Below are 57671 nucleotides of genomic sequence, written 5' to 3' on the forward strand. Positions count from 1 at the left end.
CTTAACCAGTCTACAACAGCGTTTTAAAAGAATGCAAACTGAAAATGAATGAACCGCACCACATCAAACTGACCGTAATAGCCAATAAAAAGGAGGCATCTCGCGCCCGAGATGCCTCCTTCGTGTACCCACAAATTTTGGACTACTGAAAGCAGGTACACCTCTCAGAACCGAGAGGTCTCTCGCCCTACATAATTCAGTAGTAAACCATGCAGGTGAAAACTATGAGGTTGTATCAGTCTCTAGAGAAGCGGCAATAGACTGGGCTGTTTGCAGCTCCTCCTCGCTCGGATCTTCGTACCGCACAAAGCCCCGCTCGTCCTCGTCAGAGATTCCATCTTCCCGAGAAAAGTGGGTCTTGGAAATCAGCAGGCCGTGCGCACCCAAGATGCGCGCTACCCGGTCGATTTCCTGAGGCTGCGGTACATCGTCAACCACTTTGCGAATGTACTCGTTGATTCGCTGGTCGCTCACGTATTCTTCACCGCGGGCGGCACGGGAAGCCATGAGTCGACGAATCACCTCTTCAAGCTGTTCATCGGTCAGGCGGCGGCGCAGAATTGCCATTACCGCGGAACGGTCCTGCACCGGAATATCCTCTGGATATCCCGCACCCAACCAGTCGATTACTCGAGAAACTATATTTTTGTTAGGCATTAGACCTCCTTTGTGACCTAATGCCCATTTTAGCCGCCTTCAACGGAGAAGCGCCTCCCCCCGCCGTCATAGATGACTTACTCGCCCGCCAAACCGAAGAGGTTGAAGCCGGTGGAGTGATAGATGAAGTCCTTGGCAATCCACAGGATGCCGAAGATAATCATCAGCACAATAAAGGCGAAGATTACGTAGGCGACCGCCCTAGCGGCCCCGTGCGCGGGAGAAACCTCAATCAAGCGCCCGTCGGCGGTGTACTCGGTCTCCCCGGAGAGCAGGCGCATACCCAGGGCGTAGAGGGCGGGCAGGCCCGCGCCGAACACCAGCCCGGCCATGAGAACCGGAATAATCTTGTCAAAAATATCTGCGAAGCTCACCGCTTACACCTTGGCTTTCTGCGAGGCTACTGAGTTTGAGGACGACGCCGCTGCGGTTTGCGCGGAGCCCTGCGCGGGCTCGCCGTGCCAGTCGTCGTTCACATTGGAGGGGTCGATAGGTTCCTTGCGGGAGTGCAGGAACATCCAGGTGCAGAAGCTAATCAGAATGAGGAAGACGATCAGCTCGCCCAGCCATTCGCTGCCGGTGACCTGGTTGATGTAATGGCCAATAAACCAGGTAACAGCACCTACAGCACCCGATGCTGGCAGGGTAATCAGCCAGGCGATAACCATACGGCCCATCACACCCCAGCGCACTTCTGCACCCTTGCGACCGATGCCCGATCCGAGAATAGAGCCGGTTGCGGTGTGGGTGGTGGAGAGTGCCATACCGAAGTGGGAGGAGGTCAGAATAATCGCTGCCGAGGAGCCCTCAGCCGCCATACCCTGGGGAGAGTCAATCTCAACCAGGCCCTTACCCAGGGTGCGAATAATGCGCCAGCCACCCAGGTAGGTACCGAGAGCGATGGCCAGAGCACAGGTTAGGCGTACCCAGAAGGGAATGTCTGCGGCCGGATCAATCTCGTTAGCAGCCACCAGGGCGAGAAAAACAACGCCCATGGTCTTCTGCGCATCGTTGGTGCCGTGCGCCAGGGAAACCAGCGAAGCGGTTGCCACCTGACCGTAGCGGAAGCCGCTGGTCTTCTTCGAGTCAGAAACGGGCTGGGAAATGCGGTAGACCAGCCAGGTACCCACGGTTGCCACGATACCGGCGATAATGGGCGCAAACAGTGCCGGCACCACAACCTTGGAGAGAACGCCAGACCACAGCACGCCTGAGGTACCCAGCGATGCCATGGTTGCACCAATCAGGCCGCCAAAGAGCGCGTGGGAGGAGCTGGAGGGCAGGCCCAGAAGCCAGGTCAGCACGTTCCACAGAATCGCGCCAACCAAGCCCGTAAAGACGATGAGCATCAGACCCGAGCTACCGTCAGCGGCGTCCAGATTTACAATGCCTGTACCAACGGTTTTAGCCACCTCTACAGAGAGGAAAGCACCAACCAGGTTCAGAACTGCGGAGAGCGCTACCGCGGTTCTGGGTTTCAAAGCTTTAGTGGCAATGGAGGTAGCCATTGCGTTCGCGGTGTCGTGAAAGCCATTCGTAAAGTCGAATGCCAGGGCTGTCAGCACCACGATAATCAGAATGATGAGTTCAGTAGTCACGTGTATTGATTATCCGCTTACCACGGGCAGATGAAAACTACTCAAGGTTTGAGCAAACTTTGTGTGTCTAGTATGTAAACCCACAGCAAAACCCACATGTGGTTTTCTTTTTAAGGACGGCGCTGGAGCGAATGATTCGCGTTTCTTCGGCTTTTTCTCCGGAATTTAGGTTGCAGGTAAAAATTTTGCCAACCATGTGGCTTAGTGTGGGTTTTTACTCCTCCTAAGGCAAAACCAACATTGTCTACCGGGGGTTACAAAGCCGTTAACCTTAAGTTCATTTTAATGGGGATAAGAGGCTTATCACAGGGACAAACCCACATGGCTAAAAGGCCAAAAGTACACCTGTACTCCCTGGGTACACAACTAGACATGTACCCAGGGAACACAGGTGTACCTACGCCAGCCAGACAAGAAGAAACTTGTACTTTACCTACCGAGCTTCCTCGAAAGGCCACTTTTATACCGAAAATCGGAGAAAAACGGTCATAAATTGGCCTTTCGACGATCCTGGCAGCCTATACGACCGCCCTGTCTCATTGAATCGCCGCTTCAACGACACATCGCCGGTAACGAAGCGGCAACTCGGCGCACTAGCCAATTCTTGAAAGCCGCCCAGCATGCTAGGGGCCACTCTTTTCTACAGAGTGGCCCCATAACCCAAAAGTTGCAGTTTTGGTTCTTATTCAGAGGTTTTAAGAACCAAAACTGCAACTTTGTTGTTAGCAGATTCCCACTGAAGTGCCAAAGGTATAAGCGAAGCCCGGGGCGGGACACACTCTTCTGCCTATAACCCGAGAAACCTGTACAAAAAGTGACTCGACAAAAAAGAGACCCGCCTCTTCCGAAACGGGTCTCTCACTCAAAAATAGCTCGGCGACAACCTACTCTCCCACACCGTCCCCAGTGCAGTACCATCGGCTCGAAGAGGCTTAGCTTCCGGGTTCGGGATGGAGCCGGGCGTTTCCCTCTTGATATAATCACCGAAACGTGGAGGTGAGGGGACTCGAACCCCTAACCCTCTGCTTGCAAAGCAGATGCGCTACCAATTGCGCCACACCCCCGCGGTGTTGAACTCTATTGAGTTATGCGATTGAATCAGTTGATTCATTCCAAGAAGTTTTATTTTCTTGGCTTTCCTTAACCTGCCGAGCCGCAATGAAGCTTGCGATACCTGCGAGCAGGAATACTGCAACTTTCTTCATTTCAACTCCTGAAGTAAGGAAGTGGGCGTACCAGGAATTGAACCTGGGACCTCTACATTATCAGTGTAGCGCTCTAACCGTCTGAGCTATACGCCCTTACCTGCCCTCTCGAGCACGAAATAAAACTTTACACGAGGTGCCGAAAGTTTCCAAATCGAAACTCGGTGTTCCCAGTCACATTTTATTTCGGCTTGTCAGGGCAGGATTTTTACTGCCGCCGACCTAGTCGTCGGTCAGAGTCAGGCTAATGCCACCCACCAGCTTGGCAGCTACGTTATAGAGCATGGCGGCCAACGCACCCAGCAGGGTGAAGAGAACCACGTTAATAACGGCAAGAATGGTGGTATAGAGAGCAATCTGACCCAGCGACAGGAACTCTGAAACGTCAATCTGGTTGCCGGTAGTACCGAGCATGGTCAGCATGTCGTTGATGCCCTGGAAAGCGCCGGTTGCCTGCATGGCAAGCCAGAGCACCACTGAGGTCACCACAAACACGATGCCCACCGCCACGGAAAGCAAGAAAACCAGCTTCGCAACGGAAAAGGTATCTACCTTGGCAACAACCAGGCGAGCGCGGCGTACCTTAGAACGGGGCGCGGGGCGCACCAGGGGCTTATTGCCGCGGCCGGTAGTGGAACGCTGAGCCGAACCGCGAGGTTTGGCCGCGCGGGTCTTGGGGCGTGCGCCTGACTTAGACGCATTAGCGGGTGTACTCACTAGTTACCTCCGTGTGCAGTGTGACCAGTGGAATCCGCCGGCGTGGTTTCCTGGTTTTGCTGGCCACTGTCTAACGGTACTTCATTTTCTACCGCTGTGCTGGTTTCACCGGCATTTTCCTGGGTCGCGTTGGTTTCACCGGGAGCTGCTCCGGCGGCGTCGGGCCCCTCTTCGAGGTCCTTTTCCAGCTGCCGATCCTGGTTTCGTGCGACCCCCACAATGTGGTCACCCTTGCCGGGCTTGGCGAAGATAACGCCCATGGTGTCGCGGCCCTTGGCAGGAACCTCGGCAACGGCGGTGCGCACCACCTTGCCGGACTGCATGACCACCAGCACCTCGTCGTCCTCTTCTACAATCAGACCGCCCACGAGATCGCCGCGATCCTCGGCGAGCTTAGCGACCTTGATACCCAGGCCGCCTCGGCCCTGCACGCGGTATTCATCGACCTTGGAGCGCTTGGCGTAGCCGCCCTCGGTCACCACAAAAACGTAGGAATCGTCAGAGACCACGTTCATGGAGAGCAGCTCGTCGTCCTCACGGAACTTCATACCGGTCACACCGGAGGTAGCGCGGCCCATGGGGCGCAGTGCCTCGTCGGTGGCGGTGAAGCGCAGAGACTGGCCCTTGCGGGAAATCAGCATGAGGTCGTCTTCTGCCGAGGCCAGGCGGGCTGAGACCAGCTCGTCGCCCTCGCGCAGGTTAATAGCAATGACGCCGGCGGTGCGGTTGGTGTCGTAGTCGGAGAGCTTGGACTTCTTCACCAGGCCGTTCTTGGTTGCCAGCACCAGGTAGGGAGCGTCTTCGTAAGACTTGAGCTCCATGACCTTGGCGATGGTCTCCTCGGGCTGGAAGGCCAGTAGGTTGGCAACGTGCTGGCCCTTGGCATCACGGCCAGCTTCCATGAGCTCGTAGGCCTTGGTGCGGTAGACACGACCCAGGTTAGTGAAGAAGAGAATCCAGTTGTGGGTAGTGGTGACGAAGAACTGCTCCACCACGTCGTCCCCGCGCAGCGAGGCACCCTTAATGCCCTTGCCGCCGCGGTGCTGGGAGCGGTACTGGTCGCTCTTGGTGCGCTTCACATAGCCACCGCGGGTAATGGTGACCACCACTTCTTCTTCAGGAATGAGGTCTTCCATCGACATATCGCCGTCGAAGCCCATGAGAATCTTGGTGCGACGCTCATCACCGAAGCGACCAACGATTTCGCCCAGTTCCTCGGAGATGATCTCACGCTGACGATCCTCAGAGGCAATAATCTCGTTGTACTCGGCGATCAGGCGCATGAGCTCGTCATGGCGGTCCTGAATCTTCTGGCGCTCCAGCGCTGCCAGGCGGCGCAGCTGCATATTCAGAATTGCCTGAGCCTGCTCTTCGTCAATATCGAGCAGCTCCATCAGGCCGGTACGGGCCTCATCCACAGTGGGGGAGCGGCGGATCAGTGCAATAACCTCGTCTAGAGCATCCAGTGCCTTGAGCAGGCCGCGCAGAATGTGAGCCTCAGCCTCCGCCTGGCGCAGGCGGTACTTGGTTCGGCGCACAATGACTTCCATCTGGTGGTTGACCCAGTGGCGAATGAAGGCGTCCAGCGAGAGGGTGCGGGGCACGCCGTCCACAATCGCCAGCATATTGGCGGAGAAGTTCTCCTGCAGCTGGGTGTGCTTGTAGAGGTTGTTGAGCACAACCTTGGGCACGGCATCGCGTTTAAGCACAATCACCAGGCGCTGGCCGGTACGACCGGAGGTTTCATCGCGCAAATCGGCAATGCCGGTCATCTTGCCTTCCTTGACCAGGTCAGCAATCTTGATCGCCAGGTTATCGGGGTTGACCTGGTAGGGGAGTTCGGTCACCACCAGGCAGGTGCGACCCTGGATTTCTTCCACCTCGACGACTGCACGCATGGTGATGGAGCCGCGGCCGGTGCGGTAGGCATCCTCGATACCCTTATGCCCCAGAATAGTGGCGCCGGTGGGGAAGTCGGGGCCCTTAATGCGGGTCATCAGAGCTTCCAGCAGCTCTTCGTTGCTAGCCTCGGGATTCTTAAGGAACCACTCCACGCCCTCGGCAACCTCGGTCAGGTTATGCGGGGGAATGTTGGTTGCCATACCGACGGCGATACCCGCCGAACCGTTGAGCAGCAGGTTGGGCACGCGGGAGGGCAGAACCGTGGGCTCCTGGTTCTTACCGTCGTAGTTGTCCTGGAAATCCACGGTGTCTTCGTGAATGTCCCGCACCATCTCCATGGCCAGCGGAGCCATCTTGGTCTCGGTGTAACGGGAGGCCGCAGCGCCGTCATTACCGGGGGAGCCAAAGTTACCCTGACCCAGCGCCAGCGGGTAGCGCATCACCCAGCTCTGAATCAGACGCACCAGGGTATCGTAGATGGCCGAATCGCCATGGGGGTGGTACTGGCCCATCACCTCGCCCACCACGCGAGCGCACTTGTTGAAGGAGCGCTCGGGGCGGTAGCCGCCGTCATACATCGCGTAGATAACGCGGCGGTGCACAGGCTTGAGACCGTCGCGCACGTCGGGGAGGGCACGACCGATAATCACGGCCATGGCGTAGTCCAGGTAGGAGCGCTCCATCTCGGCGCGCAAATCTACCTTGGCAATGCGGCCGTGGGGGCCTACCGCACCTTCGAGGGCGCTGCCTAGAACCTCGCCCTCAACCGGTTCGTTTTGGTTTTCATCGCTCATTATGAATTCTCTTCCTCTTCCTTGATTTATATTCCTTGAGCGCCATATAACGCTTGAGTGATTAGGGTTTTAGCCCTAGATATCAAGGAATCGAATATCCTTAGCGTTCTGCTGAATAAACTCGCGGCGGGATTCAACATCTTCACCCATCAGAACCGTAAACACCTGGTCAGCCGCCGCAGCGTCGTCCATGGTCACCTGAAGCAGGGTGCGCTTCTCGGGATCCATAGTGGTATCCCACAGCTCCGAGTAGTCCATCTCGCCCAGACCCTTGTAGCGCTGAATACCGTTGTCCTTGGGAATGCGCTGGCCGTTAGCCAGACCGCGCGCCAGCACCTCGTCACGCTCGGCGTCGGTGTAGACGTAATCGTGGGGAGCATTAGACCACTTGAGGCGATAGAGCGGGGGCTGCGCCAGGTAAACGTAGCCGGCCTCAATCAGCGGGCGCATAAAGCGGAAGAGCAGGGTGAGCAGCAGGGTGGTGATGTGCTGACCATCGACGTCCGCATCCGCCATCAGCACCACCTTGTGGTAACGAGCCTTCTCGATATCAAAGTCATCGCCAATGCCGGCACCGAAGGCGGTAATCAGAGACTGAATCTCAGCGTTGGAGAGCGCCCGATCCAGACGGGCACGCTCAACGTTCAGCACCTTACCGCGCAGGGGAAGAATTGCCTGGGTCTTGGGGTCACGACCCTGCACCGCAGAGCCACCCGCCGAGTCACCCTCCACCAGGTAAATCTCTGAGATCGAGGGATCCTTGGAGGAGCAGTCCTTGAGCTTACCGGGCATGGAACCGGTTTCCAGCAGACCCTTACGACGGGTGGTCTCTCGGGCCTTACGAGCCGCCACACGCGCCTGGGCTGCGGTTATCGCCCGGCGGATAATTTCCTTAGCCAGCTGGGGGTTCCGCTCAAACCAGTCACCCAGGTGGTCGCTCATCTCGCGCTGCACAAAGGCCTTGGCTTCGGAGTTGCCCAGCTTGGTCTTGGTCTGCCCCTCAAACTGGGGCTCAGAAATCTTCACCGAAATGACGGCGGTGAGGCCCTCGCGTACGTCCTCACCGGTGAGGTTGTCGTCCTTATCGCGCAGAATCTTATTCTCGCGAGCATAGCGGTTAATCAGGGAGGTCAGCGCACTGCGGAAGCCCTCTTCATGGGTACCACCCTCGTGGGTGTTGATGGTGTTGGCATAGGTGTGCACCGACTCCTTGTAAGCAGAAGTCCACTGCATCGCCACTTCAAGACTCATTACCCGCTCGGTGTCTTCAGCCTCAAAAGCAATGATGTCTTCGTTCACCACATCCAGTTTCTTAGAGGTGTTGAGGAAGTTCACGTAGTCCAGCAGGCCGTTTTCGTACATGTAGGTCACGGTCTTAAAGCCGGCCTCGGTAGCGCCAATCTGGTTGAGCTTAGGGCGCTTGTACTCTTCTTCAGCTCCCGCAACCTCATCGCCCTCGTGCTGCTCACGCTCATCGGTGAGAGAGATGGTTAGCCCCTTGTTGAGGAAGGCCATCTGCTGAAAGCGAGCGCGCAGAGTCTCAAAGTCGAACTCCACGGTCTCAAAGATGCTGGGATCAGGCCAGAAGGTCTGGGTGGTACCGGTTGCCTCGGTCTCAGCGCCGCGGGTGAGCTCCTGCTGGGTCACACCACCGTTAGCGAAGGAAATGTTCCACTCGTAGCCCTGGCGCCGCACCTGGGTCTCCACTCGGGTAGAGAGCGCGTTCACCACGGAGATACCCACACCGTGCAGACCGCCGGAGACAGCGTAGCCACCGCCACCAAACTTACCTCCGGCGTGCAGAATGGTCATGACTACCTCAACGGTGGGCTTACCCTCGGTGGGGTGCTCGTCAACGGGAATACCTCGACCGTTATCGCTGACCCGCACCGCGCCGTCGGCAAGAATAGTCACTTCAATATGATCGGCGTAGCCCGCCAGGGCTTCATCTACCGAGTTATCGACGACCTCGTAGACCAGGTGGTGCAGGCCGCGCTCGTTGGTAGAACCGATGTACATACCGGGGCGCTTACGAACAGCTTCCAGCCCCTCAAGGACTGTAATGTCAGATGCACCGTATTCGTGAGGTTTTTCTTCAGTTGCCAAAGGTCTTAGGCTCCTCATATAAGTTTTAGTGCGCTCGCCGAGCGCACGACGCATTTACCCTAATTCTACCGGAATAGGGCTTGTAAATTGAGGTTTTTTGGTCTTCTGAGAGAGGAATAAAGCGAGCTATCTAGTCTTATACAGCCACTGACCGGGGTTTTACCGGCTTGAGGGTGCTTCTTAGGGGGTTCCCCCATCTCTAGTGCCACGTGTTTTTAGAGAAGATTTTTACCCGTAGGTATCTCGGGGGCCCCGCCCACCCGGTGCCACAAACCTTCCGCGCTTCCAGCTGGGGGCGTGGGGACCTCGGATTACCAACTTGGTCACGACGCCCTGCCCCAGCTCCCGCTCAAACATGGCAAGAATCTCTCCGCGCATCAGCTTGACCTGGGTGGCCCAAGCGGTACTGTCGCAGCGGATAGTTACCGTGGAGTCCTGATACCCCTCGGGGTGGGCGTGCTGGGCAAGGTTCGACCCCATGAGCTGATCCCAGCGCGCCAGCACCGAGGAAACCGCCACAGGCTCTTTCCAGCCTCGACTGGCGATCATCGAATTCAGTAGCTCTCCCAGCGGCTTGGGGTCGCGCGTCGACCTACCGGCGCTACTGTATCCACCCAGGACGCGCGGGTCGTAGGCTTCATCACGGAAACGGCGGGTCTTCTTCGCTCCGGGTTCGGCGGTCATCACCGAGCCGAAATCTCTAAGAATCTTTTGAGCAGCGCGCCCGGTGAGGCGTCCCTCGCCGCGCTGCGCAGCGGCGACCCGCAGCCGATTGAGCAGGGAGGCGGGGGCATCCACTACATCTTCGTACTTATAGGGGTCATCGTATTCATTCATGAGAATATTCCCTCAGAATTATATACGGCCTGGCCTGGTGAAACGTTGATGAGAGAGTAGTCTCCCAGCTCCTCGGGAATATCAGTTGCGACCGCGCAGGTCACCAGAACCTGTTCAGCACCCGCCACAATAGCCCCGAGCTTATGCCGCCGCGCGGAGTCCAGCTCGGCAAAAACGTCGTCCAGAATCAAAATGGGTGAAGCACCGGGGGAGTCGTCGTCTTCCCGGTGCACGTACCAGGAGCCCAGCCGCAGAGCCAGGGCCAGAGACCAGGTCTCCCCGTGGGAGGCAAAGCCCCGGGCGGGAATACCGCCTAATTCCAGCACCAGCTCATCGCGATGGGGGCCCACCAGGGTTAGTCCGCGGTCAATCTCTTCAGACCGTTTTTCGTCGAAGCCCCGTAGAAGGGCGGCCCTAAAATCCTCCACCGACATCAGCGCAGCCTTGGGGAGCACCGCTGAGGAAATATCGGGGAAAATCGCCGATTCATAGGTGAGCGTCACGGCCTTAGAACCGTCGGTGAGTTCCGTATAGGCCCGCTGGATCTGGGGCAGAGCAAGAGCCAGAACCCGCAGTCGGGCCTGCAAAAGGTGGGCACCGGCCGTTGCCAGCTGTTCATTCCAGACAGAGAGGGTGGTGCGTTCGTCTTCCCCCCAGCACCCCGAGCGCATAGATTTCAGCAGGGAGTTCCGCTGGCGCAAAATCCTCTCATAGTCCGCCCGGTAGGCGGCAACAGCAGGTCTGAGCGCCACCGCCAAATCGTCAATAAATCGCCTGCGGTAGGCGGGCTCGCCCTTGACCAGTTGCAAATCCTCAGGGGAAAACAGCACGGTCGAAACAATACCCAGCGCCTCGCGAGCACGCACCGGGGCCGCCCGGTTAATCCGAACCCGGTTGCTTTTTCCCGGTGCCAGCTCAAACTCACACACGGTCTGCTGTTCGTTGCGCACCACCCGGGTGCGAATAAAAGCGCGCGCGGCCCCCACCCGCACTAGCGGAGTATCGTTGCTCACCCGGTGGGACCCAAGGTTAGCGGTGTAGTCGATGGCTTCAACAATGTTGGTTTTGCCCACCCCGTTGGCGCCCAAGAACACGGTTGCCCCGGGTTTGAGCGGAAGATTCAGCAGCGGGTAAGTGCGAAAATCCATCAACGAAACGTGATCGATATACACGCGGGCCTCTCGGGATTCCCTTACTGGTTAGGCAGGCGTACCGGCATGAGTAGGTAGCGGTACTCCTGCGAGTCCTCGCCCAGGGGTTCAGCCTGGCCCGAAAGCACAGCAGGCTTGGGCGGAGTGGTGAAGGAGAAACGGACGAAATCGGTGCCAAAGGTGTTGAGGCCCTCGGAGAGGTAGACGGGGTTGAAGGCAACGGTAATGTCTTCACCCTCCAGGTGGGCCTGCAGGGTTTCTGATGCCTGCGCGTCTTCGCCGGTACCGGCGTCTAGGGTTACCTGGCCCTGGCTGAAAGCCAGACGCACCGGAGTATTACGCTCGGCCACCAGGGAGACGCGTCGCACCGCTTCCAGCAGGTCTGCGGTGCGGACTACAGCGTGAATCGGGGTGTTCTCGGGAAAGAGGGCGCGAATCTTTGGGTACTCACCGTCGACCAGCAGGCTGGTGGTGCGGCGCTTACCGGACTCAAAACCAATTAGCTCGTGCGAGTCAGAGAGGGCAATTGATAGCTCACCCGCGTTACCCAGAGTCTTAGCTACCTCGGTCATGGTCTTTGCCTTGACCAGAGCTGCGGTGGAGATGTCAGCAGAGGACGGCGACCACTTGAGTTCGCGCATAGCCAGGCGGTAGCGGTCGGTGGCGAGCAAGGTAATGGTATCTGCCTCGATTTCCATACGTACACCGGTCAGAATGGGCAGGGTGTCGTCCTTAGAAGCTGCCACGGCTACCTGGCTAACAGCGCGGGAGAACTCAGAGCCCTCAACGGTACCGGAGACAGCCGGAAGACCGGGAAGTTCTGGGTAGTCGGCCACCGGCATAGTTGCCAGGTTAAAGTTGGCGCTGCCGCAGGCAAGGTGGAGCTTAGAATCGCTGGTCTCTACCTCTACTTCAGCTACCCGAGGCAGGGAGCGACAAATTTCTGCCAACAGACGGCCTGAAACCAGGGTGGTGCCCTCTTCAGCGATGTCAGCTTCTACCTCAAGTTTGGCTGAGGTCTCGTAGTCAAAGCTGGCAATTGTAACCAAACCGTTTTCTGCGGTGATGAGCAGACCGGAGAGAACCGGTACCGGGGGGCGCGGTGAGAGTGATCGTGCAGTCCAACCAACTGCATCTGTTAGGGCTTCGCGATCAATAGTGAATTTCACCGAGACTCCTCTAGAGAAAACGGGTAGGGATGATTCAGGTTTTTAGTCTACCGGATAAGCGGTGGGCAGAGACTTTTGTAATTACAGAGTCTCAGGCTTCTCAGTCGTAGAAGTGGGCAAAAATTTGTAATTACAGGGATTAGCGACAGAACCGGGCGCACGAGGTTCAGGATTTTTGTTATTTGGTTTCTTTTTCTCTTAAGTGTCGTAGTGTTAATAACACGTGTGGATACTATGGAAAACCGCCTGCATCCCGCTGTTTGCAAGGATTTTGATTGTTGATAGAGTGTGCATAAATAACAAGAATCCTGTGGCCCTTAAGTGGATGAATATTTATGCAAAATCTAAAGTCCACATCAATCGTATAAATATGCACTTAATATCCACATGTTAAGACCGCCCACCGCACAGGTTATCCACAGCCCTTTAAGAGACCTGCGCAACTACTTCTGGTTGCGCTGCTCCTGCTTAATCTTGTTGGTCAGCTCGGTTACCTGCGTATAAATCTGGTGCTTCTCCGCCATCTGATTGCGAATCTTCCGATCTGCGTGCATCACCGTGGTGTGGTCGCGCCCGCCCAGTTCCTGTCCTATCCGGGGCAGAGACATGTTGGTCATCTCCCGCAGCAGATACATGGCAATCTGGCGGGCGGTGGTCAGGGTACGGTTACGGGACTTGGACCGTAGATCCTCAATAGAAACGTCATAGTAAGCAGAGGTTGCCGCCAGAATTTGCGAGGCGGTAATCTCGCTGGCGCCGTCGTCCGTAATCAAATCCTTGAGCACCAGCTCCGCCAGCGCGCGGTCTACCTTCTGCTTATTCAGCGAGGCAAAGGCTGTCACACGAATGAGCGCCCCCTCTAGCTCGCGGATATTGGTGGTGATATTGGAAGCGATGTACTCCATCACGTCATCGGGAACATCGAGAGACTCGTTTTGGGCCTTCTTACGCAGAATCGCGATGCGGGTCTCCAGCTCCGGGGGCTGAATATCGGTCATCAGGCCCATCTCAAAGCGCGAGCGCATACGGTCGGCAAAACCGGTGAGCATCTTGGGCGGCATGTCCGAGGTAATCACGATCTGCTTCTGGTGGTTGTGCAGCGCGTTGAAGGTATGGAAGAACTCCTCCTGGGTGCGCTCCTTCCCCGCCAGGAACTGAATGTCGTCGATGAGCAGCATGTCTACATTGCGGTAGATCTGCTTAAAAGATGAGCCCTCATCGTCGCGGATCGAGTTAATGAAGTCGTTGGTGAACTCTTCAGAGTTCACGTAGCGCACGCGCAACTCGGGGTACATGTGCTTGGCGTAGTGGCCGATGGCGTGCAACAGGTGGGTTTTACCCAGACCCGAACCGCCATATATGAACAGCGGGTTATATGCGCTGGCGGGAGTTTCAGACACCGCGAAGGCGGTAGCGTGGGCAAAACGGTTGGACTGGCCGATCACAAAGGTATCGAAGGTGTACTTGGGGTTCAGGCGCGCTGAAGACTCCCAGAGGGAGGTGGGTTCTGCGATGGAGGACGACGCCGCTTCGGCTGGGGCGTTTGCCTCGGCTGGGATGCTCTCGGTACCGGGAACCTCTTCGGGAGCCAGCTGGGGAGCTGTGGCGAACTCGGGGCTTGACTGGCCCAACTCTGCTTCGAGGTCGTGTACCGAGGGCATGGAATGATCTGAGGCAGTTTCGGCGGGATCGGCGGGGGTAGCAACAGGGGAATCTACCGATTCCGGGGCAGGTGCACTGTTTTTAGGGGTCGCCTCAAGGCTGGTATCAATCACGATTGCCTCAGAAGTACCCTCACCAAAGGCCGCAGCCAGCGCTTCTTTGAGCTCAGCATTAATGGTGGTCTGAAAAACTTCGCGGGTGTACTCATTGGGCACAGCAATCAAAAGCACATTCCCCATGTGGGCCTGGGGCTGCGCAAGAGAGACAAAGCCACCCCAGCGGGTGCTGACCTTATTGCGCAGCAGATGCACCATGTGGTTCCAGCGAACCTGTACTTCTTCGGGTAGAGACGGGCTCATGATGCTCCTCGGGTGGGGTAGGGGTGTGCAGGCTTAAAATTCTAAACCACAAAAAATCTCTTATCACCAATTTATCCACAGGGTTTATCCATAAGGTGGAAAACTTGTGATTTAAAGGTGGGAATCGCGGTGGATTGGTGTGGAGTTTGCTGGGGCAACTCGCTCGGCAATCTTGAATTTCTTGTAATTTCATCTTTTTTCTCACCTGTGGGTGGCGAGGTGAGGTGGAGCTGTGGATAAAGAAGGAGAAAAGTGGAGAAGGAAGCAATTTTCCACACCTGTGGGCAGGCGCCCTGCACAGCCTGTGATTAAAGACCTAGCGCAATCTGGCTTGACCAAACCCCTTTAAACACATAGAGTTTTGAAGTCGTATGTGTGCGCCAAATGTACCCTCTTCGCTACGGAACGCGATGTGGAGAACGCCGTGAGGCGCGCTCAGATTTACAAGATAAAGCGTCAACCTGTTTCTAAACATTGGTGAAGGGTTGCGCCCCATACCAAACGTTTTGGAGTGACTAAATGAGCAAGCGGACTTTCCAGCCGAATAACCGCCGTCGTGCCAAGAAGCACGGCTTCCGTCTTCGTATGCGCACCCGCGCCGGTCGTGCGATTCTCGCCAACCGCCGTTCCAAGGGCCGCGCAAGCCTGTCGGCATAACCTAAGACTCCTTGACTCCTCGGCTGTCTAGCCGATTCGAAAGGAGAACACGTGCTGGCTCAACAGCACCGGATGCGGACTAAAGTCCAATTCTCAGAGACTACACGTTCCGGCGTCCGTTCAGGGCGTCGGAACTTAGTTCTATATGCGGTCAAAAAAGAAAACAGCCCCACCCTGGCAGGCTTTATCGTCTCCAAGGCCGTGGGTAACGCCGTCGTCCGCAATAAAACAAAACGGCGCCTACGCGAACTCGCAGCAGAGACTGTAGTAACCACCCCCAACGGAATCTGGCTGGTGGTGCGCGCCCTACCGGCGTCGTCCAAGGCTACCTGGCGCGAACTCTCAGCCGACTTTCGTGCCGCCCACAGCGCCGCGCTTGCTAAACTAGCTAAGCAACACCAAACCCCGGCAGTAGCAGAAAGCCCCGACGCTGCCCGCAAGACCCCGCGAGAGGAGTCGTAAACCCCATGGGCGCACACTCCGATCACCAGCACACCGCACCCGCCGAAGACGTGCTGGACTCTGCCCCCCACGAGTTCTTGCGCCCCACCAACCTGGGCGAAGCAGTCTGGACTTTACCCCAGAACCTGCTCATTGCCCTCATGAAGGTTTACCGAGCAATTGTTTCCCCGCTCTACGGGAACGTCTGCCGGTATTTTCCCAGCTGTTCAGCCTACGCGCTGGAGGCCTTTACCACCCACGGCGCCGTGCGCGGGCTCTCGCTCACCGTGCGCCGTCTTCTGCGTTGCCACCCCTGGGCAGCCGGCGGTATAGACCAAGTACCGCCCGGCAAACGCACTTTTGCGCCCGGGCAGCAACCCAAAATTATTCTTTTGAATCATCCGCACACTGTTCTCTAACAACTCGACGTGCCGTTGAGTGAACAGCGCGCGAAATCCCACAACGCGCTCGTACTGAGCCAAGGAGACATAGATGTTCGACATCATCCTCTGGCCCTTTAAATGGATCGTTTCGGCGATTCTCTGGGTTTTCCACACTGTTTTCACCGCGCTGGGCATGGACCCGGCCTCGGGTCTGACTTGGATTCTAGCCATTGTTGGTCTGACCCTGGTGATGCGTACGCTCACCATCCCGCTCTTCGTTAAGCAGATTAAGTCCATGCGCGGCATGCAGGAACTGCAGCCGGAGATGGCAAAGCTGCAGAAGAAGTACAAGGGTAAGACCGACCAGCTCTCCCGCCAGGCCATGGCGCAGGAGCAGATGGCGCTCTACAAGAAGACCGGCGCTAACCCGTTGTCTTCCTGCCTGCCCATTCTGGTACAGATGCCCATTTTCTTCGGCCTCTTCCAGGTGCTCAACGGCGTTCCCACTGCCGCAGACCGCGGCGAGGGAATTCTGGTGCTGACCCCCGATTTGATTAGGCAGTTCGACAATGCTTACATCTTCGGTCAGGTACCCCTCTTCTCGTCTATGACCAACCCTGGCGGCGGCAATCACATGCTGACCATCATTGTGGCGGCAATTCTGGTGGTTCTCATGTCTGCCTCCATGTTCTACTCCCAGAAGCAGCTGGGCGCCAAGAACATGTCTGAGGCCGCCAAGCAGTCACCCATGTACCGCCAGCAACAGATGATGATCTACATCTTCCCCATCATCTTCTTGGTCTCCGGCATTAACTTCCCCATCGGTGTGCTGATTTACTGGACCATCTCTAACTTCTGGTCTGTGGGCCAGCAGTACTGGGTTATCAAGAACAACCCCACTCCCGGTTCTCAAGCAGAGCGCGAGCTCAACGAACGTCGTGCCGCCAAGGGCCTGCCTCCCGTGGGCAAGACCAAGGAACAGCACGAGGCTGAACTGGCAGAGGCCCGTGAGCGTGCCGCCCGAGGCCAGCGCCAGCAGCCCGTGAGCAAGAAGCGCCAGCGCAACCAGCAGAAGAAAAAATAGAACCATCAGGAGATCGACTCGTGTCTGAGACAACCGAATTCACTGAGGCAGACAAAGACCTCAGCTACCTGGAGGAAGAAGGCGACATCGCCGCCGACTACCTCGAGGAACTGCTCGATATTGCAGATATTGACGGTGATATCGATATTGAAATTCGCAACGGCCGCACCTACCTTTCGGTGATTACGGACGGCGAAGTGAGCGAAGAGCTCCAGGCCCTGGTGGGGGAGCGGGGCGAGGTTCTCGATGCCCTGCAGGAGCTGGTACGCCTGTCGGTGCTGGCTGCTACCGGCAATCGCTCCCGCCTGATTCTGGACATTGCAGACTACCGGGCAGACCGCATCAAGCGCCTGGCTGCTCTGGCAGAGTCTGCTATTGCCCAGGTAAAGGAAACCGGCGAGGACTATCATATGGAGCCCCTGGGCGCCTACGAGCGCAAGCTGGTGCACGATCTGGTGGCTGAAAACGGCCTCTTTAGTGAATCAGAGGGCGAGGGGGCAACCCGCCACATCGTCATCTCCCTACCCGAGGACTAAACCGTGACTGATACACAGCTGCCCACCCTTGACGGCGCAGAATTTGCCGCCGCAGACCAGGTATTTGGCGAGCGCCTAGAGACCGCCCAGCGCTACGTTGAGCACCTGGCAACCACCGGTATTGAGCGCGGGCTGATTGGCCCGCGCGAGGTACCCCGCCTCTGGACCCGCCACGTGCTCAACTGCGCGGTGGTTGAAGAGTTCATCTCAGAGGGTGCCTCAGTGGTGGATGTAGGCTCTGGAGCGGGTCTTCCGGGCCTCTGCCTGGCTATTGCCCGCCCCGACCTCTCCCTGACTCTGGTAGAGCCCCTAGAGCGCCGCGTTATTTGGCTCAACGAGGTGATTGAAGACCTGGGTCTGGAGAACGTCACCGTGCTGCGCGCTCGCGCTGAGCAGGTGGTCGGTGAAGTAGAGGCTGACTACGTGACTGCCCGCGCGGTCTCTGCCCTGGTGGGTCTGCTGGATATCACCATGCCCATTCTGCGCGGTACCGGCGAGCTTCTGGCTCTGAAGGGTCGCTCTGCTGCCGAGGAAATCACCAAGGCTCGGAAGAAGCTCAACAAATACGGCGCTCGCGAGGTTGATATTCTCACCGCCGGTGCTGACCTTCTAGAGGAGCCCACCACCGTGGTGCAGGTGAAGCTCTAGGACGACGCCGCTGGTTGCGGTCACCTCTTGAGGTAGAACAGGCCCGGGAACTCTCTGAAAGGGTCCCGGGCCTTTCGTGTGGCTCGTTCGGTACACATTGAGCGCGCCAGTACATGTGTAGATGTGTACTGGCGCGCTCAATGTGTACCGAAACCGACCCCGGGCATAAAATCTGCGCTCGCAGCGTTACAATTCCAAAGAGATTACTTGATTTTGAAAGGAATGCGCTATGGGTGCCGAGCAGAAGATACCAAGGCCACCGCAGACCCAGCCGGAGCAATGGATCGCCGAACGGGCAGACCACCTCTTCGACGCCGTCGTCATTGGGGCCGGACAGTCGGGCCTGGCTGCTGCCTACGAGCTGAAGCGGCGCAACCTGGACTTCGTTGTGCTCGACTCCAACCCCATTCCCGGCGGGGCCTGGCAACACCGCTGGGACTCGCTGACCATGAACGACGTGCACGGCGTGGCGGATCTGCCCGGCTCGGTAGCCCCTGAGAGGTCGCAGGAGCGTTCGAACCAGATTATCCCTGCCTACTTTGCCGAGTACGAGCGCGACTATGAGCTACCGGTTATTCGGCCGGTGACGGTAAGGCGGGTGGAGGACGACGCTCCCTACCTGCGCGTGCTCAGCTCGGCTGGAGTTCTGCGCACTCGGCACATCGTCAATGCGACCGGCACTTGGACCCGCCCCTTCGTGCCCCGCTATCCGGGCATGGAGACCTTCCTGGGCGAACAGTTCCACACCTCGGCCTACCCGGGAGCCGAGCACTTCCGCGGCAAGACGGTGCTGGTGGTCGGCGGCGGAGCCTCAGCGGTGCAGTTCCTGGGGGAGCTGGCGCACGTGACTGAGGACTTGCTCTGGGCCACGCGCCGTCCACCGGCATGGAGGGACGGCGATTTAGACGGCCTGGGCGCAGTCACCTGGGTTGAGCAGCGGGCAGTAGCCGGAGAGGCACCCGCCTCGGTTGTCAGCTCCACCGGGTTGTTTTTGCGCCCCCAGGAGCAGTATGCGGCTTCACTGGGAATCTACGAGCGTCGACTGGATATGTTTGAGGCTTTAGAGCCGGACGGCGCTCGCTGGGCCGACGGCCGTTTTGAGCGTTTGGACGCGATTATTTGGGCCACCGGCTTCCGCCCCGCTACGGTTCATCTCTCACCTCTGCACCTGAAGTCCCCTTCGGGCGGAATCGCCCTTGAGCGCGTACCCGGTGACGTGCAGGGTGCCACCACCGCTGTGGCTGACCCCCGAATTCACCTGGTGGGCTACGGCCCCTCAGCCTCGACCGTGGGAGCCCGCCACGCTGCCCGCAGAGCAGCAATAGCGGTAAAGAAAGCGGTGGGTGAGCCTCTGGGTGTATGAGGGGCTGATTCCTAGCTTCTATACAGGCCTTTTCAACCCTCCGTGGAGGTGGCTGCGGTTAACTGTTAAACAGATGGTTCGAGGGAGAGAAAACCCGATCGAAGCAATCTAATGTGTGTGAGAGAAAGATGTGAATCTTGCTCTGAGTTCCATGGGAACCTCGAAAAATGTGTGTGTGATAGGCTGTGGCTCTCGCTTCTTGGCGGGGGCCGCAGCTTTGTTTTTGGGGTGGCGGGACGGCGGTGGGTTGGGTTCGAGGGGGTTTGTACAGGGTTGTTTCCTGTGTACAGAGTTATCTCTGTATGGAGGAGGGAAACCTGTACAAAATTCTGATCCAGTTGCATGGCTTTTAGAGATTACACGACTCTTTCTGCATAATAATCCGTAAAACAATATCTATAGGTTGCTCAGGAAAAATTTTTCACAGCGGAATCGAACACCCGGTAGGCTATATCTGAAGAGCCAATCCACCCTGGGAGATGCTGTGGCAACAAGCGTAAATATTCCCGATTTCGGTATGCCCGAAGATCCCGGCCAGTCCGCCGACATCAAACCGGATCGAGGTCAGACTGTTTCACGTGAAACACGAGAAAAGCTAGAGAAAACCGCACGAGGTCGAAACACCAACAGTGCGCTCGCGAAAGAAGTCATGAGCGAAAAGCAGAAGTTTCAAGAAATAGAACAGATTACCCTGGACCGCCCCGAGCGCACCCGTATCTTTACTATCTCCAACCAGAAGGGCGGAGTAGGTAAGACCTCCACGGCTGTGAACCTGGCGGCAGCTCTGGCAAGTAAGGGCATGAATGTTCTGGTGATTGATAATGATCCCCAGGGTAATGCTTCCACCGCGCTCAATGTAGAGCACGGCACCGATATTCAGAGCACCTACGATGTTCTCATTGACGACCTTCCGCTGGCCGACATTATTAAGCCCTGCCCAGACGTTGAGAACCTGCTGCTTGCCCCGGCGAACATTGACCTTGCCGGTGCTGAAATTGAACTGGTTTCTATGGTGGCGCGTGAAAACCGACTCAAGGGTGCTCTAGCTGACTATGCCGCCTATCGGGAGCGGGAGGGTCTACCCCGGCTGGACTATGTTTTTATTGACTGCCCGCCTTCCCTGGGTCTGCTGACCATCAATGCCTTCTGCGCGGCGCAAGAAGTTCTGATTCCGATTCAGTGTGAGTACTACGCTCTGGAGGGCCTGAGCCAGCTACTGAAGAATATCCAGATGATTCAGAAGCATCTGAACTCCGAGCTGCATATCTCCACTATCATGCTGACCATGTATGACGGTCGAACCAATCTGGCCTCTCAGGTAGCCGACGAGGTGCGTCAGCACTTCCCCAAGGAGGTTCTCAAGACTCTCATTCCTCGCTCGGTTCGTATCTCTGAGGCTCCTTCTTACCAGCAGACCGTGATCTCCTATGACCCCACATCGAGTGGCTCCCTGGCCTATTTCAATGCTGCTATCGAAATTGCCCAGCGGGGATAGATACCTAATAAACAACTCAATAAGGCAGTTTTAAGGCTTATTTCTGGCTAGGATTATCAATTGCGGAGTGGATTTCCGCCTTTTCAATATGCTCATAAGGACGGCGCTCGTGAAGGTTTCGCGGGCGCCGTTTTGTTGATTCGTTGAGCGGTTATCTTGGTGAGGTGACCCTGCCAGTTCTAGCTCCTTGCTTGAAAATGGCGCCCGGGTTTTTCTTGTTTGAAGCTCCCGGAACCTCACTTATGAGACAAATGTTTCACGTGAAACAGTCCCAAAAATTGACCATGCGACACCCCTCCTCACATCTTCTCTTCTACACTTGAAAAGAAAGATTTTTTGCCGGTGACGTATGGAGGATTCAGTGGCTGAGAAGCGTAGGGGATTAGGTAGGGGACTGGGAGCGCTCATTCCCAATGCAGAAATGGGTGAAGAAACTCCGCAGGACGCAAAGAAAACTTCGACTACTAGCGGGCGTTCATCTCAGAGCAAGCAGAAGACTGCTACCGAGAAGCCCTCTGAAGTCGCTAAAAAGTCAGCGCGCACTTCAAAGTCCAGCGTGTCAAAGAAATCCACACAGCAAGCAAATGTTTCACGTGAAACGCTTCCAATTGAGGTTGCCCAGGAAGAGAAGGTCCAGGCTAAAACCACTACGGGTGGCACCAGGAAAAAGCGGGCGGATATGGGAGCAGCCTTACGGAACACCACCGCCGCACGCCGTCCTGCAGATTTCTTCTTCGGGGGAGCTGAAGCCGAGGAAGATAAGCTTCTGCCGGTACCCGGCGCCGAATTTACGGTGCTCAATGTTAAAGATATTCACCCCAACCGTAAGCAGCCGCGCACTGACTTTGACGAGCAGGATATGGAAGAGCTCGTACACTCCATCAAGGAGATTGGTGTTCTACAGCCGATCGTTGTGCGCCCTACCCGTGAGAGCGGCGAGGAAAAATATGAACTGGTGATGGGTGAGCGCCGCTGGCGGGCTACTCAGCGAGCCGGTTTGGATACTATTCCCGCTATTGTGCGCGAAACTCAAGATGTTGATCTGTTGCGCGATGCTCTGCTGGAAAACCTGCACCGTAGTCAGCTTAACCCCATTGAAGAGGCTGCTGCCTACCAGCAGCTCCTCGAAGAATTTGGCACTACCCAGGAGCAGTTGGCACAGAAAATTGGTCGGTCTCGTCCCCAGATTTCGAACACCATTCGTTTGCTGAAACTGCCTGCCCTGGTGCAGCGTCGTGTGGCTGCTGGCGTGCTGTCTTCTGGCCATGCGCGTGCTCTGCTGGGTGTTCGTAGCCAGGCTGAGGTAGAGAAGCTGGCGCAGAAGATCGTGAATGAGGGGCTGTCTGTGCGTGCCGTGGAGGAGCTGGTGGCAGCTTCCGGTGAGACCAATAAGAAGGAGCGGAAGGCTCCCCAGGCGCAGAAGCATCACGAACGCTTGGACTATATTGCCGATGCTTTTGCAGACAAACTAGACACCAACGTCAAGATACAGTTGGGTGCTCGAAAAGGGAAGATGACCATTGAGTTTGCCTCGGTGGAGGACCTCAATCGAATTATCTCGGTGCTTGATCCCGAGATGAAAAAATAGCTCGGTTTCACGTGAAACGGGTGGGTGCCGCAGGTGCGGTTCTCGCCCGTTTTTTGTTTAAGGACGCCGCCGGTTCGGCAGCTCGTGTTGTGAGGCTTCTCGTGCCTCGGAAGTTTGGTTGAAGTCTTCTTGAGTGAGCTAGGTGCCCTGAGAAGGGTCACTGAGGGCTTTAAGGGTAATTTTTCACCTCTTGAGAGCCCCAAAAACCGCTATATGCCTCTCTAAGGGGCTTGTGGCACTCCTGATGATAAATGATCCACAGATGAGCTTGAAAGTCCCTCAGAGAGGCTTCTGTGGGGCCAATTTTTGGACCGCGGAGCTAAAATTTACTTAAATTTCCGGTTTTATGATGCTTCTATCCCCCAACCATGAGTTATAGATCTTGCGTCGGCTGTGAGTTAAAAATTTGTGTGGCGTGAAGAGGCTTTTTAAATAGTAGGCTTATGCCGGTTCGATGTTGTTCGGAGTTCGGCAAATTATCTTGGATAAGACAGGGCTTTAGCTCAACTGTGCGGTAATACTGAAGTAGTTGAAAATGACAGTGTTGAGTGCTCTGTGCTAGTGGAAACGGTTCGTAGGCTGAATCTTATTTAGTAGAGCCTGGTTCACTTGGTAAGTGTAGAAGGGGCTGGCTTTTCACATCGTATTTAAAGATGGGAGTTTCAGACAGGGGCGGCAAGTCTCTTTTCTCAGGGACACATGCATGCAATTCCGTTCATTCCCGGCTGTTTGCGATTCGTGGCCTTTTTGCTACCTCACCGATGTAATCCACTGATCACCTTTATGATGACCGGTGTATAAATTTTATTCTAACCCTAAAGTTAACTTTTCAAATGCCACTTTGGCTTACTCGATTGTTTCTTTAGCTGACTTGTGAAATTTCGTGAATAAACTTCTAAATTTATGATTTTCCTGTAAGTTTTTATTTTCAATAGTGTGGAATTCTTTTCCCTATGTGATCTTTTGTTACCGCCGGGTTTGAATTGAATTTCAGAATATCCAGTGGTATAAATTTGAATCTAATTTTATTTCTAATCTTGGAAAATTTGCATGAGAGATTTATTGAAATAGATAAATAGTTTATTTATAGCAAAAATTCACACCAAAAATTGGTAACCTTCTGAGACTGTCGGTCTAAGGTTTCGTTTGCTGCCTGTAGTGGCATGCCTGCCTTTCTGTCACTATTCGACTCCTGTGGTGATTCAAGACATTCCGTTTTAGGTCTTGGAAAATTTCCGCTTTAACCGCTACGGGAGGGCGTGGAGCCGTCGTTTCACGTGAAACATGTCTGAGCCTATCTGCTCTAATGCAGGGCTGTAACGGGTGCATGACCGTTCTGAAAATCTGATGATTACGATGTGCAATGTTGACTAAGTAAGCGAGTTCAGTCAGCTATTATAGATTTATAAACAACTTATATGCATTGTTAAAATCATATATTGCGCGCTGTGGATCTCACGTGATGAGTGGGGATATAGGGACTGTTTCACGTGAAACACACCCTAAAAGACAGTCTTTAGTGCTGAGCATGAGGTGGTCATGATGGTGCGGGTAGGTTGTGGGTCGGAACGGCCACGTGTATCTACGAGTTGCTTGAAATGAGGGTGAGGAATAAGGAAAAGTAGCGACCTGCGTAGGATTTCTCAAAATTAAGTACATGAGAGGGTATGCGGAGAGTCGTGAACTAAGCAGGGCGACGTCGTCCTTATTTTGAATGGAGGCGAGATTCTGTCGCTTCTACCCCAATCGTAAAAGTCTTATTGACCCTCAGAAATTCTCGTTCTTAAATTTATTTTATATGAACTATGAGGTTTTTTCTAAGGTTATTTAAACCTTTAATTAATATTGTGAATCTGCTTATAAAATATCGCAGCCTTCAATATTCTGGACCTAAACAAGCAGTTCTGCTTATCTCAAGAAACACAGATATTGAAAGAGGTTGATCATGACTACGACCCTTCCCGAGAAGTTTACCGCCGCAGTGGTGGACGAGTTTGCGCAACCGTTGAATGTGCGAGAACTAGACCTTCCCAAACCTGGCCCGCATCAGGTGCTAGTGAAGCTGCTTGCCTCGGGTGTCTGCCACACAGATTTGCATGCTTCAGAAGGAGACTGGCCAGTGAAACCCCAGCCTCCATTTGTTCCCGGCCATGAAGGCGTGGGAGAAGTAGTGGCTCTTGGCGAAGGAGACTTGGCGGGAGTTCAGCTTGGTGACATGCTGGGCAACGCCTGGTTATGGAGTGCCTGCGGTCAGTGTGAATTTTGCCTGACGGGCCGCGAAACTCTCTGCCTGGAATCCCAGTACGGTGGTTACACTCAAAACGGCTCATTTGGCCAATACATGCTGGTGGACGCCCGCTACGCTCCGCGTATTCCCAAGGGTGTTGACCCCGTAGAAATTGCCCCTATTCTGTGTGCGGGCGTGACCGTTTATAAGGCCCTCAAAAATAGCGAAGTGAAGCCCGGCCAGTGGGTTGTTATTTCCGGTATTGGCGGCCTGGGGCATATTGCGGTGCAGTATGCTGTGGCTATGGGAATGCGAGTTGCTGCGGTTGATATTGCAGATGACAAGCTGGAGTTGGCTCGCCGGTTGGGGGCTGAAGTAACCGTGAATATGAAGGATGAGTCAGACCCCATCGCCAAGGTGGTTGAACTGACGGACGGCGGCGCCCACGGCAGTGTTATCACTGCGGTTCATCCCTCGGCTTTTGAACAGGCAATTGGGGTTTCGCGTCGCGGAGGAACCATTGTTTTTGTCGGTTTGCCTCCCCAAGATTTTCCCGCTTCAATTTTCAATATTGTTTTCAATTCCTTGACCATTCGGGGCTCGTTGGTAGGAACCCGGCAGGATATGGCTGAAGCAATAGATTTCTATGTACAGGGCAAGGTAAAGCCCAACGTTGAGGCTGCCCGGCTCGAAGATATTAATAAAGTCTTTGAGCGCATGCATAGGGGTGCTATCGACGGTCGAATTTCAATTGACTATCGCCAATAAATCCTAAGACGAGCGTAAAAATGCGGTGGTTCTGAAATATTTATTTCAGAACCACCGCTATTTCTATAAGCCCTATGGTTGATGCCACTGAGAAACTCATATCCAGCACGGCGGTGATCTTCTGGAGCTTCTGCATGTGGCTTTATCTCATGGTCTTTCTGCTGGGCATGATGGGCGTTGCTTCAACCTCTCTGGGGCGAGCAGATCAACTTCCTCTGGTTGAAAATCTGGGAACTTTCTTCCTTGCTATTGCCGTGTAATCTGGGCAATCGCGATGGCTGGGCTGCTACATCGTTGCCTCGTAATTTCTCAAAATTCTTGGCGAGCCAGAGTAGGCTCAAATTAGCTAGCAAAATCGCAAAGGAGCGAGACATGAGCGAGTCCCAGAACCGCACCTACAAAATTGCCGTAATCGCCGGTGACGGCATTGGTAAAGAAGTAGTTCCCGAAGGTCTCAAAGTTCTACGCAGAGCGCAAGAAAAATTCGGCTTCACCCTGGAGATTGAAGAGTTCGATTTTGCTTCCGCTGAGTACTGGCAAGGCCATGGTCAGATGCTCCCCGACGATTGGTTTGAGCTCCTCAAACCCTTCGACGCAATCTACTTTGGCGCGGTGGGCTGGCCCAGCGTCGTCCCCGATCACGTCTCCCTGTGGGGCTCGCTGCTGCAGTTCCGCCGTAGCTTTGACCAGTACGTGAACCTGCGCCCCGTCAAGCTTATGCCCGGTGTGAAGTCTCCTCTTGCAGATAGAAAACCCGGAGAGGTTGATTTCTGGGTTGTTCGCGAGAATACCGAAGGCGAATACTCTGAAGTCGGCGGCAAAATGTTTGAGGGTACCGACCGTGAGGTAGTCATTCAAGAAACGGTGATGAGCCGCACCGGCGTAGACCGAATTCTCAAGTTCGCTTTCGACCTAGCACAGACCCGCGAGAAGAAGCACTTAACCTCGGCAACCAAATCAAACGGTATTGCAATCACCATGCCCTACTGGGATCAGCGGGTGGAAGAAATGGCGCAGAACTACCCTGAGATTGACGTTGATAAGTTCCACATTGATATTTTGACTGCTAACTTTGTGCTGCATCCTGACTGGTTTGATGTGGTGGTTGCGTCTAATCTCTTCGGCGATATTCTCTCGGATCTTGGCCCGGCCTGCACAGGCACCATTGGTATTGTACCTAGCGCCAACATCAATCCAGAGCGGAATTTCCCCAGCCTGTTTGAGCCCGTGCACGGTTCTGCACCCGATATTGCTGGCCGTGGTATTGCTAACCCGATTGGGCAGATTTGGTGCGGCTCGATGATGCTGGATCATCTGGGGGAGCGCGACGCCGCCGCTGCGGTTCTGGCCGCTATTGAGAGTACTCTTGCTGCAGGCGAGTACCTGACTGGCGACCTGGGCGGCACAGCAACCACCGCGGAGCTGGGAACAGCGATTGCGGAGGCGCTATCGAGGTAGGAGGTGGCTCCCGTGACTGAGTTCCGGGGGGCGCGATGCAAAGATTGAGGACGCCGCCGCTATAGCTGAGGTGCGCGTGGCGGGCTGGCACTATCGCTGGTTTTTGCACGGTGGGAGCTGACCGAGCTGATAAAGACCGGGAGAAATCTATGCGCTCTATGTTTCGCTCCGGGTGGTTGGTCTCGGTGCCGGTTATGCTCTGATGGAGTCAGCACTGGAGGCACTGCGCAGTTTAGGTTTTACTCCAGCAAGACTATGGGCGCTTGCGGGAAATGAGCGTGCCGTGAATTTTTATCGGCGGCAGGGGTGGAATCTAACCGGCATCCAGAAGATTGAAAAGCTGCCTTCAGGAGTTGAGCTGATTGAACTGGAAATGACTAGAGCTCTCTAAAACAACTTCAATAGGGCGATGTTTCACGTGAAACATCGCCCTATGGTCAACTCAAACCAAGAATCTCTTTTGCTTGATCCGACAGGGCTACACGTAGTGGGCGGTCTGAAGTGTGTTTGACGAGCCCCTCATTCTCAAGCTGCTCAACACGTTTTCGGGTAGTCTTCCAGCTTTTATTGATTTCAGAAGCAAGGTCGTTGATTGAGATGCCTGAGGGTTTCCCAAAAAGTTCAACCTGCCCAAGAATCCCGAAGATTTTAAGAAAATCTTCTGAAACCTGAAGGTGGGAATAAGACCAAATTTCTAATCGGCTCTTAAGCGATTGCAGGAGACGTTTTTTATCTGCAAGTTCTTTCAAGAGAGAATCTTGCGCATCAAAAATTAGTTCGAGCATCGCCTGGATAAAGAAGGTCCCCTCACCTCTGTTGAGAGTATTTTCTGCATCCTCGAATGCCTTATAGTATTTTTTCTTCTGCTCATTGATGGTTTTTGAGAGCGTTAGCACCGTGTATCGAGACAGGACTTCGGAGAGGTGTACACTGAGGAGATAGCGACCAAAACGACCGTTACCATCGTAAAAAGGGTGGGTGTACTCAAGCATAAAATGAGCGATCATTGCAGCCATTAACCGGGGAACCTGAGGGTCATCCACGTGCTGCAACATCGTTGCAAGATTACGGTGAATCTGGGTTTCATCAGTTACGCCTTGATGGAGCTGGCGGCCATCGGCATCTTTGATGAAAACAGGATTTTTGCGAAAGAGCGCGCCGTCTAGAGCATCGCTAGAAGAGATTTCTTGACCGAGCAAATCATCGTAGCGTGTGCGAAGCTCCTGGGGTGTAGATGGTGCAGATATATCTCCCGATGAAAAGGCAAGGTATAGCTTTGCCAGCTCTTTGAAACGCTTATTTTCTGTAGGCTCTGCCAGGAGTGCCTCTTCAATTTCTTGCCGGGTGGAACGTACTGCCTCAATCTCGTTGGTTGCGCTGATCTCATCGATGAGCAGATTGAAGAGATAGCTCTGACTTGCTGCTGAAGGCAAATCTAATGTGGCTACATGGATTTTTTGTTCCTGGAGGAGAATCTGTTCCGCAAGGAGCGAGAGGGTGGCAGTGGGCAGATAAAAAAGGTCTTTTGATCCTACTTTGAAATCAAGGGTCAAGGCATACTTGCGCCGCTGAGCTTCCTCAGTGCTTGCTGAGGTCTCATCGTTCATGTGGAAGACAGTTTTTAGTGGCTTGTAGGCAGATGTATTCATCACGACCTCTAGAATCTAAACGGAAAAAATCCCTGTTTTTACCATTTATACCCTTAAACCACCGAGCTAAATGGAAAAAATACCAATTTTTTCCATTTAGCTTGTCAGGTTGATCCTCTAGATGGAAAAAATCCCTGTTTTTACCTTTTAGGTCGAAGGTTACCCCCCCGGCAAACGGTGCGCCCTGCACGGAACTGCAAAAGTGCCCGCAGCCTGAGATAATAAGCAGTATGAGTAACGGAAAAGTCAATGAGGTCAAGAACAAAACTGACCGTCACGCGAATAAGCTGGCTCAGCACCCTGTTATGGTTGCCCTAGCCAAGGTTGGTTTTGTGGTTTCTGGCCTGCTGCATATTATGATCGGCTGGATTGCCTTTAAGGTGGCAACCGGCAGCGGTGGGGGAGAGGCCTCGAATTCGGGTGCGATGGCGCAAATTGCCCAGAATCCCGGTGGCCAGATTCTACTGTGGGTGATGACCATCGGCCTGGCGGCGCTGGGCCTGTGGCGTCTGCTGACTATCGTGGTGGCCAACGAAACCAAAGATAAGCTCAAGGGCGCCGCCCTGGGCGTAGTGTTCTTGGGCCTGGCGTTCTCCGCCTCTAAGTTCGCTATGGGTGGTTCCAGCTCCGACAGCCAGAAGACCAGCTCTGTCACCTCTAGCGTGCTGGAAATGCCCGGCGGCAAAATCATCATTGCACTTGCAGGCCTGGTGGTAATCGGCGTGGGCATCTACGGCATTTACAAGGGCGCTACCCGTAAGTTCAAGGAAGACCTTGAAGCCGGCGCCAGCGGCGGCAACGTAGGTTCAGCAATTGTTATTGCAGGAACCGTGGGCTACATTGCCCGCGGTATCGCTTTCCTGGTGCTCGGTGGCCTGATTATCTGGGCAGGATTCACCAGCGACCCAGGCAAAGCCGGCGGCATGGATTCAGCCCTGCGCACCATCGGCTCCCAGCCTTTCGGTGCGATTCTGCTAATTCTGACAGCTCTGGGCTTTGTTCTCTACGGCATCTACTCCATCGCCCGCGCAAAGTACACCAACGAGGTCTAGTACTTAAAATATCAAAGGACGCCGCCCACCCAGCCACCTGCCGTGAGGCAGGGGAGCCGGGCGGGCGGCGTCCTTATCTAAACCCTAAAAGGCCTTAGCCCTCCAGGTACTTGGAGAATTCCTTGACCAGGGCGGCCTTGGGCTTGGCGCCTACGGACTGGTGGTCTACCTCGCCGTCCTTGAACACGTAGATAGCGGGAATGGAGGTGATGCCGTACTTCATGGCGGTGGCGGGGTTGTTCTCAACGTCGAGCTTGAGAACCTTCACCTTGTCTGCGTACTCCTCGCCAATCTGGTCAACCACGGGGCCCACCATGCGACAGGGGCCGCACCACTCTGCCCAGAAGTCCACGATCACGGGCTTGTCGGAGCGCAGAACCTCGTCTGCAAAGGTTGAGTCGGTTACCTGATCTGCCATAGTAAAAATCCTTTCGGGGTAAAAACTTAGAGAGTTTCGAGATAGTGCTGGGCATCGAGCGCTGCAACGCAACCCGAGCCCGCGGCGGTAATGGCCTGGCGGTAGGTGGGGTCAATGACGTCGCCGGCAGCGAAGACGCCGGGAATGGAGGTCTTGGAGGTGCGACCGTCTACGGCGATGGTGCCGTCTGCGGTCAAATCCAGCTTGCCCTGAACCAGGGAGGTGCGGGGGTCGGAGCCAATAGCCACAAAAACGCCCTCGACAGCCAGCTCGGACTCTTCGCCGGTCTTGGTATTGGTCAGGGTTACCGAGGTGACCTTATCGCCGCCATTGATGGTCTTGACGGTGGAATCCCAAACCACCTCGATCTTCTCGTGCTCAAAGACCCGCTGCTGCATAATGTCTGAGCCGCGCAGGGAGTCTCGGCGGTGCACCAGGTAGACCTTGGAGGCATGGTTGGTCAGGTAGAGGGCCTCTTCCAGGGCGGAGTCGCCGCCGCCAACCACAGCCAGCGCTTTCTCCTTGAAGAAGAAACCGTCGCAGGTGGCACACCAGGAGACACCGTGGCCTGAGAGCCGCTGCTCGCCGTCCACGCCCAGCTTGCGGTACTCGGAGCCGGTAGAGATAATCACGGTCTTGGCCAGGTAAGTGGAGCCATCGGCCAGAATAACCTTCTTCACCTCGCCGTCGAGCTCCAGCGCCTCGACGTCCTCATAGCGCACATCGGCACCAAAACGCTCCGCCTGCGCGTCAATGGTGGTCATCAGCTCGGGGCCCTGAATACCCTCCACAAAACCGGGAAAGTTCTCTACCTCGGTGGTGGTCATCAGATCGCCGCCGGGAGAAATCGAGGAGGCAAAGAGAATGGGCTTGAGGTTGGCGCGGGCAGTGTAAATTGCCGCGGTATAGCCTGCGGGGCCGGAGCCCACGATAATCACGTCATGAACGGTTTCATCATGGGTTGCCTCAGCTGCGGGGGCATCACCCAGGTTCAGGTTAATGCCGGTTCCGCCGCCAAAAACGCCACCGAGATTGGTAGTCAAAGCGTAGCCTTTCCTTATAAAACAGAACTTATCTGCCGAACATAACCGGAGACCGGTTGGCTTTATTCCGGCCAGTCTCCGCCTCATACACTAGTTGCTTGCGCTGACCTCATTGATGCGCAAACCAAAGTTATAACCCGCAATGGGCTGGGAGAGGCTGGGGGCTTCGGTGAATTCAACAATCACGTACTGGGCACCCTCGCCCTGCTTCTCTTGATCGAGCTCCACCTTAGTCTCCTCGCCGGTGAAAGAACCGGAGCCAACCTCGGTCGCACCGTCCAGTGAGGCAGAATCATTGGTAAAGACCGTAAAGGCACCGCCGGAACCCGAAGTCTGGTTGATGGTCAGCTCGGAGACAGTGGTCTTTTCTTCCAGCTCATAGGCAAGACCCACGGTTTCAGCGGCGCCGCCGAAATTAGAGGTGGCGAAACCGTAGCTCATCCAGGCGGTGGAATCGTTGCCGTCGGTCATCTGGCCCAGGGTGCGATCCTGATCCGCCATGAAGCCCTGGTTCGAGGGAACCAGCCGGGTCACCGTGCCAAACTTAGGCTCGGGCTTCTCCTCTTCGGTGGGGGAGGGAGAGGCGCTGGGTGATTCCGAGGGGCTCTGCGAGGGGCTGGCGGAGCTGGAGGCTCCCCCCAGGTTCGCTGCCTCTTCCTGAGAGGCATCACGGTCAACCATGCCACCCAGGTTGGCAAAGACCGCGGCAACACCGGCGGCCAGCAGCAGAATCGCAGCCAGCGCTACAATCCACACGCTACCGCGGCGCTCGTCGTCGTCCTCATCATCAAAATCGCGCTCTTCGGGGTAGTCCTCGTACTCACTGTAGTCTGCAAAGTCCTGGTCCTCAGCGGCGGGGGCGGCATCTGCCGCCCGGGTGGCCGAGATGGGCGACGCCGCCGCAGCACCGGCTGCCCCAGCGGTGTAGGAGCCACGGGAGGGCGCTTCATCGCCAAAAATCTCCTGGCCCAGAGCCTCCTGGGTTTCAGAAGTTGCAGCCAGCATGCTGGAATCAACCAGCAGGTTATCTACCAGCGGCTCGGGGCGGGAGTGGGAAGTCACCAGGTAGGTGAGACCGTTTGCATTGCCCAAATCCAGCACCTGAATGGTCGAACGCGCATTGGTCGCCATGGTACGGGCGTTTTTAATAAGACGGTCGTGGTGCTCGGGTGCTGCCACCACAATAGAGACCTTGCGGTTAAGCACCTGATCCTTACCCTCAAGAATGGAGTCACCCTCGGGGGTTTCATGGGTGGTTCCGGTGACCTTGTAGCGTTCGCCCAGAACAGTGTTGAGGGGGATAGAGTGCGATGGTTTCTGCGACAAGGGAGCCTCCGGGGCGTGATATCGAGTCTTGGAGTCTTAGAAAAGATATTACTGTACGGCACAGGGGTTTACAGCGCTCGTCAGACGGTGGATGGAAAGTGACCTTAGATTTTTAGGAAGGGCAGTTTACGGCGCAGGGGGTCCAGCAAAATATCGATCTCCTGAACCCGGAAGAGCTGCAGAAAGAAGAGGTAGGCAATGCCCATCACAACACCGCCCACCACAATGGTAATCAGCGCGTTGATAATGCTGCCCCAGGCAAAGCCGGCGAGGGTGTAGCCTCCCAGCATCCACAGCACCAGGGCACCCACCAGGCCAGCGCAGAAGGAGGCCAGGGCAACGCGGGCGTGGGTGGAGACGATGTTGGCAACGTCGTAGTCGCCGAAGCGGCGCTTGAGCACAAAGTGGTTGAGCACCACGGCAATGATGTTCTGTAGGGCGTAGGTGGCAGAGAGACCAAAAACGATGTAGCCGGGGTCGAGGCGAGACGAAGCGAAGCCCAGAATCACCACGAAAATCGCAGAGGCTAGCTGAATAAAGAAGGGGGTCTTGGCGTCTTCCTGGGCGTAGAGCACGCGGCCCATCATAAAGGCGATGGTCAGAAAGGGCCCACCCAGGGCCATAATCGCAACGGTCTGGCCAATCATGGCGGCTGAGATCTGGTTGCCGTTGCCGAAGAGCATGCCCACCGGGCCGGCAAAGACCACTAGCGCCACCGCGAGAAAGACCGTGGCTAAAGACGAGACGCGCAGACCCGACGAAAGGGCTGCCACCACGTTGGCGTCGTCGGAGTCTTGGCTGGCCGCCGACATCTTGTTGAAGAGGTAGGTGGCAATGGAAAGACCGATGACGCCGTGGGGCAGCGAGTAGAGCATGGAGGAGTAGTTCAGCGACTGGATGCCGGGAACCACCGTGCCGTCGGTGCTGATGATGTTGGACGCCGTTTTGGTGAGGTAGAAGAAGGCGAGGTTGGAGATAATGCCGGTGGCCAGGGTCCAGCCCGCCAGCTTGGCCGAGGCCCCCAGACCAATGCCGCGCCAGCCGAACTTGGGGCGGAGCTTGAGGCCCAGGCGCTTGAGTGGAAACAGCAGAATCAAAGCCTGAATCGCCACGCCCAGGGTGGCGGAGCCCGCCAGTACCAGGGTCTGGGCGCTGGTCCAGGTAGAGACATCATGGAGGGGCGGGGTGGTGTTGGTCTGCCGGCCAAAGAGCACAATAAAGAGAATCAGCGCGGCAATAGCCACCACGTTGTTGATTACCGGCGACCACATGTACCAGCCAAAGGCACCGCGGGCATTGAGTACCTGGCCAATAATCGTGTAGAAACCGTAGAAGAAAATCTGCGGCAGGCACCAGAGGGCAAACACCAGGCCCAGGGCACGTTGCTCGTTGGTCCACTGCTGGCCCATCACCGAGATAATGGGCCAGGAGCAGGCAAGAACCACCACGGTTACAGCGGCAATACCGGTGGTCGCAAGGGTGACCAGGCGCGAGATAAAGTCGGAGCCGCCGTCATCGTGCTTAGCCGCCTTGATAATCTGCGGCACCAGCACAGCGTTGAAAATACCGCCCGCCACCAAAACATAAATCAGGTTGGGTAGGGTGTTGGCGGTCTCGAAAATGGTACCCATTGCTGTACCCGTACCGATAGCCCAGGTAATCAGAATGGTTTTTACGAAACCCAAGATGCGGGAAAGCATGGTTCCCGAGGCCATAATGGCACTGGATACAGCACCCGTGCGGGGCGCCTTAGCTGTTTGAGTCATGGGTGAGCTCGAATCCCCTAAGAAAGCTGGTGAATAATATACTCGCGCGCAATCTCAGAGATGCGCCGTTCGTTGGGGAACGACAGCTTGCGCCCCAAATCGTCAATATTGACCCAGGCTACATCCACAGCCTCGTGATCAGGGTCTTTCTCTGTGGTGAGATAGCCACCGGTTGCTGCCAGCAGGTAGTGGTGCACGGTCTTGTGCACGCGGTGACCGGCAACGGTAAACCAGTAGTCAATACTGCCCAAAGAGGCGAGAACGTTACCGGCAATACCGGTTTCTTCTTCAATTTCGCGGGCTGCTGCCTGCACGTTGTCTTCGTCGCCCTCGGGGTGGCCCTTGGGCAGGCACCATTCAAGGCGGCCGCCGCGATTGACCCGGGCAATAATGGCAACGGGCAGATTGGGGTTGTCAAAGTCAACAATCACCCCGCCCGCGGAGACTTCTTCTACCGTGGACATCATGGAAACGGGCGTGAAAGCCCGTTTCTTGGGAGCCCTGGGTACTGGAAAAGTCATACTCCTACCTTAACCGATACTTGGGTGTAAGTCTTATTAATGCCCGGGATGCACCGCTAACGGTGATTTATCTGGCACGATTGTAGAACTATGGCGAACCTTTTTGATTCCTCTGCAATTGACCCCACTGCCCTGGCTCTGGGTGAGCTTTTTGACGCCGCTGGCTTTGAGCTTTCGCTGGTGGGAGGGCCCGTGCGAGATCTTTTCTTGGGGGCCCCTGCAAAGGATCTGGATTTCACCACCAATGCCACTCCCGATGAAACCTTGCAGGTGGTGGCTGACTGGGCTGATGCCACCTGGGAGATCGGTAAGGAATACGGCACCATTGGCATTCGCAAGGGTAACGATTTGTTGGAAGTTACCACCTATCGGGCTGAAGCCTATGATCCCGATTCGCGTAAGCCCACCGTGGCTTTTGGTACCAAGCTAGAGGACGACCTCTTCCGCCGTGATTTCACCATTAACTCTATGGCGCTGCGCCTGCCTTCTTTGGAGCTGGTTGACCCCTTCGGCGGTGCGCGCGATTTGAAGGCCGGTGTTATCGCCACTCCGGGTAAGCCCGAAGACTCTTTCTCTGATGACCCCCTGCGGATGATGCGCGCTGCTCGCTTTGCCGCGCGTCTTGATATTGATGTGGCCCCCGAGGTGTTCACCGCCATGAAGAACATGGCGTCTCGGATTGAGATTATCTCTGCCGAGCGGGTGCGTGATGAGCTGGAAAAGCTGATCTGCGCTCCGGCGCCGGTGCGCGGTATTGAGCTACTGGTAGATTCTGGTCTGGCTGACTATGTTCTGCCCGAGATTCCGGCGCTGAAGCTGGAGGTCGATGAGCATCACCACCACAAGGATGTCTTTCAGCACTCGCTGAAGGTTCTTGAGCAGGCGGCTGCCCAGGAGACCGATGAGGACGGCGCCGTGCCCGGCCCCGACTTCGTACTGCGGTTTGCCGCGCTGATGCACGATATTGGCAAGCCTGCCACTCGCAAGTTTGAGCCCAACGGGTCGGTGAGCTTTCTGCACCACGATGTGGTCGGGGCTAAACTGACCAAGAAGCGCATGCGGGCCCTGCGCTTTGATAATGACACCATCAAGGCGGTTGCGCGCCTGGTGGAGCTGCACATGCGTTTCTACGGTTACGGCGATGCAGGCTGGACTGATTCTGCGGTGCGCCGTTATGTTCGGGACGCCGGCGACCTGCTGGAGCGCCTGCATCGGCTCACACGTGCCGATGTAACCACCCGGAATAAGCGCAAGGCTAACCGGATTGCCCACGCCTATGACGACCTTGAGCGCCGGATTGTTGAGCTGGCTGAGCAGGAGGAACTCGACGCCATGCGCCCCGACCTCGACGGCCAGCAGATTATGGCCATCTTAGGGATTTCACCTGGGCCTATGGTTGGCAAGGCATATAAGTTCTTGTTGGATATGCGCCTGGATGAGGGCGCTCTGGGGGAGGAAGAGGCAACCCGCCGCTTGAAGGAATGGGCGAAGGAGAACCTCTAGGCACTTTAGCGGGGACAAAATCGAGAAACTAGTTCTTTCCGGTTGATTATTTGCATATTAAATGCGTATTTTAGGAGTGGGGATTTTCCCTTATCACCACTCATTCTTCACACCGGAGAGACAGTCCCATGTCTAAAAAACCATCTTTGGCTTCACGGCTTAAAACAGAACGCCGGGTTGATGCGGTTTCTGCCTACGCAGGGCGGGGCTGGGTTCAGGGCCTAGCCATTGTCTTGCTCTTGAGTTTTACCATCATGGCAATCCTTGCCATGCGCACCTACTCCCTCTCGATGCCCCTTCCCGAGAAAATCGTGGATGAGCGGGGCAACACCATTGCTACCTCCGAGCAGATTACCCACGGCCAGGAAATTTTCCAGAGCCGAGGTTTGCAGGAATACGGTTCAGCGCTGGGCCACGGTGGCTACCTTGGCCCCGACTTCACCGCTGAATACCTGCACCTGACCACCGAGCACGCGATTGAAGAATATCGCGCTGCCGGCATACAAGAGCCCCAGCAGGCTGTTGAAAACGAATGGCGGGAAAACCGCTATAGCGAAGACACCAAGACCCTGGTCTGGACTGACCAGCAGGTCAAAGAATTCCAGCGGATGGTGGAACACTACAACACCTACCTGCGCGAGGAATCCGGGGAGAACGGCATGTTCCCCGATGCCCTGAAAACAGACCAGGAAATCTACGACACCACCGCCTTTTTCGGGTGGACGGCCTGGGCATCTGCTGCTGAACGACCCGACCAAAACTACTCCTACACCAACAACTGGCCCGGTGAAGAGAACGTGGGCAATAAGCCCACCGCTGAGCTGATGGTCTGGTCGGTTCTCTCGCTGATTGCCCTGATTGGTGGTATCGGCATTATCTTCCTCATCTATGGCCGTTGGTCTCGTACCATCGGCTGGCACGGCGAAGAGGCACCGGTTCTGGACTTCCGCCAGCCCGACTCCGTGCGGCTGACCCCCTCCCAGAAGATGGCGGGCCTCTTCTTCATCACCATCACCGTGCTCTTCTTCATTCAGATGATGCTGGGTGCCCTCACCGAGCACTACCGGGTGGAGCCCAATAGTTTCTACGGTCTGGACTGGATTGCCGACCTGCTGCCCTACACCGTCTCCCGTACCTGGCATCTCCAGCTCTCCCTGCTCTGGACCGCCGGTTCCTTCCTGGCAGGCGGCATCTTCATTGCCCCGCTGATTACCAAGAAAGAACCCAAGAAGCAGGGCCTGCTCACCGTTATTCTCTTTATTGCGGTAGTCGTGGTGGTTCTGGGCTCCATGCTCTTTGAGTGGCTCTCCCAGAAGGGAATCATGCCCGCGGGCTCCCTCTTCTCCCAGCAGTGGGAGTTCCTGGACCTGCCCCGCATCTTCCAGGTGGCGCTCACCGCCGGAATGTTCCTCTGGATTATCATCGTCTACCGCACCATGAGCCAGACCATCAAGGGCCAGCGTAAAGACACCATGCCCTGGCTCTTCCTCTTCTCCGGTCTTGCCATTCCCATGTTCTACGCCGTGGGCCACATGGCAAGCTCCGATACCCACATTTCGGTGGCCGAGTTCTGGCGCTTCTGGGTGGTTCACCTCTGGGTTGAGGACTTCCTCGAACTCTTCACCACCGTGATGGTCGCCTACATGTTCGTGCTGCTGGGCGTCGTCCGCGAGCGAATCGCTATCGCGATTATCATGATGGACGCCATCCTCTACTCCTTCGGCGGCGTCATCGGCACCCTGCACCACCTCTACTTCTCGGGAACCCCTGCAGAACAGATGGCCTTCGGCGCTTTCTTCTCGGCTATTGAGGTGGTACCGCTGACCTTCCTTACCGTTGAGGCCTGGGGCTTTATGCAGCTGGGCGCCCGCCAGTACACCAACAAAACCAAGCCCTTCCCCCACCGCTGGGCAGTGATGCTACTGGTCTCGGTGGGCTTCTGGAACTTCCTGGGCGCCGGCGTCATGGGCTTCTTGATTAACCTGCCCATCGTCTCCTACTTCGAAATCGGAACCGCCCTGACCGCCAACCACGCCCACGGCGCCATGATGGGCGTCTATGGCTTCTTGGCGCTCGCCTTCGCCGTCTTCGGTCTGCGGTATATCATTCCCGAGAACCGCTGGCCTGATAAAGGGCTGCGCTATTCCTTCTGGGCACTGAATATCGGCCTGATTTGGATGGTCTTTATTTCGCTTCTGCCCATGGGTGTCTCGCAGCTCTACGAGTCGGTCAACACCGGCTACTACGAGGCCCGCACCTTCGACTTCATCAACAATCCCACCAACTCGCTGATTGAGTGGCTGCGCATGCCCGGCGACATTATCTTTATCACCGGAGTGTTTCCGCTTCTTCTCATGAGTTTCCGGGCGGTTCAGGCTTTCTTCTCTAAGAACGCCAAGCCCACCACCCTACAGCTACAGGATCCCCCGCTCTATGAGGTGATGACCGAGGAGCGCCTGGAAGAGTTGGCCGCCGCAGAACGCGCCGAGAAGCTACCCGAGCAGCTCAGCCCCTACCGCAGCGACCGCCGGAAGGAATAGCCGTGCCAGAACAGATATGGGGCGTGACCACCCTGGTGTGGGTCGCGGCAGTGTATGCGCTTTTGCTGGTTGGCCTTGGCTACCTCTTTGACCGGCTAGCCCGGCGCTCCTCCCAGCGCTCGGTGGCCAACCGCACCTTTGGTTTTCACTACCACGAATCCCACGATGCCTGGCAGTGTCCCGAAGACCAGTGGCTCTGGCCCACCGCCTACGACACCGATAACAGGGTGATGCGCTACCGCGCCAACGCCGATATTTGCAACACCTGCCCGGTCAAGAGTACCTGTACGGTCTCGAACCAGGGCAGGGAAATCGTGCGCGAAATCGACCCCTGGCCCTACTCGGATTCGGGTCGTTTTCACCGCGGCTTGGCCACCGCCGTCTCCTCCTTCTCGCTGGTCATTATGGTCATGGCAGCCGTGCTCTTCCATTCCCCGGCAGAGGTGGCGGTGGAGGTAGCTGTTGCCGTGCTCTGTTGTGGCCTCACCGTGCCGCTGGGTATCAAGCTGCTGCACAACCCCGCGAATTTGGACGGCGTGGGGGTAACTCACGTGCGCAATGTGTCGGCTAGCGAATCCACCGAGGTGCTGATAGACCGTTTCGCCCAGAAATGGGGCGGGGTGGCCAACGAACGCAAGGCAAAGAGCGCGATGGAGCGGGAGCGGGAACTGCTACCGGTAGTCTCCGTGACCAATTCACAGCGGGTGGGCTCCTCGCGGATTGGCAAAATCCGTGGTTGGAGCGGTGTGAAAGAAGCTCCGCTGCACCGCACCACCGCCGAGGCGCTGGAACGAATGAATCTTGACCGCAGTCAGAAGCAGCGCGCTTCGTCGCGGGAATCTTCGGAAGAAAGGTAAAACCATGACAGCCCTGATAGTTGTGCTCAGCATTGTGGTGGTGGTTCTGGTGCTGTTGCTGGCATCAATCCGCGTGATTCCCGAATACGAACGCGGCATTGCATTCCGTTTTGGGCATGTTCGGCCCATGCTCAAACCCGGAATCCACCTGATTTTTCCCCTCATCGATTCTCTCCAGCGTGTTGATCTGCGCGTGATTACCCTGACTATTCCGCCGCAGGAAATTATCACCAAAGACAACGTGCCCGCCCGCGTGAACGCCGTCGTGCTCTTCAACGTCACCGACCCGCAGCGCGCCGTCCTTGAAGTAGAGAACTACGCGGTGGCAACTTCGCAGATCTCCCAAACCACCCTGCGTAGCCTGCTGGGTCGCGCGGAGCTGGATGACCTGCTGGCCCATCGCGAAGACCTCAACTCCGATTTGCAGAGCATCATTAACGCCCGCACCGACGGCTGGGGTATCGACGTCTCCCTGGTGGAGATTAAGGACGTCGAGATTCCAGAGGCAATGCAGCGGGCCATGAGCCGAGAGGCAGAGGCGGAACGCGAGCGCCGGGCTAAGATTATTTCTGCCCGCGGTGAGCTCGAATCTTCCAACGAGCTCAAGGCCGCAGCAGACACACTCAGCCAGTCGCCGGCGTCATTGCAGCTGCGCTACCTACAGACCCTGCTGGAACTCGGGGCAGACCAGAACTCCACGGTGGTCTTCCCTCTCCCGGTGGATGTGCTGGGCCCGCTGATGAGCGGAATCAAGCCGGTGGTCGATGCCTTCAGTGAAAAATCGCAACCGGAGAACGAGTAAGTTAGTCCTTAAGGCTGAGGACTTCGAGCACTAAGAGCACCTAGTGTTAAGGGTGAGTACACGAGAAACACTCAAAATACTAGGAGCCATACGTGCTAGAAGTGCAGTTACTGACCAAACGGTACGGTGCCAAAACCGCGGTGAACAACATCAGTTTCACCGTGCCCGACGGCCGAGTTACCGGTTTCCTGGGGCCGAACGGCGCCGGAAAATCCACCACCATGCGTATGCTGGTGGGCCTGGAGAAGCCCACCAGAGGTACCGCCCTGGTCGACGGCCAGAAGTACACCTCCCTCAAGTCCCCGCTTTCATCTGTGGGTGTTCTGCTGGATGCCAAGGCCATGCACCCCGGCCGTTCGGGGTTGAACCACCTGCGTTCTTTGGCGATGACCCACGGTATTCCGAAAAAGCGGGTCGACGAAGTTATTGAGCTGACCGGTCTCACCGCTGTTTCTAAGAAGAAGGTCAAGGGCTTTTCCCTGGGCATGGGCCAGCGCATGGGTATTGCTGCAGCCCTTCTGGGCGACCCCCAGAACGTGATTCTCGATGAGCCGGTCAACGGCCTTGACCCCGAGGGTGTGATCTGGGTACGCAACCTGGCCCGCTACCTGGCCTCAGAGGGTAAGTGCGTTCTGATTTCCTCCCACCTGATGAGCGAGATGTCCCAGACCGCCGATGACCTGGTGGTTATCGGTCGAGGCCGTCTGCTGGCAAATTCCTCCATGAAGGAATTTTTGGCTCTTGCCGATAACAACCGGGTTCTGGTGCGCACCGACGCGCGCGAGGAATTCGATCGGCTGCTGGCTAACCGCGGTGCCAGTGTCTCTCCGCTAGAAACCGACGCCCTGATGGTCACCGGTGTTCCCGCCCGCGAACTCGCCCAGCTGGCTCTGGAGAACCGCCTGCTGTTACACGAGCTCACCCCCCAGGTTGCCACCCTTGAAGATGTCTACATGAATATGACCCGTGACGAGGTTGAATACAACTCATCACAGTTGGGGAATGTAAACCCTGTGCAGGACGATGCCGCCCCCGCGCCGTCCGCGGAATCATCTACCCCCTGGTCTAACGCTTCTCACCCGAAGGAGAAGAACTAATGAGTCTCGCAGTATCAACGCCTCCTACCACGAACCCCGCCCACTCACAGTTTGCCGATAAGAAGCTGGGCTTATTCGGCGTGCTGCGCTCGGAATTTCTCAAGTTCCGCACCCTCACCACCAACTGGGTGATGACCATTGTGATTGCCGTGGTCATGATCGGCTTCGCGCTGATTATGGGCCTTTCCATTAACAGCTTTATGGACATGATGAAGTCCAGCGCCGAAGAGATGATGGGCCCCGGCGGCAATCCCTCTAACGCTGTCGATATGAACCAGCTGGTGGACTACGCTTACCGCCTGGGCGGTATGGGCCTGGACATGGGCAATATGCTGGTGGGTTCTGTAGCCGTGGTGTTTGTGGGCTCTGAATATGCCACCCGGTCTATGCAAACCACCACCACAGCCGTTCCGCGCCGCTCCATGGTCTTTTTCGCCAAGATGCTGGTGCTGACTATCTATACCTTTGTGCTGGGCTTTGTTCTGGCGGCTATCTCTTACTGGGCGGGCCACATGGTGCTCTACCAGGAGATTAAGGATGCCGCGACCTTTGAAACCGGCGTGGTCTGGAACTGGGTAGCGGTGGCAATCTACTTCGTCTTCATGGCCTGGATGGGCCTGGGCTTCGGCTTCCTGTTGCGCAACAATGCCGGCGGAATCATGATGGTGGTGGCTATTATGCTGATTCTTCCCATCATCTTCACCCTGATGGCCCTGAGCGACTGGCAGTGGGTAACTGATCTCTCCAAGTACCTGCCCCAGAACCTGGGTACTGAGATGACCGCCTACACGGTGGCCGATGGCTCCATGAAGCAGGCAGAAGCCGGCGGCTGGTTTGCTCTCTGGGCGCTGATTCCGGCTCTGCTGGGCTACCTTCGTTTCCGCTTCACCGATAGCAAATAGAATTCCATGAAACGCATATTTGCGGGCGCTGCTTCTCATCCGGTTGCTGAACTGACCGAGGAGCAGCGCCTCCTTCTGGGTAGGCACGGGCCGGTCCGCCGCTGGATACTGCGCTCCCCACTGCAGGTCAACTGCATTTTGGCCGCGGCAAACCTGCTCTTAGTGGTGGTATCTACTGTCACGGGAATCTATGCAGAGCAAGCGTTTATGGGGGAGTCTCAGCGAACTTTCGGCCCCCTTGTCTGGGCCCTGATTATCTTCAACATCGTTTTCTCCTGCCTTGTGGTGGTGCGCAATAGGGCACCGCTAGTTTTTCTGCTGCTGTCGATAGCGGTGGAGTTTGCCTTTCTGGCGGTAACCCATTCCACCAATAATTCAGCAACGGGCTACACCGCCTGGATTTTTCTCTACACGATTGCGGCTGAACGCAGCGGTAGAAAAGCGGTGGTGGGTTTCCTAGCCCTCTCCCTCTTCTCGCTGAGCTATATCGCCATAGATTTTATGGCGGGCTTTAGGCTGGGCTTTGAAACGGTCACAACCACCGAGACCCCCTATGAGAACGGTAGCGTCAACGAGGTGCTGCTTATCTCCGGGGTGGGCTACGGCTTTATTTTGATGCTCCACCTGGTCATCGTGATGGCGGGCCGGGCCGTGCGTAAGTCGCGACTGTTCGATCGCGAGATGATCCAGCGCTTTTCGCAGACCCAGAAGCTGGCGGCGACTGAGGAACGGGCGCGGATCGCCCGCGAGATGCACGACGTCGTTGCCCACTCGCTGACCGTGATGATTGCGCTCTCGGACGGCGCTCGGATTGTGGGGCGCACGAACCAAGACCGCGCCGATGAGGTGCTACAGGAGCTCTCTTCTACCGGCAGGTCTGCCCTGGCGGATATGCGCAGGATGCTCGGCGTGCTACGCGATTCCTCCGAGGAGAACGCGCCGCTGACCCCCGCCGCCGGTAGCGATAATGCTGAGGAAAACCTGGCGGAGCTGGTGGGTTCCTTTGAATCCACCGGCCTGCCGGTTACCTTTGTGCACGGGGGGCAATCTATTCCCGCTGATAACAACCTGCGGCTGACTATCTACCGTATTGTGCAGGAGTCTTTGACCAACGTTCTACGCTACGGCAAGGGGGTCCACTCTGTGCGGGTGAAGGTGCAGGTTGAGCTTCCCGACGTACGTATTACGGTGGTCAATGATGGTTCTGCCGCCCTAGAGCAGAATCGCACGGGTGGTTTCTCGCTGGGGGCGGGCAAGGGAATCTCCGGCATGAAAGAGCGGGCTACCCTTTACCGCGGAAGCGTAGAAGCCGGCCCCAATGATGTTGGTGGATGGACAGTCCGGGCCCACCTGAGGTGGGAACCACAAGCCTAAACTCTTGGGTGGCACTAAACTGAGGGAGGGCAGTAAAAAATAATCGCCCCTACCGTTGAAAGGAGCCGGTTGGTGGATCAGCAGTTTCAGCCGCTACGCGTGGCTTTGGTGGATGACCAGCCCCTGTTGCGTATGGGCTTCCGCCTGGTTTTAGAGGGGGCCGGTATTGAGGTAGTGGGCGAGGCCAACAACGGTGCCGAGGGCGTGGAGCTGGTGCGCAGCCTGGCCCCCGACGTGGTGCTCATGGACGTTCGGATGCCGGTGCTCGACGGCATTGAGGCAACCCGGCAAATTGTTGAGTCTTGCGACTCTAAGGTAATTATTCTGACCACCTTTGACCTCGACGAATATGCTTTCTCGGGCCTGCGTGCCGGTGCCAGTGCCTTTCTGCTTAAGGATGTTGAACCCGATGAACTGGTGAAGGCGGTGCGGGTAGTGCAGGCGGGGGAGTCGATTGTTGCCCCGCGAATTACCTCCCGCCTGGTGGAGGAATACGTTGCTTCGAGCGCCTCTACCGCATATAGCCCAGACAACATATATACTGCTCAGGTGGAACTTCTGACCCCGCGCGAGCAGGATACCGTGGGGGCTATTGCCGAGGGGCTGTCTAACGCTGAAATTGCCAGCCGCTTCTTCGTCTCTGAGACCACGGTGAAAACCCACGTGCGCTCTATCCTGACCAAGCTGCACCTGCGCGACCGCGTGCAGGTGGTGGTCTTTGCCTACGAGTCGGGAATGGTGAGCCCCGGTCGGCAGACTAGCGCTGGGGGTCAGCGATGAAGCCGGAGACTGACTCCCAGGGCCAGCAACCTACCTCCACCGAGCAGGACGACGCTCAGCAGGCCACCCGCGCTAAACAGTGGTGGTCGCCGTCCGGCCTCATCCAGTCCACTACCACCCGTGCCGCCGGTATTCTCACGCGCTCGGAGAAGATTCTGGTGCGCCGCCGCATGGGTCTGATTGCTATTGCGGTGGTGGCATTAGCCGCCCTGGTGGCATCGCTGGGCAACTATATTTTTCTCGCCCACAGCCCGCGAGAGGCCGCAGATAACTACCTCTCCCGCCTACAGAGCGGTAACTACTTCATGGCGGTTGATGCCTCTGCCTACTCGAACCAGTCGGCTGTCTTTTTGAAAAACTCCATGTACCGGGCGGCCCAGGGGCGGGTGCAGGAATACTCAATTACCTCTGTTGACCAGCAGGGCGACCGTGCTGTGGCGCAGGCAGAGCTGACTATTGAGGGGCAGAAAGAGCGGGTGGAGATTCCCCTGGTGCAGGACCACCGGTCGGGAGTTTTCAATGATGTGTGGCGCCTTGACTACACCTCGCAGGTGAACCAGAAAATTACCTCGACCATTGATCTCGACTCGGTAGAGCTCAACGGCTATCAGCTGAAAATGCGCAATACCGTGACCGACGGTGAGCACGCCTTCCACTGGGATATGCCGCTGCTACCCGGCGAGTACATTCTGGATTTCCCCAAGGATTCCTACTACGCCATGGCGGGCGGGGCCAAGACTATTTCTCTGGGTTTCCGCCAGACCGAACTTGCCCCGGTGGATATTAAGGTTCGCCCCTCGGCTCGCATGTGGCAGGAGACCGACGCCGCGATTGAGACCTGGGTGCAAACCTGCGAGTCGGCGCATACGCTAGCTCCCTCGGGCTGCCCCGCCTCCCAGATCTACGATTCGTCAGGACGACCGCTCGACGACTCCTCGGCGGAGGCGACTCCCAGCGCCTCGGCTTCATCCAGCCCCAGCGCCGCCCGCCCCCGCAAGATTGAAGACGTGAAGTGGGAGCTGCAAGAGCGGCCCCCGCTGGTGCTGACCCAGAATGAAAACCAGCCCAGCCTGTGGGAGGCAAATCAGAACGACCCGGTTGTGTTTCGGCTGACCTACACCGTTGACGGCAAACCGCAGTCTGAAACGGTTGAGGCATATATCCACGCCAATATCACCTCAACCGACGATACCGCCTCGATTTCGGCGGGTCTTGACGATCGAGACTAGGGCTATCACGCCCTCTGCGAAAGACCCTGGTGGCTCCGGTAGCTGACCGGTAGATTGGGGGAGTAAGAACGTATCGCTCTTACCTAAGGAGACTCCTTGTCGGAACGCCCCGAACACTACACCCCGCAGTACATCAACACCGGAAACAACCGTAACCCCTTCTCGCCCAGCTACGGTCTGGGTCAGCCCCGTCAGGGTGGCTTCTCTCAGGGTGACTTTCAGGGTTCCGCCCCTACCTTTGTCATCCACCAGAAGTCCCTGCTGGTTGCCTACCTGCTCTGGTTCTTCCTGGGCTTTTTCGGCATTCACAAGTTCTACCTGCGCCAGCCCTTTATGGGTCTCTTCTACCTGATTCTCAACGGCCTGGGCGCCCTGCTCGCCGCTGTTCTGGTGGGCTACTTCTTCTGGGGCCTGCTGGCGCTGCTGTGGATTATCGATGCCTTCACCATGCCCATTCGCGTAAACCTCATGAATGCGCTGGCGACCCGGCGGGTTTACTAATACCAGCTACCTTTCCTGTCCTCATCATTACACCGCTGTAATTCGTGTGACCTTGCCCTGACTACGTTGCAAACTCTGCCACTAGGTGCAAATATGCGGTAAGGTTGTTGAGTCTGTGCACAAATGGCCAATCCCCGTGCGGGCACAGATTGTAGAAATCTCCTGCTATGGAAATCCCATAGCCGCTTAGCCCAAAGGAGGGGTTTAATCATGCGTGAATACGAGCTGATGGTTATCCTCAATCCCGAGGTGGAAGACAAGGCTGTAGAGCCCACTCTCTCCAAGTACCTCGAACTGGTTACCAAGGAAAACGGTACCATTGACAAGATGGACATCTGGGGTCGTCGCCGCCTGGCATACGAAATCCAGAAGAAGAACGAGGGTATCTACGCCGTCGTTAACTTCCACTCCACTCCCGAGACCGCCGCAGAGCTGGACCGCGTTCTGAACCTGAACGAATCCATCATGCGCACCAAGATCATCCGCCCCGAAGAGCAGAAGATCTCCTCCAAGTAATTTAGTTCGGGTACGGAGAAAAGACCCTAAAATGTCATACCCCCGTGCCAGACTGAAACTAAATCACTTGAGTATTGAGTAAGGAGGCATCAAATGGCTGGCGATACCGTCATTACTGTCGTTGGTAATCTCACTGGCGATCCCGAGCTGCGCTTCACCCCTAACGGTGCTGCTGTAGCGAACTTTACGATTGCATCTACTCCGCGCATCTTCGATCGCGGTAGCGGTGAGTGGAAAGAAGGGGAGACCCTCTTTTTGCGTGCGTCGGTGTGGCGTGAAGCAGCTGAGAACGTTGCAGAGACCCTGCGTAAGGGCATGCGCGTGATTGCTCAGGGCCGTTTGAAGTCACGCTCATACGAGACTAAAGAGGGCGAGCGCCGCACCTCAATGGAGCTTGAGATCGATGAAATCGGTCCCTCACTCCGCTTCGCCTCGGCAAATGTAAACCGCAACCAGCGCTCCGGAGGCAACTTCGGTGGTCAGCAGGGTGGTTTCAACCAGGGCGGCAACTTTGGAGGCAACCAGCAGCAGGCCAACAACTACGGTGGCCAGCAGGGCGGTTACTCCGGCGGCAACGGTTATAACAACAACGGTGGCTTCAACCAGGGTGGTGGCAACTTTGGTGGTCAGCCTCAGGCGGCTCCCGCGGCACCCCCGCAGCAGGCTCCCGCTCCGTCCAACGATCCGTGGGGCGCTCAGTCCGGCGGAAACTACGACTGGGGTGCCGGAGACGACGACGAACCTCCGTTCTAAACCGATAACCCTCTCAAGAAATTTATTCACCCATCCCGCAGAAACACTGCGGGCTCCCAACACTAAGGAGCACCACGATGGCTAAGGCTGAAATCCGTAAGCCCAAACCAAAGCAGAACCCGCTGAAGGCTGCTGACGTAACTGTAATCGACTACAAGGACGTCGCACTTCTGCGCAAGTTCATCTCCGACCGCGGCAAGATTCGTGCACGTCGCGTTACCGGCGTAACCGTGCAGGAACAGCGCAAGATCGCTCAGGCTATTAAGAACGCCCGCGAAGTTGCACTGTTGCCCTACTCCGGCGCTGGCCGCTAAAGAGAAGGAGAGTAGAAGAACATGGCAAAGATTATTCTGACTCAGGAAGTAACCGGTCTGGGTGTTGCTGGCGACGTCGTTACCGTGAAGAACGGTTACGCACGTAACTACCTGCTGCCCCGCGGTTTCGCAGTGACCTGGACCAAGGGCGGCGAGCGCCAGGTGGAGTCCATCAAGGCTGCACGAACCGCTCGCGCTAAGGCTTCTCTGGAAGAGGCTCAGGCACAGGCAGCTAAGCTGTCTGAGGCAACCGTGACCGTTGCTCACAAGGCTGGCGCTGAGGGTCGCCTGTTCGGTTCCGTTAAGGCAGAGGCAATCGCTGAGGCGATTGAGGCTGCTGGTCTCGGTTCCGTTGACAAGCGCGCAATCCACCTCGGTTCCGCTATCCGCTCAACCGGTGCTCACTCCGTTTCCGTGCGCCTGCACGAAGACGTTGTAGCTAACGTTGAGCTGGACGTTGTAGCTGCCTAAGTAGCTTCATCGAGCTAAGGCTTATAGGGAGCGCCGCTCCACCCGTGCAGGGTGGGGTGGCGCTCTTTTTGTGCATTGACGGGCGAAAACCTCCGGAGTAGAGTCATAAGAAGTATGCTTACAAATAGCATGTGTCTATATCAAGGGGGTTGCCCGTGAGCACCTACGCACTGACCAATGCTAATACCGGCGAAGTCGAGCAGACTTTTGAAAGCCTTAAAGCAAACGAGATTCCCGGCATTATCGATGCCGCCCATACAGCCTATAAGAGCTGGAAGAAGAACTCTGTGCAGGAGAGAGCCAAGGTGCTTGCTCAAGCGGCTCAGGGCTTTGACCAGCGCAAGGAAGAACTAGCTAAAATTATCGGCAAGGAGATGGGCAAGCCCCGCGCCGAAGCACTGGAAGAAATCCAGCTGGTGGTTGACATCTTCAACTGGTACGCCACCGAAGGCCCCCAGCACCTTGAAGATTCTCAGCTCAATGCTGAGGGTGCACCCGTGAACTTTGTGCGCCACGATTCGCTGGGCATTTTGCTGGGCGTGATGCCCTGGAACTTCCCCTACTATCAGCTGGCGCGTTTTGCCGCTCCCAACCTGCTGGTGGGCAACACTATTTTGATGAAGCAGGCTTCAATCTGCCCCGTTTCTTCGGCGGCTTTTGAGGAGGTTTTGCTCAAGGCCGGTCTCACCGAGGGTGCCTACCAGAATCTCTACCTCAACACAGAAGATGTTGAGCAGATTATGGAGGACTTCCGCGTAAAGGGCGCTTCGGTTACCGGCTCAGAGCGGGCCGGCGTGGCTGTGGCCGAGCTGGCTGCTAAGAACCTCAAGAAGTCCGTGATGGAGCTGGGCGGCAATGACCCGGCAATCGTGCTCTCCGACGTCCCAGATGTGGCGGAAGCTGCCCAGACCCTGGCCGGGCTGCGCTTCTCCAACGCCGGGCAGGTCTGCACCTCGCCCAAGCGCATTATCGTGGTGGAAGACATCTACGATGAGTTTGTGGACGCCGCCAAGACCGCCGTTGCCAACTTTAAGGTGGGGGACGCCGATGACCCCGAGACCCAGATGGGCCCGCTCTCCTCGGAGTCTGCCCGCGACGACGCCGTTGAGCGTATCGAACAGGCGGTCAAGGACGGCGCTACCCTGCACGTGGGTGGAAAGAAGCTGAATCGCCCCGGCTGGTTTATGTCCCCGGCCCTGCTAACCGACGTTGATTTTGACGACGACCTCTCCTGCAATGAGCTCTTTGGCCCTGCCCTGGTGGTCTATAAGGTCAAGGACGAGGCGGCGGCCATCAAGTTTGCTAACTCCAGCGAGTACGGCCTGCAGGCTTCGGTATGGACCGCCGATATGGACCACGGCCTTGAGGTAGCCGACCAGATTGAGGCTGGAATGGTGTTGGTCAACGAGCACCTGGTGACCCAGGCTGATCTGCCCTTCGGTGGTATCAACAAGTCTGGCTACGGCCGCGAGCTTACCCAGTGGGGTCTGCTTGAGTTCACCAACGAGAAGCTGATTCGCGCGACTAAGCTCAGTTAACAGCCAGCCCGAGAGCGCTGGTCAACCTCCCTTAAACGCACGCTTCGCGATTCCGCTCACTCCTGAGTGCTCGCAAGCTCGCACCCGTATCGCTTCATCCCGATGCCAGTTGACCAGGCGCTCTCGGGCTGTCTTCCGGTACCTTTGTGCGCATCAGCGCGGGCGGCGTCGTCCTTTCAGAAAAATCCAGGAAAGTTCGGCATACTGGTAAGCATGCCCTCGAAAAAGAATCGTAAGAGTTCCGCAGCTGCTCGTCGTGCCCGGGCCGGGCGCGGTTTTCAACCCGATGCGGGGCAGCGCTCTCACCGGGTGCAGAGGGACTTTTCGGCGGCGAAGCCTAAGATGCGCCCGGCAACCCAGATGTTTCTGGTGGGTGCGGTGGCTGAGCTTGTTGCCCTGGTAATGCTGGCGCTGGCCCTGTTTTCTGGCGTGGGGTCTACCTCAACGATTATCGCCACCTTTCTAGTCTGCATCGTGCTGAGCATTATTGCCTCGGCGCTGGCGGGTATTTTGGCGCTGGTGGGGCTGGTGAAGTACCGCCGTATGACGGGGGCAAACATTGCCCTGCTAGCGGTCTCCATCATTTTTAGCCCGGTGCTGTGGCTGGCTCTCATCGCCCTTCTTTAAGTTTTTGTTTATCCAACCTTTTTAAAACACTCAGATTCTTCCCAGGGTTCTCCTATGGATACTAAAGGTGTGTGGTGTTAACTTTTAAACAGATGGTTCGAGATGACCTCTTCTGAGGTTCCGAGGCTTTCTGAAAATTGAATAGCCGATGCGAGAAAATGCTGTATTTCGTATCGAGAATGTGTGTGATAAAGACTAGCGATTGAATCCGGTATGGGGGATTCAATCGCTAGTTTTTTGCTTACCACCCTTTCTGCGGGTTATAGAACAAATCTGTGTCGCACCGCCGGGCTTCGCTCTTAACCGGACTTTGCTTATACCTTTGGCACTTCAGTGGAAATCTACAAAACCACAAAGTTGCAGTTTTGGTTCTTAAAACCTCTGAATAAGAACCAAAACTGCAACTTTTGGGTTATGGGTGCCGACTCAATGAGACAGGGCGGTCGTATAGGTTGCCAGGATCGTCGAGTGGCCAATTTATGACCGTTTTTCTCCGATTTTCGGTTTAAAAATGGCCTCTCGAGGAAGCTCTATGGGTAAAGTACACATTTCTTCTTGTCGGGCTGGCACAGGTGTACCGAGAGCTTGTTTCAGCGCAAAATCCACGACTGGCCCCAAGCCACAGGTGCTGGATTATTTTGAGTGGTAACGGGTTGAGGTTAGCCTCTGGGACTAAGTTGTGGGGTTGGGGACACACTTTCCTTCCAAGAACCCCCCTTCTGCTAGACTTTATCACTCACCGGACGATGTAAGCCGTACCCGGAGCCCCCAAGGGTTAAAGCAAAGACGGCTTGAATTTACCTCTGTATTTTCGAGCCAAGGAGTATTGTGTACTGGCTGATTCTGATTGTTTCCGGTTTGTTTGAAGCTGTCTGGGCTACTGCCCTCGACCGTTCGCAGGGTTTTACCAAGCTCGGCCCAAGCCTTGTTTTCTTGGTTGCGATGGTTCTTAGCATGGGCGGGCTCAGCTACGCTCTCAAGGAGATTCCGGTGGGCACCGGCTACGCGGTCTGGGTGGCCGTGGGTGCCGTGGCCACGGTGGTGGTTGCTATGGCAAGCGGGGCAGAGTCTGTTTCCCTGGCCAAAATCATCTTTCTTGCCATGATTGTGGGTGGCGTCGTGGGTCTGAAGGTCGCGAGCTAAACACGGTCGCAAACCGGGCTACTCCAAGAGATAATAGAGGCATGAGTTTCCCCAAAGTGCTGATTGCCGTTGATAAATTCAAGGGCTCCCTCTCCGGCGTGGAGCTTTCCGAGGCGATTGCTACCGGTATGCGTCGTCAGCTGGGAGAGGGCTTCCAACCCCGCATCTGCCCCATTGCAGACGGCGGCGACGGCACGGTTGATGCCGCCCTTGCCGCCGGGTTTGATGAAATCACGGCTGAGGTAACCGGCCCGCTGGGAGAGCCGGTACAGGCGCGGTTCGCCTATGAAACTTCTACTCGGGCCGCGGTGATAGAGGTTGCCGAGGCCTGCGGTCTCTGGCGCCTTGAGTCAGATCAACTTGATACCTGGAACGCCACCACCTTTGGCGTGGGTGAGCTGATTCTAGCGGCCCTGGATTCCGGTGCCCGCTCCATAGCGCTGGGCCTGGGCGGTTCTGCTACCACCGATGCCGGGGCGGGTATGCTCTCGGCTCTGGGTGCTGTTATTGAGGACGACGCCGGCGCCCGGCTCATCCACGGCGGTGGGGCCCTGCTGGGAGCGGCTAGCGTTGATGTGAGCGGTCTGGATTCCAGACTGGCTGACATTGAGCTCACGATCGCCTGCGATGTCACCAATCCGCTCTGTGGAGACCGGGGCGCTGCGGCGGTCTATGGTCCGCAGAAGGGGGCTAGCCCGGAGCAGGTTGCCGAACTCGACCAGGCTCTTAAGCAATTTTCCAACCTACTTGAGTTGTCTTTAAATGTTTCACGTGGAACATTTGCCAACCAGCAGGGTGCCGGTGCTGCCGGAGGGCTAGGCTTCGCTGCCCTGGCTCTGGGTGGGAAGATGCGCCCCGGAATCGATCTCTGCTTTGAACTCACCGGCTTCAATCAGGCGCTCAAAGGTACAGAAGTTGTCATCACCGGCGAGGGAAAGCTCGACGAGCAGACCCTCTCGGGCAAGGGCCCCGCCGGGGTGGCGGCAGCCGGGCAAAAAGAGGGCGCAGTAGTCTATGCCATCTGCGGCAGCCGAGAACTCACCGCCGAGCAGGCCCAAGAAGCGGGATTTAGCCGCACCTACGCCGTCCTTGATCTGGGAATCTCCCTCGAAGAGTCCCTGGCCAACCCGCGCCCCTACGTGGAGAAGCTGGGCCAGCAGCTGGCCCAAGACCTCACAGCCCAGCCCGGTTGACCCAGCACTGAGACAGCCACCGCCGCGGGGTCAGTGGTCTCTGACTTGAAAGCCGTGCGAAGATAGAAGTTGCCCCTAACAACCAGCGAAGAGAGGTCTCACCCGTGTCTGTATCTGATTATGGCGCCCGCACTATGCCGCACGATGACACCGCGGAACAGTCGGTGCTGGGCGGCATGATGCTGTCTAAAGATGCGATTGCAGACGTGGTGGAGGTGCTCTCTGGCCAGGACTTCTACAAGCCCGCCCACGAGAGTATCTACGAGGCAATTATTACCCTCTACGGCCACGGTGAGCCCGCCGATGCGGTGACCGTTGCCGATGAGCTGAACAAGCGGGGCGAGCTCAACCGGGTGGGTGGCGCCCCCTATCTGCACTCGCTGATTTCCTCGGTACCCACCGCCGCCAACGCGGGTTTCTACGCTGAGATTGTGGCGGAGCAGGCGGTGCTGCGCCGCCTGGTCGAGGCCGGAACCAAGATTGCCCAGCTCGGCTATACCGCCGACGGCGAGGTGGAGTCGCTGGTCAACCAGGCCCAGTCTGAGATTTACGGTGTTGCAGACGGCCGCAAAAATGAGGACTACGTGCGCCTGGGCGATGCCCTCGATGCCACCATTGACGAAATTGAGGCCAACGGTGCCCGTGCCGGAGGTATTCACGGTGTGCCCACCGGCTTTATCGAGTTCGACGAGCTCACCGCCGGCCTGCAGGCGGGCCAGATGATCGTGATTGCGGCGCGACCTGCTATGGGTAAGGCGCTGGCGCTCGACACCGAAATTCCCACTCCCACCGGCTGGACGACGATGGGTCGGCTTTCGGTGGGCGATCAGGTGCTCGGCGCGGACGGTCGCCCCACCACCGTTACCGCCGCTACCGAGGTGATGGAGAACCGCCCCTGCTACCGCCTGGTGTTTGATGACGGTTCTGAGATTATCGCCGATGCCGAGCACCAGTGGCTCACACGGGCCCACACGTCAGTGCGAGCTGAGCAGACCGTGCTGGCAGGGGGAGTGCAGCGGCACAGCCCCGAAACCGAGGTGCGCACCACCGAGCAGATTCGCTCCACCCTGCGTTGCCCCTCTACCGGCACCGCCCTCAACCACAGCATCACCACCACCGCCCCCCTTCAACTGCCCGAGACTAAACTGCCGGTGGAACCCTATACTTTCGGCGCTAACCTGGGCGGCGGCGTCCTTGACCAAGAGCGTATTCCTGCCTGCTACCTGCGTGCCTCTGAGCAGCAGCGCCGGGATTTGCTGGCTGGCCTCCTCGACGCGGGCGGCACCGTAACTCGTGCAGGCGCGGTACAGTGTGTGCTTACCAATAGAGCGCTGGCCCTGGACGTGCAGGAACTGGTGCACTCCCTGGGCTACCGCACGGGTCTGCGCACCCAGCGGAGCGAGAGCGGTTCTCTAGTCTTTAAGCTGACCTTCTCCTCCCCCGATACGGTCTTTAGCCTGCCCCGCAAACAAGAGATGCACCGCGCTCGCGCTTGCCGCTCTGACTCCCAGCGATTCATTGTTGCGGTGGAGCCCGTTGAGTCGGTGCCGGTGCGCTGCATCCAGGTGGATAATGAAGACCACCTCTACCTGGCCTCGCGAGCAATGGTTCCCACCCATAACTCCACCTTCGCCCTTGATATTGCCCGCTCGGCGGCGATTAAAAACAACATGACCACGGTGTTTTTCTCGCTGGAGATGGGTCGGAACGAGATTATCACCAAGATTATTTCGGCAGAGGCATCGCTAAATCTTTCGGATCTGCGCAAGGGAAATCTGGATGAAGACCAGTGGACCAGGCTGGCCACTGCCACCGGCAAGCTGGAATCCGCCCCTCTCTTCATCGACGACTCGCCCAACATGACCCTCATGGAGATTCGCGCCAAGGCCCGCCGTTTGAAGCAGCGCAACAACCTTCAGCTGATTGTGCTGGACTACCTGCAGCTGATGAGCTCGGGCAAGAAGGTTGAATCGCGCCAGCAGGAGGTCTCGGAGTTCTCCCGCGCCCTGAAGCTCATGGCTAAGGAGCTTGAGGTTCCCCTGATTGCGCTCTCGCAGCTTAACCGTGGCTCCGAGCAGCGCACCGACAAAAAGCCGATGGTCTCTGACCTGCGCGAGTCGGGCTCGATTGAGCAGGACGCCGATATGGTGGTGCTCCTGCACCGCGACGACGTCTACGATAAGGAATCCCCCCGCGCAGGCGAGGCAGACGTGATCGTGGCAAAGCACCGTAACGGCCCTACCAAAACCATCGCGGTGGCCTTCCAGGGCCACTATTCGCGCTTTGCCAACATGACCCACGATTCCTATTCGGGAGACGGCTTCTAGGAGGCCCGCTATGACCGATCAAGCCGAGGACGGCGGCGTCCTCCCTCTAGCCCCGCAGCGGGAGCCTGCCGCCGAAGTGGGCGGAGAGGAAGCATGCTGGATGAACCGGGTCTGCCCCGAATGTGGCGCCCTCAAGGAAACCCCGGCCGAGAAGTGCTGGCGTTGCGGGTCTGAAGGTAGCTCATATTAGGTGTGTTGTACCACCTTAAAGCTTGCTCCGGTGGCTGGCCGGTTTGCAGCTTGTGACCCCTCGGAACCGGCTTCCCGGTATAAATTTTCGTGCCCTAAAACCCAAAGAACCCAATATCTCGCCCGATGACTAGCGGAAATGTATGAGTGCTAGTTAATAGTTGAAAATTACCAATGGGTAGTTTACGACATTAAAAACATCTTTATTTAACGTAAATTAAAAGTAATACGGCTTATTATTTTTATCCTTTTTAATTTCTTTTGCCCTTGAACGGGCTTTCAAGACCAACTAGTGTTGCTCCCACACAACAGATAGGAGACAACGCTCATGACTTCTCAGCAGATTTCACGTCGCGGTCTGGCCAAGCTGATGATGGCCGGTAGCGCAGTGGCTGCCTTTGGTATCACCACCTCAGGCACCACCATTGCCCGTGCAGCGGAAAACGGCCCCGAGCCGACCCTGCACACCCAGCAGGCATATGACCCGATCAATTCTGATTTCCATGCTCGCTGGACCCGCGCCGATGCGCGCCAGATTATGCGCACCCAGAACGATCCCAACGTGGCACCGGGTGAGAACTCCATGCCCGCCTCGGTCACCATGCCCGAGATTCCCAAGGACTTCCCCATCATGACCGATGAGGTGTGGGTATGGGATACCTGGTCGCTGACCGACGAGTACTCAAACCAGGTGTCCTACAAGGGCTGGGATGTTATCTTCAGCCTGGTAGCACCCCGCTCCATTCCCTTTGACGAGCGCCACTGGAGCGCCCGCATTGGCTTCTTCTACCGCCACTCCAACGCTGATCCCAACACTGAGTGGATTTACGGCGGCCACCTCTTTGAAGACAACACCTCTGTTTCTAACACTGAGTGGTCAGGCTCTGCCCGCCTGATGCAGGGTAACAAGGTGCGCGTTTTCTACACCGCTACCACCTTTGGCACTCCCCGCCCCGGCACCGAGGGCAAGCCCGCAGTGCTGGCTACCGTTGAGGGCCAGATTAAGGCAACCAAGGCCGGCGTGACCTTCTCGAAGTTCGACGACCACAAGACCATTCTTGAGCCGGATGGAAAGTGGTACCAGACCAAGGAACAGAACGAGTACTTCGCCTTCCGCGACCCCTTCACCTTTGAGGATCCCTACAACCCCGGCACCACCTACATGCTCTTCGAGGGCACCGGTGGCGGCGTTCCCGGCGACCCCGAGACCCTGATTACCGAAGCAGATCTCGGCTACCGCGAGGGCGACCCCTATGCAGAAACCGTTGAAGAGGTCAACGGCATGGGTACTTTCTGGCAGCGCGGCAACATCGGCCTGGCGGTTGCTACCGATAAGAAGCTGACCGAGTGGAAGATGCTTCCTCCGATTCTGACCGCCTACGGTGTGAACGATCAGACCGAGCGTCCTCAGATGATTATCAAGGACGGCAAGTACTACCTGTTCACCATCTCCCACCAGTTCACCTACGCGGCTGGCCTGCGCGGCCCCGACGGCGTCTACGGCTTTGTGGGCGACGGTATCCGCTCGGACTTCCAGCCCATGAACCTCTCGGGTCTGGTGCTGGGTTCACCCACCGATTTGAACCTGCCGGCTGACCGCCCCGAGGCTCCCCAGCCCGGTCAGAACCCCCGTCAGTTCCAGGCTTACTCCCACTACGTGCAGCCTGACGGTCTGGTGCAGTCCTTCATCGATAACGTTGATGGACGCCGCGGCGGTACCCTGTCACCGACCGTGAAGATCAACTACTCGGGTGCTACTTCTGAGGTGGACTACTCCTTCGGCGATAACGGTCTTGGACCTTACGCCTACCTGCCCACCAACAAGCAGAAGACCGGCGTGACCTACGTGAAGTAGTAACTTCTCTTCTTCAAGCCCGGGTCTACCTTTCAAGGTGGGCCCGGGCTTTTGTCTACCCCGTAGAATGGGGCCATGAGCGATATTCTTTCGGGTAAGACTGTGGCAGTGACCGCCTCCCGCCGGGCCGAAGAGCAGGCGGGTGCTTTTGAGCGGGCCGGGGCGCAGGTACTGGTGGCTCCCACAGTGCGGATTGTTAAGACTGAGGACGACGCCGCCCTGCTGGATGAGACCCGGCAGGTGATTGCCAGCCCGCCGGATATGCTGCTGGTTGCCACCGGCTATGGTCTGAAAAGCTGGTTTGAAGCGGTGGAGAAGGCCGGCCTGAAAGAGGAGCTTTCCCGGGCTTTAGAGCAGACCGCTTTCTACGTACGCGGAGCCAAGGGCCGCGGTGCAGTGCGGGGGCTGGGCTACAAGGATTCCGGCATTGCCGAGATAGAGACTACCGAATCTCTGGTGGAGCTTGCCCTGGCGGTGGGTGTGCAGGGTAAAACGGTGGTGCTTCAGCAGCACGGTCAGCCCGACCCTGCTTTAACCCGCAGGCTAGAAGAGGCCGGTGCGGTAGTGATCCAGGTGCATC

The 57671-nt window shown here is 56.7% G+C and carries 53 protein-coding genes, 2 tRNA genes and 1 rRNA gene (1 of these 56 running past the window's edge); 36 read left to right on the forward strand and 20 right to left on the reverse strand.

What is annotated here, in order from left to right:
• Nucleotides 1-222: 222 nt before the first annotated feature.
• From IEV00_RS10400 to dnaA, 14 genes are all read right to left on the reverse strand, one after another.
• Nucleotides 223-657, reverse strand: coding sequence for a DUF3349 domain-containing protein (locus tag IEV00_RS10400; protein WP_188360299.1), 435 nt, complete (start codon nt 655-657; stop codon nt 223-225).
• 77 nt (nt 658-734) lie between these two features.
• Nucleotides 735-1031, reverse strand: a complete 297-nt coding sequence (locus IEV00_RS10405; RefSeq protein WP_229723193.1) for a hypothetical protein — start codon at nt 1029-1031, stop codon at nt 735-737.
• Between the two features lie 3 nt (nt 1032-1034).
• A complete protein-coding gene (locus IEV00_RS10410; RefSeq protein ID WP_188360300.1) occupies nt 1035-2255 on the reverse strand; it encodes an inorganic phosphate transporter in 1221 nt (406 codons plus the stop codon).
• 871 nt (nt 2256-3126) lie between these two features.
• Nucleotides 3127-3243, reverse strand: a 5S ribosomal RNA gene (gene rrf, locus IEV00_RS10415).
• Between the two features lie 3 nt (nt 3244-3246).
• Nucleotides 3247-3319, reverse strand: a tRNA-Ala gene (locus tag IEV00_RS10420).
• Nucleotides 3320-3340: 21 nt separating this feature from the next.
• A complete protein-coding gene (locus tag IEV00_RS11185) occupies nt 3341-3460 on the reverse strand; it encodes a DLW-39 family protein (RefSeq protein ID WP_229723194.1) in 120 nt (39 codons plus the stop codon).
• 22 nt (nt 3461-3482) lie between these two features.
• Nucleotides 3483-3556: transfer RNA gene (locus IEV00_RS10425), tRNA-Ile, on the reverse strand.
• Between the two features lie 126 nt (nt 3557-3682).
• Nucleotides 3683-4177: a DUF3566 domain-containing protein gene (locus IEV00_RS10430; protein WP_188360301.1), complete on the reverse strand. Its 495-nt coding sequence runs from the start codon at nt 4175-4177 to the stop codon at nt 3683-3685.
• Nucleotides 4177-6873, reverse strand: a complete 2697-nt coding sequence (gyrA, locus tag IEV00_RS10435; RefSeq protein WP_188360302.1) for a DNA gyrase subunit A — start codon at nt 6871-6873, stop codon at nt 4177-4179. The genes IEV00_RS10430 and gyrA overlap by 1 nt, the downstream gene beginning before the upstream one ends.
• A 75-nt stretch (nt 6874-6948) precedes the next feature.
• Nucleotides 6949-8979, reverse strand: a complete 2031-nt coding sequence (gene gyrB, locus IEV00_RS10440; RefSeq protein ID WP_229723195.1) for a DNA topoisomerase (ATP-hydrolyzing) subunit B — start codon at nt 8977-8979, stop codon at nt 6949-6951.
• 228 nt (nt 8980-9207) lie between these two features.
• A complete protein-coding gene (locus tag IEV00_RS10445) occupies nt 9208-9816 on the reverse strand; it encodes a DciA family protein (protein ID WP_188360303.1) in 609 nt (202 codons plus the stop codon).
• Entirely contained in the window at nt 9813-10988 is a 1176-nt protein-coding gene (gene recF, locus IEV00_RS10450) for a DNA replication/repair protein RecF (protein ID WP_188360304.1), read from the reverse strand. Before recF ends, IEV00_RS10445 begins: the two co-directional genes overlap by 4 nt.
• A gap of 20 nt (nt 10989-11008) precedes the next feature.
• Nucleotides 11009-12136 (reverse strand): DNA polymerase III subunit beta, encoded by a 1128-nt coding sequence (dnaN, locus tag IEV00_RS10455; protein ID WP_188360305.1) that lies wholly within the window; start codon nt 12134-12136, stop codon nt 11009-11011.
• A 443-nt stretch (nt 12137-12579) separates the two neighbouring features.
• Nucleotides 12580-14157 (reverse strand): chromosomal replication initiator protein DnaA, encoded by a 1578-nt coding sequence (dnaA, locus tag IEV00_RS10460; protein WP_188360306.1) that lies wholly within the window; start codon nt 14155-14157, stop codon nt 12580-12582.
• Between the two features lie 519 nt (nt 14158-14676).
• On the opposite strand from dnaA, the gene rpmH reads away from it, so the two are divergent.
• The 13 genes from rpmH (at nt 14677) to IEV00_RS11275 (ending at nt 27196) form a co-directional block, all read left to right on the forward strand.
• Entirely contained in the window at nt 14677-14814 is a 138-nt protein-coding gene (rpmH, locus tag IEV00_RS10465; protein WP_083091541.1) for a 50S ribosomal protein L34, read from the forward strand.
• A 51-nt stretch (nt 14815-14865) separates the two neighbouring features.
• Nucleotides 14866-15276 carry a ribonuclease P protein component gene (gene rnpA, locus IEV00_RS10470; protein WP_188360307.1) on the forward strand — a complete coding sequence of 137 codons (411 nt, stop codon included), beginning with the start codon at nt 14866-14868 and terminating at the stop codon, nt 15274-15276.
• Between the two features lie 5 nt (nt 15277-15281).
• Nucleotides 15282-15674, forward strand: a complete 393-nt coding sequence (yidD, locus tag IEV00_RS10475) for a membrane protein insertion efficiency factor YidD (protein WP_188360308.1) — start codon at nt 15282-15284, stop codon at nt 15672-15674.
• 73 nt (nt 15675-15747) lie between these two features.
• Nucleotides 15748-16722, forward strand: coding sequence for a membrane protein insertase YidC (gene yidC, locus IEV00_RS10480; RefSeq protein ID WP_188360309.1), 975 nt, complete (start codon nt 15748-15750; stop codon nt 16720-16722).
• Nucleotides 16723-16742: 20 nt separating this feature from the next.
• Nucleotides 16743-17258, forward strand: coding sequence for a Jag family protein (locus IEV00_RS10485; protein WP_229723196.1), 516 nt, complete (start codon nt 16743-16745; stop codon nt 17256-17258).
• A gap of 18 nt (nt 17259-17276) precedes the next feature.
• Nucleotides 17277-17906, forward strand: a complete 630-nt coding sequence (rsmG, locus tag IEV00_RS10490; protein ID WP_188360360.1) for a 16S rRNA (guanine(527)-N(7))-methyltransferase RsmG — start codon at nt 17277-17279, stop codon at nt 17904-17906.
• A 229-nt stretch (nt 17907-18135) separates the two neighbouring features.
• Nucleotides 18136-19269, forward strand: coding sequence for an FAD-dependent oxidoreductase (locus tag IEV00_RS10495; RefSeq protein WP_188360310.1), 1134 nt, complete (start codon nt 18136-18138; stop codon nt 19267-19269).
• Between the two features lie 649 nt (nt 19270-19918).
• On the forward strand, nt 19919-20764 hold the full coding sequence (locus tag IEV00_RS10500; protein WP_188360361.1) for a ParA family protein: 846 nt from the start codon (nt 19919-19921) through the stop codon (nt 20762-20764).
• A 361-nt stretch (nt 20765-21125) separates the two neighbouring features.
• Nucleotides 21126-22352, forward strand: a complete 1227-nt coding sequence (locus tag IEV00_RS10505; RefSeq protein WP_188360311.1) for a ParB/RepB/Spo0J family partition protein — start codon at nt 21126-21128, stop codon at nt 22350-22352.
• 1945 nt (nt 22353-24297) lie between these two features.
• On the forward strand, nt 24298-25347 hold the full coding sequence (adhP, locus tag IEV00_RS10510; RefSeq protein WP_188360312.1) for an alcohol dehydrogenase AdhP: 1050 nt from the start codon (nt 24298-24300) through the stop codon (nt 25345-25347).
• 74 nt (nt 25348-25421) lie between these two features.
• Complete coding sequence (locus tag IEV00_RS10515; protein ID WP_188360313.1) at nt 25422-25607, forward strand: hypothetical protein; 186 nt, start codon at nt 25422-25424, stop codon at nt 25605-25607.
• A 112-nt stretch (nt 25608-25719) separates the two neighbouring features.
• Nucleotides 25720-26805, forward strand: coding sequence for a tartrate dehydrogenase (locus tag IEV00_RS10520; RefSeq protein WP_188360314.1), 1086 nt, complete (start codon nt 25720-25722; stop codon nt 26803-26805).
• A 145-nt stretch (nt 26806-26950) separates the two neighbouring features.
• On the forward strand, nt 26951-27196 hold the full coding sequence (locus tag IEV00_RS11275) for a GNAT family N-acetyltransferase (protein ID WP_373868244.1): 246 nt from the start codon (nt 26951-26953) through the stop codon (nt 27194-27196).
• Between the two features lie 46 nt (nt 27197-27242).
• On the opposite strand, the gene IEV00_RS10530 is transcribed toward IEV00_RS11275, so the two are convergent.
• Nucleotides 27243-28412: a Fic family protein gene (locus tag IEV00_RS10530; protein ID WP_188360316.1), complete on the reverse strand. Its 1170-nt coding sequence runs from the start codon at nt 28410-28412 to the stop codon at nt 27243-27245.
• Nucleotides 28413-28684: 272 nt separating this feature from the next.
• Between IEV00_RS10530 and IEV00_RS10535 the strand changes: the two genes are divergently transcribed.
• Nucleotides 28685-29506, forward strand: a complete 822-nt coding sequence (locus tag IEV00_RS10535) for a DUF1206 domain-containing protein (RefSeq protein WP_188360317.1) — start codon at nt 28685-28687, stop codon at nt 29504-29506.
• 94 nt (nt 29507-29600) lie between these two features.
• Here the strand turns inward: IEV00_RS10535 and trxA are convergent, their stop codons facing one another.
• The 5 genes from trxA to IEV00_RS10560 form a co-directional block, all read right to left on the reverse strand.
• Nucleotides 29601-29924, reverse strand: a complete 324-nt coding sequence (trxA, locus tag IEV00_RS10540) for a thioredoxin (RefSeq protein ID WP_188360318.1) — start codon at nt 29922-29924, stop codon at nt 29601-29603.
• A 26-nt stretch (nt 29925-29950) separates the two neighbouring features.
• Nucleotides 29951-30967 carry a thioredoxin-disulfide reductase gene (gene trxB / locus IEV00_RS10545; RefSeq protein ID WP_229723198.1) on the reverse strand — a complete coding sequence of 339 codons (1017 nt, stop codon included), beginning with the start codon at nt 30965-30967 and terminating at the stop codon, nt 29951-29953.
• Between the two features lie 90 nt (nt 30968-31057).
• Nucleotides 31058-32293 (reverse strand): serine/threonine protein kinase, encoded by a 1236-nt coding sequence (locus tag IEV00_RS10550; protein ID WP_188360320.1) that lies wholly within the window; start codon nt 32291-32293, stop codon nt 31058-31060.
• 104 nt (nt 32294-32397) lie between these two features.
• The gene (murJ, locus tag IEV00_RS10555) at nt 32398-34059 is read right to left on the reverse strand and encodes a murein biosynthesis integral membrane protein MurJ (RefSeq protein WP_229723199.1); all 1662 of its coding nucleotides are present in this window, start codon (nt 34057-34059) and stop codon (nt 32398-32400) included.
• A 17-nt stretch (nt 34060-34076) separates the two neighbouring features.
• Entirely contained in the window at nt 34077-34580 is a 504-nt protein-coding gene (locus tag IEV00_RS10560) for an NUDIX hydrolase (protein WP_188360321.1), read from the reverse strand.
• 90 nt (nt 34581-34670) lie between these two features.
• On the opposite strand from IEV00_RS10560, the gene IEV00_RS10565 reads away from it, so the two are divergent.
• The 22 genes from IEV00_RS10565 to IEV00_RS10670 form a co-directional block, all read left to right on the forward strand.
• Nucleotides 34671-36083, forward strand: a complete 1413-nt coding sequence (locus IEV00_RS10565; RefSeq protein ID WP_188360322.1) for a CCA tRNA nucleotidyltransferase — start codon at nt 34671-34673, stop codon at nt 36081-36083.
• Between the two features lie 128 nt (nt 36084-36211).
• A complete protein-coding gene (locus IEV00_RS10570) occupies nt 36212-38623 on the forward strand; it encodes a nitric-oxide reductase large subunit (protein ID WP_188360323.1) in 2412 nt (803 codons plus the stop codon).
• 2 nt (nt 38624-38625) lie between these two features.
• Nucleotides 38626-39480: a transposase gene (locus IEV00_RS10575; RefSeq protein ID WP_188360324.1), complete on the forward strand. Its 855-nt coding sequence runs from the start codon at nt 38626-38628 to the stop codon at nt 39478-39480.
• Nucleotides 39481-39484: 4 nt separating this feature from the next.
• The gene (locus tag IEV00_RS10580; protein ID WP_188360325.1) at nt 39485-40282 is read left to right on the forward strand and encodes a slipin family protein; all 798 of its coding nucleotides are present in this window, start codon (nt 39485-39487) and stop codon (nt 40280-40282) included.
• A 92-nt stretch (nt 40283-40374) separates the two neighbouring features.
• Nucleotides 40375-41379: an ABC transporter ATP-binding protein gene (locus tag IEV00_RS10585; protein WP_188360326.1), complete on the forward strand. Its 1005-nt coding sequence runs from the start codon at nt 40375-40377 to the stop codon at nt 41377-41379.
• A complete protein-coding gene (locus tag IEV00_RS10590) occupies nt 41379-42281 on the forward strand; it encodes a hypothetical protein (protein WP_188360327.1) in 903 nt (300 codons plus the stop codon). Before IEV00_RS10585 ends, IEV00_RS10590 begins: the two co-directional genes overlap by 1 nt.
• A 6-nt stretch (nt 42282-42287) precedes the next feature.
• Nucleotides 42288-43655, forward strand: a complete 1368-nt coding sequence (locus tag IEV00_RS10595) for a sensor histidine kinase (RefSeq protein WP_188360328.1) — start codon at nt 42288-42290, stop codon at nt 43653-43655.
• Between the two features lie 72 nt (nt 43656-43727).
• Nucleotides 43728-44435: a response regulator gene (locus IEV00_RS10600; RefSeq protein ID WP_268234183.1), complete on the forward strand. Its 708-nt coding sequence runs from the start codon at nt 43728-43730 to the stop codon at nt 44433-44435.
• Nucleotides 44432-45664 carry a hypothetical protein gene (locus IEV00_RS10605; protein WP_188360329.1) on the forward strand — a complete coding sequence of 411 codons (1233 nt, stop codon included), beginning with the start codon at nt 44432-44434 and terminating at the stop codon, nt 45662-45664. Before IEV00_RS10600 ends, IEV00_RS10605 begins: the two co-directional genes overlap by 4 nt.
• A gap of 96 nt (nt 45665-45760) precedes the next feature.
• Entirely contained in the window at nt 45761-46165 is a 405-nt protein-coding gene (locus IEV00_RS11190; RefSeq protein ID WP_229723200.1) for a TM2 domain-containing protein, read from the forward strand.
• A 210-nt stretch (nt 46166-46375) separates the two neighbouring features.
• Nucleotides 46376-46681 (forward strand): 30S ribosomal protein S6, encoded by a 306-nt coding sequence (gene rpsF / locus IEV00_RS10615; RefSeq protein ID WP_188360330.1) that lies wholly within the window; start codon nt 46376-46378, stop codon nt 46679-46681.
• A gap of 93 nt (nt 46682-46774) precedes the next feature.
• Entirely contained in the window at nt 46775-47434 is a 660-nt protein-coding gene (locus IEV00_RS10620) for a single-stranded DNA-binding protein (RefSeq protein ID WP_188360331.1), read from the forward strand.
• Between the two features lie 77 nt (nt 47435-47511).
• On the forward strand, nt 47512-47748 hold the full coding sequence (gene rpsR, locus IEV00_RS10625; protein ID WP_004005948.1) for a 30S ribosomal protein S18: 237 nt from the start codon (nt 47512-47514) through the stop codon (nt 47746-47748).
• A gap of 21 nt (nt 47749-47769) precedes the next feature.
• A complete protein-coding gene (rplI, locus tag IEV00_RS10630; RefSeq protein WP_188360332.1) occupies nt 47770-48219 on the forward strand; it encodes a 50S ribosomal protein L9 in 450 nt (149 codons plus the stop codon).
• Between the two features lie 155 nt (nt 48220-48374).
• Nucleotides 48375-49757, forward strand: a complete 1383-nt coding sequence (locus IEV00_RS10635; RefSeq protein WP_188360333.1) for an NAD-dependent succinate-semialdehyde dehydrogenase — start codon at nt 48375-48377, stop codon at nt 49755-49757.
• Between the two features lie 213 nt (nt 49758-49970).
• A complete protein-coding gene (locus IEV00_RS10640) occupies nt 49971-50384 on the forward strand; it encodes a hypothetical protein (protein ID WP_188360334.1) in 414 nt (137 codons plus the stop codon).
• An 828-nt stretch (nt 50385-51212) separates the two neighbouring features.
• Entirely contained in the window at nt 51213-51527 is a 315-nt protein-coding gene (locus IEV00_RS10645) for a DMT family transporter (RefSeq protein WP_188360335.1), read from the forward strand.
• A gap of 41 nt (nt 51528-51568) precedes the next feature.
• The gene (locus IEV00_RS10650; RefSeq protein ID WP_188360336.1) at nt 51569-52720 is read left to right on the forward strand and encodes a glycerate kinase; all 1152 of its coding nucleotides are present in this window, start codon (nt 51569-51571) and stop codon (nt 52718-52720) included.
• A gap of 134 nt (nt 52721-52854) precedes the next feature.
• A complete protein-coding gene (dnaB, locus tag IEV00_RS10655; protein ID WP_188360365.1) occupies nt 52855-55047 on the forward strand; it encodes a replicative DNA helicase in 2193 nt (730 codons plus the stop codon).
• Nucleotides 55048-55057: 10 nt separating this feature from the next.
• On the forward strand, nt 55058-55237 hold the full coding sequence (locus IEV00_RS10660) for a hypothetical protein (protein ID WP_188360366.1): 180 nt from the start codon (nt 55058-55060) through the stop codon (nt 55235-55237).
• 327 nt (nt 55238-55564) lie between these two features.
• The gene (locus IEV00_RS10665) at nt 55565-57091 is read left to right on the forward strand and encodes a glycoside hydrolase family 68 protein (protein WP_188360337.1); all 1527 of its coding nucleotides are present in this window, start codon (nt 55565-55567) and stop codon (nt 57089-57091) included.
• A 75-nt stretch (nt 57092-57166) separates the two neighbouring features.
• A protein-coding gene (locus IEV00_RS10670; RefSeq protein WP_188360338.1) for a uroporphyrinogen-III synthase crosses the window boundary here: on the forward strand, nt 57167-57671 show its 5' portion. 308 nt of this gene lie beyond the right edge of the window; 505 of the gene's 813 nt are visible here — the first part of the coding sequence; the start codon lies at nt 57167-57169; its stop codon lies beyond the right edge, outside the window.

The sequence above is a fragment of the Rothia aerolata genome (assembly GCF_014635585.1).
In the GTDB taxonomy this organism is placed as follows: Bacteria; Actinomycetota; Actinomycetes; order Actinomycetales; family Micrococcaceae; genus Rothia; species Rothia aerolata.

Excerpts from the sequence above, each read along its gene's own strand:
- IEV00_RS10400 (WP_188360299.1), bottom strand. The coding sequence starts at position 657 with ATGCCTAACAAAAATATAGTTTCTCGAGTAATCGACTGGTTGGGTGCG.
- IEV00_RS11185 (WP_229723194.1), bottom strand. The coding sequence starts at position 3,460 with ATGAAGAAAGTTGCAGTATTCCTGCTCGCAGGTATCGCAAGCTTCATT.
- gyrA (WP_188360302.1), bottom strand. The coding sequence starts at position 6,873 with ATGAGCGATGAAAACCAAAACGAACCGGTTGAGGGCGAGGTTCTAGGC.
- IEV00_RS10445 (WP_188360303.1), bottom strand. The coding sequence starts at position 9,816 with ATGAATGAATACGATGACCCCTATAAGTACGAAGATGTAGTGGATGCC.
- dnaA (WP_188360306.1), bottom strand. The coding sequence starts at position 14,157 with ATGAGCCCGTCTCTACCCGAAGAAGTACAGGTTCGCTGGAACCACATG.
- rpmH (WP_083091541.1), top strand. The coding sequence starts at position 14,677 with ATGAGCAAGCGGACTTTCCAGCCGAATAACCGCCGTCGTGCCAAGAAG.
- yidD (WP_188360308.1), top strand. The coding sequence starts at position 15,282 with ATGGGCGCACACTCCGATCACCAGCACACCGCACCCGCCGAAGACGTG.
- yidC (WP_188360309.1), top strand. The coding sequence starts at position 15,748 with ATGTTCGACATCATCCTCTGGCCCTTTAAATGGATCGTTTCGGCGATT.
- IEV00_RS10495 (WP_188360310.1), top strand. The coding sequence starts at position 18,136 with ATGGGTGCCGAGCAGAAGATACCAAGGCCACCGCAGACCCAGCCGGAG.
- IEV00_RS10500 (WP_188360361.1), top strand. The coding sequence starts at position 19,919 with ATGAGCGAAAAGCAGAAGTTTCAAGAAATAGAACAGATTACCCTGGAC.
- adhP (WP_188360312.1), top strand. The coding sequence starts at position 24,298 with ATGACTACGACCCTTCCCGAGAAGTTTACCGCCGCAGTGGTGGACGAG.
- IEV00_RS10515 (WP_188360313.1), top strand. The coding sequence starts at position 25,422 with ATGGTTGATGCCACTGAGAAACTCATATCCAGCACGGCGGTGATCTTC.
- IEV00_RS10520 (WP_188360314.1), top strand. The coding sequence starts at position 25,720 with ATGAGCGAGTCCCAGAACCGCACCTACAAAATTGCCGTAATCGCCGGT.
- IEV00_RS10530 (WP_188360316.1), bottom strand. The coding sequence starts at position 28,412 with ATGAACGATGAGACCTCAGCAAGCACTGAGGAAGCTCAGCGGCGCAAG.
- IEV00_RS10535 (WP_188360317.1), top strand. The coding sequence starts at position 28,685 with ATGAGTAACGGAAAAGTCAATGAGGTCAAGAACAAAACTGACCGTCAC.
- trxA (WP_188360318.1), bottom strand. The coding sequence starts at position 29,924 with ATGGCAGATCAGGTAACCGACTCAACCTTTGCAGACGAGGTTCTGCGC.
- murJ (WP_229723199.1), bottom strand. The coding sequence starts at position 34,059 with ATGACTCAAACAGCTAAGGCGCCCCGCACGGGTGCTGTATCCAGTGCC.
- IEV00_RS10560 (WP_188360321.1), bottom strand. The coding sequence starts at position 34,580 with ATGACTTTTCCAGTACCCAGGGCTCCCAAGAAACGGGCTTTCACGCCC.
- IEV00_RS10565 (WP_188360322.1), top strand. The coding sequence starts at position 34,671 with ATGGCGAACCTTTTTGATTCCTCTGCAATTGACCCCACTGCCCTGGCT.
- IEV00_RS10570 (WP_188360323.1), top strand. The coding sequence starts at position 36,212 with ATGTCTAAAAAACCATCTTTGGCTTCACGGCTTAAAACAGAACGCCGG.
- IEV00_RS10580 (WP_188360325.1), top strand. The coding sequence starts at position 39,485 with ATGACAGCCCTGATAGTTGTGCTCAGCATTGTGGTGGTGGTTCTGGTG.
- IEV00_RS10590 (WP_188360327.1), top strand. The coding sequence starts at position 41,379 with ATGAGTCTCGCAGTATCAACGCCTCCTACCACGAACCCCGCCCACTCA.
- IEV00_RS10595 (WP_188360328.1), top strand. The coding sequence starts at position 42,288 with ATGAAACGCATATTTGCGGGCGCTGCTTCTCATCCGGTTGCTGAACTG.
- IEV00_RS10605 (WP_188360329.1), top strand. The coding sequence starts at position 44,432 with ATGAAGCCGGAGACTGACTCCCAGGGCCAGCAACCTACCTCCACCGAG.
- rpsF (WP_188360330.1), top strand. The coding sequence starts at position 46,376 with ATGCGTGAATACGAGCTGATGGTTATCCTCAATCCCGAGGTGGAAGAC.
- IEV00_RS10620 (WP_188360331.1), top strand. The coding sequence starts at position 46,775 with ATGGCTGGCGATACCGTCATTACTGTCGTTGGTAATCTCACTGGCGAT.
- rpsR (WP_004005948.1), top strand. The coding sequence starts at position 47,512 with ATGGCTAAGGCTGAAATCCGTAAGCCCAAACCAAAGCAGAACCCGCTG.
- rplI (WP_188360332.1), top strand. The coding sequence starts at position 47,770 with ATGGCAAAGATTATTCTGACTCAGGAAGTAACCGGTCTGGGTGTTGCT.
- IEV00_RS10640 (WP_188360334.1), top strand. The coding sequence starts at position 49,971 with ATGCCCTCGAAAAAGAATCGTAAGAGTTCCGCAGCTGCTCGTCGTGCC.
- IEV00_RS10650 (WP_188360336.1), top strand. The coding sequence starts at position 51,569 with ATGAGTTTCCCCAAAGTGCTGATTGCCGTTGATAAATTCAAGGGCTCC.
- dnaB (WP_188360365.1), top strand. The coding sequence starts at position 52,855 with ATGCCGCACGATGACACCGCGGAACAGTCGGTGCTGGGCGGCATGATG.
- IEV00_RS10660 (WP_188360366.1), top strand. The coding sequence starts at position 55,058 with ATGACCGATCAAGCCGAGGACGGCGGCGTCCTCCCTCTAGCCCCGCAG.
- IEV00_RS10665 (WP_188360337.1), top strand. The coding sequence starts at position 55,565 with ATGACTTCTCAGCAGATTTCACGTCGCGGTCTGGCCAAGCTGATGATG.